General features: G+C 53.7%; 56 protein-coding genes (1 of these 56 only partly in view). 28 read left to right on the plus strand and 28 right to left on the minus strand.

Annotated elements, in window-relative coordinates:
- Positions 1–621: 621 nt before the first annotated feature.
- The 5 genes from LJ739_RS03180 to LJ739_RS03200 all read left to right on the plus strand — a co-directional run bounded on the left by LJ739_RS03180 (position 622) and on the right by LJ739_RS03200 (position 5,534).
- Complete coding sequence (locus LJ739_RS03180; protein ID WP_229157149.1) at positions 622–825, plus strand: DUF1289 domain-containing protein; 204 nt, start codon at positions 622–624, stop codon at positions 823–825.
- 60 nt (positions 826–885) lie between these two features.
- A complete protein-coding gene (gene dusC / locus LJ739_RS03185; RefSeq protein ID WP_229157150.1) occupies positions 886–1,854 on the plus strand; it encodes a tRNA dihydrouridine(16) synthase DusC in 969 nt (322 codons plus the stop codon).
- Positions 1,855–1,896: 42 nt separating this feature from the next.
- Positions 1,897–2,676 (plus strand): type 2 periplasmic-binding domain-containing protein, encoded by a 780-nt coding sequence (locus LJ739_RS03190; protein WP_229157151.1) that lies wholly within the window; start codon positions 1,897–1,899, stop codon positions 2,674–2,676.
- 165 nt (positions 2,677–2,841) lie between these two features.
- Positions 2,842–4,257 (plus strand): amidohydrolase, encoded by a 1,416-nt coding sequence (locus tag LJ739_RS03195; RefSeq protein ID WP_229157152.1) that lies wholly within the window; start codon positions 2,842–2,844, stop codon positions 4,255–4,257.
- Positions 4,254–5,534 (plus strand): amidohydrolase family protein, encoded by a 1,281-nt coding sequence (locus LJ739_RS03200; RefSeq protein ID WP_229157153.1) that lies wholly within the window; start codon positions 4,254–4,256, stop codon positions 5,532–5,534. Before LJ739_RS03195 ends, LJ739_RS03200 begins: the two co-directional genes overlap by 4 nt.
- Positions 5,535–5,591: 57 nt before the next feature.
- Here LJ739_RS03200 and LJ739_RS03205 read toward each other — a convergent pair whose 3' ends face one another.
- Both LJ739_RS03205 and LJ739_RS03210 read right to left on the minus strand, forming a co-directional pair.
- The gene (locus tag LJ739_RS03205; protein ID WP_229157154.1) at positions 5,592–5,789 is read right to left on the minus strand and encodes a hypothetical protein; all 198 of its coding nucleotides are present in this window, start codon (positions 5,787–5,789) and stop codon (positions 5,592–5,594) included.
- 38 nt (positions 5,790–5,827) lie between these two features.
- Entirely contained in the window at positions 5,828–6,481 is a 654-nt protein-coding gene (locus LJ739_RS03210) for an arylesterase (RefSeq protein ID WP_407646758.1), read from the minus strand.
- Between the two features lie 25 nt (positions 6,482–6,506).
- On the opposite strand from LJ739_RS03210, the gene LJ739_RS03215 reads away from it, so the two are divergent.
- Together LJ739_RS03215 and LJ739_RS03220 are read left to right on the plus strand one after the other, a co-directional pair.
- Positions 6,507–7,223: an ABC transporter ATP-binding protein gene (locus LJ739_RS03215; protein ID WP_229157155.1), complete on the plus strand. Its 717-nt coding sequence runs from the start codon at positions 6,507–6,509 to the stop codon at positions 7,221–7,223.
- A 10-nt stretch (positions 7,224–7,233) separates the two neighbouring features.
- Positions 7,234–9,744, plus strand: a complete 2,511-nt coding sequence (locus tag LJ739_RS03220; RefSeq protein WP_229157156.1) for an ABC transporter permease — start codon at positions 7,234–7,236, stop codon at positions 9,742–9,744.
- A 7-nt stretch (positions 9,745–9,751) separates the two neighbouring features.
- Here the strand turns inward: LJ739_RS03220 and LJ739_RS03225 are convergent, their stop codons facing one another.
- Both LJ739_RS03225 and folX read right to left on the minus strand, forming a co-directional pair.
- Positions 9,752–10,654: a TIGR01777 family oxidoreductase gene (locus LJ739_RS03225; RefSeq protein WP_229157157.1), complete on the minus strand. Its 903-nt coding sequence runs from the start codon at positions 10,652–10,654 to the stop codon at positions 9,752–9,754.
- A gap of 9 nt (positions 10,655–10,663) precedes the next feature.
- Positions 10,664–11,032 carry a dihydroneopterin triphosphate 2'-epimerase gene (gene folX, locus LJ739_RS03230; protein WP_229157158.1) on the minus strand — a complete coding sequence of 123 codons (369 nt, stop codon included), beginning with the start codon at positions 11,030–11,032 and terminating at the stop codon, positions 10,664–10,666.
- Positions 11,033–11,162: 130 nt separating this feature from the next.
- On the opposite strand from folX, the gene LJ739_RS03235 reads away from it, so the two are divergent.
- On the plus strand, positions 11,163–12,209 hold the full coding sequence (locus LJ739_RS03235) for an AI-2E family transporter (RefSeq protein WP_229157159.1): 1,047 nt from the start codon (positions 11,163–11,165) through the stop codon (positions 12,207–12,209).
- Positions 12,210–12,215: 6 nt separating this feature from the next.
- Here LJ739_RS03235 and LJ739_RS03240 read toward each other — a convergent pair whose 3' ends face one another.
- The 12 genes from LJ739_RS03240 to LJ739_RS03295 all read right to left on the minus strand — a co-directional run bounded on the left by LJ739_RS03240 (position 12,216) and on the right by LJ739_RS03295 (position 22,529).
- On the minus strand, positions 12,216–13,541 hold the full coding sequence (locus tag LJ739_RS03240; RefSeq protein ID WP_229157160.1) for an ATP-binding protein: 1,326 nt from the start codon (positions 13,539–13,541) through the stop codon (positions 12,216–12,218).
- A complete protein-coding gene (locus tag LJ739_RS03245) occupies positions 13,538–14,212 on the minus strand; it encodes a response regulator transcription factor (RefSeq protein WP_229157161.1) in 675 nt (224 codons plus the stop codon). Before LJ739_RS03245 ends, LJ739_RS03240 begins: the two co-directional genes overlap by 4 nt.
- Positions 14,212–14,478 (minus strand): PepSY domain-containing protein, encoded by a 267-nt coding sequence (locus tag LJ739_RS03250; RefSeq protein ID WP_229157162.1) that lies wholly within the window; start codon positions 14,476–14,478, stop codon positions 14,212–14,214. Before LJ739_RS03250 ends, LJ739_RS03245 begins: the two co-directional genes overlap by 1 nt.
- Before the next feature lie 136 nt (positions 14,479–14,614).
- Positions 14,615–15,040: a hypothetical protein gene (locus tag LJ739_RS03255; protein ID WP_229157163.1), complete on the minus strand. Its 426-nt coding sequence runs from the start codon at positions 15,038–15,040 to the stop codon at positions 14,615–14,617.
- Positions 15,041–15,149: 109 nt separating this feature from the next.
- Positions 15,150–15,563 carry an alternative ribosome rescue aminoacyl-tRNA hydrolase ArfB gene (gene arfB / locus LJ739_RS03260; RefSeq protein ID WP_229157164.1) on the minus strand — a complete coding sequence of 138 codons (414 nt, stop codon included), beginning with the start codon at positions 15,561–15,563 and terminating at the stop codon, positions 15,150–15,152.
- 1 nt (position 15,564) lies between these two features.
- Positions 15,565–15,864, minus strand: coding sequence for a YciI family protein (locus LJ739_RS03265; protein ID WP_229157165.1), 300 nt, complete (start codon positions 15,862–15,864; stop codon positions 15,565–15,567).
- A 3-nt stretch (positions 15,865–15,867) separates the two neighbouring features.
- Complete coding sequence (gene trpA / locus LJ739_RS03270) at positions 15,868–16,677, minus strand: tryptophan synthase subunit alpha (protein WP_229157166.1); 810 nt, start codon at positions 16,675–16,677, stop codon at positions 15,868–15,870.
- Positions 16,677–17,858, minus strand: a complete 1,182-nt coding sequence (trpB, locus tag LJ739_RS03275) for a tryptophan synthase subunit beta (protein WP_229157167.1) — start codon at positions 17,856–17,858, stop codon at positions 16,677–16,679. Before trpB ends, trpA begins: the two co-directional genes overlap by 1 nt.
- A gap of 20 nt (positions 17,859–17,878) precedes the next feature.
- A complete protein-coding gene (gene trpCF / locus LJ739_RS03280) occupies positions 17,879–19,261 on the minus strand; it encodes a bifunctional indole-3-glycerol-phosphate synthase TrpC/phosphoribosylanthranilate isomerase TrpF (RefSeq protein ID WP_229157168.1) in 1,383 nt (460 codons plus the stop codon).
- Between the two features lies 1 nt (position 19,262).
- The gene (trpD, locus tag LJ739_RS03285; RefSeq protein WP_229157169.1) at positions 19,263–20,297 is read right to left on the minus strand and encodes an anthranilate phosphoribosyltransferase; all 1,035 of its coding nucleotides are present in this window, start codon (positions 20,295–20,297) and stop codon (positions 19,263–19,265) included.
- Positions 20,290–20,922 carry an aminodeoxychorismate/anthranilate synthase component II gene (locus tag LJ739_RS03290; protein ID WP_229157170.1) on the minus strand — a complete coding sequence of 211 codons (633 nt, stop codon included), beginning with the start codon at positions 20,920–20,922 and terminating at the stop codon, positions 20,290–20,292. Before LJ739_RS03290 ends, trpD begins: the two co-directional genes overlap by 8 nt.
- Entirely contained in the window at positions 20,919–22,529 is a 1,611-nt protein-coding gene (locus tag LJ739_RS03295) for an anthranilate synthase component 1 (RefSeq protein ID WP_229157171.1), read from the minus strand. The genes LJ739_RS03290 and LJ739_RS03295 overlap by 4 nt, the downstream gene beginning before the upstream one ends.
- 301 nt (positions 22,530–22,830) lie before the next feature.
- Between LJ739_RS03295 and LJ739_RS03300 the strand changes: the two genes are divergently transcribed.
- The 6 genes from LJ739_RS03300 (at position 22,831) to LJ739_RS03325 (ending at position 27,882) form a co-directional block, all read left to right on the plus strand.
- Positions 22,831–23,703, plus strand: a complete 873-nt coding sequence (locus LJ739_RS03300; protein WP_229157172.1) for a PHP domain-containing protein — start codon at positions 22,831–22,833, stop codon at positions 23,701–23,703.
- Entirely contained in the window at positions 23,700–24,320 is a 621-nt protein-coding gene (locus LJ739_RS03305; protein WP_229157173.1) for an L-threonylcarbamoyladenylate synthase, read from the plus strand. The genes LJ739_RS03300 and LJ739_RS03305 overlap by 4 nt, the downstream gene beginning before the upstream one ends.
- A 6-nt stretch (positions 24,321–24,326) precedes the next feature.
- Positions 24,327–25,145, plus strand: a complete 819-nt coding sequence (locus LJ739_RS03310) for a segregation and condensation protein A (RefSeq protein ID WP_229157174.1) — start codon at positions 24,327–24,329, stop codon at positions 25,143–25,145.
- Positions 25,120–25,782, plus strand: coding sequence for an SMC-Scp complex subunit ScpB (gene scpB / locus LJ739_RS03315; RefSeq protein WP_267494137.1), 663 nt, complete (start codon positions 25,120–25,122; stop codon positions 25,780–25,782). Before LJ739_RS03310 ends, scpB begins: the two co-directional genes overlap by 26 nt.
- On the plus strand, positions 25,782–26,642 hold the full coding sequence (gene rluB / locus LJ739_RS03320) for a 23S rRNA pseudouridine(2605) synthase RluB (RefSeq protein ID WP_229157176.1): 861 nt from the start codon (positions 25,782–25,784) through the stop codon (positions 26,640–26,642). The genes scpB and rluB overlap by 1 nt, the downstream gene beginning before the upstream one ends.
- Positions 26,643–26,787: 145 nt before the next feature.
- Complete coding sequence (locus LJ739_RS03325; RefSeq protein WP_229157177.1) at positions 26,788–27,882, plus strand: methyl-accepting chemotaxis protein; 1,095 nt, start codon at positions 26,788–26,790, stop codon at positions 27,880–27,882.
- Between the two features lie 66 nt (positions 27,883–27,948).
- Here LJ739_RS03325 and LJ739_RS03330 read toward each other — a convergent pair whose 3' ends face one another.
- Together LJ739_RS03330 and LJ739_RS03335 are read right to left on the minus strand one after the other, a co-directional pair.
- Positions 27,949–29,340, minus strand: coding sequence for an MATE family efflux transporter (locus tag LJ739_RS03330; RefSeq protein ID WP_229157178.1), 1,392 nt, complete (start codon positions 29,338–29,340; stop codon positions 27,949–27,951).
- Positions 29,333–29,908 carry a DUF2239 family protein gene (locus tag LJ739_RS03335; RefSeq protein ID WP_229157179.1) on the minus strand — a complete coding sequence of 192 codons (576 nt, stop codon included), beginning with the start codon at positions 29,906–29,908 and terminating at the stop codon, positions 29,333–29,335. Before LJ739_RS03335 ends, LJ739_RS03330 begins: the two co-directional genes overlap by 8 nt.
- A gap of 207 nt (positions 29,909–30,115) precedes the next feature.
- Between LJ739_RS03335 and LJ739_RS03340 the strand changes: the two genes are divergently transcribed.
- Positions 30,116–30,904 carry an MBL fold metallo-hydrolase gene (locus tag LJ739_RS03340; RefSeq protein WP_229157180.1) on the plus strand — a complete coding sequence of 263 codons (789 nt, stop codon included), beginning with the start codon at positions 30,116–30,118 and terminating at the stop codon, positions 30,902–30,904.
- Between the two features lie 13 nt (positions 30,905–30,917).
- Here the strand turns inward: LJ739_RS03340 and LJ739_RS03345 are convergent, their stop codons facing one another.
- Positions 30,918–31,328 carry an ACT domain-containing protein gene (locus LJ739_RS03345; RefSeq protein ID WP_229157181.1) on the minus strand — a complete coding sequence of 137 codons (411 nt, stop codon included), beginning with the start codon at positions 31,326–31,328 and terminating at the stop codon, positions 30,918–30,920.
- A gap of 444 nt (positions 31,329–31,772) precedes the next feature.
- On the opposite strand from LJ739_RS03345, the gene LJ739_RS03350 reads away from it, so the two are divergent.
- Genes LJ739_RS03350 through LJ739_RS03370 form a run of 5 tightly spaced genes read left to right on the plus strand, consistent with a single transcriptional unit; the run spans position 31,773 to position 39,173 of the window.
- The gene (locus LJ739_RS03350) at positions 31,773–34,625 is read left to right on the plus strand and encodes a peroxidase family protein (RefSeq protein WP_229157182.1); all 2,853 of its coding nucleotides are present in this window, start codon (positions 31,773–31,775) and stop codon (positions 34,623–34,625) included.
- On the plus strand, positions 34,622–35,737 hold the full coding sequence (locus tag LJ739_RS03355) for a catalase family protein (protein WP_229157183.1): 1,116 nt from the start codon (positions 34,622–34,624) through the stop codon (positions 35,735–35,737). The genes LJ739_RS03350 and LJ739_RS03355 overlap by 4 nt, the downstream gene beginning before the upstream one ends.
- A complete protein-coding gene (locus LJ739_RS03360; protein ID WP_229157184.1) occupies positions 35,721–36,185 on the plus strand; it encodes a hypothetical protein in 465 nt (154 codons plus the stop codon). Before LJ739_RS03355 ends, LJ739_RS03360 begins: the two co-directional genes overlap by 17 nt.
- A complete protein-coding gene (locus LJ739_RS03365; protein WP_229157185.1) occupies positions 36,178–37,707 on the plus strand; it encodes a c-type cytochrome in 1,530 nt (509 codons plus the stop codon). Before LJ739_RS03360 ends, LJ739_RS03365 begins: the two co-directional genes overlap by 8 nt.
- Positions 37,708–37,724: 17 nt before the next feature.
- A complete protein-coding gene (locus LJ739_RS03370; protein WP_229157186.1) occupies positions 37,725–39,173 on the plus strand; it encodes a c-type cytochrome in 1,449 nt (482 codons plus the stop codon).
- Here LJ739_RS03370 and LJ739_RS03375 read toward each other — a convergent pair.
- The 4 genes from LJ739_RS03375 to LJ739_RS03390 all read right to left on the minus strand — a co-directional run bounded on the left by LJ739_RS03375 (position 39,167) and on the right by LJ739_RS03390 (position 42,102).
- Positions 39,167–39,337, minus strand: coding sequence for a hypothetical protein (locus tag LJ739_RS03375; RefSeq protein WP_229157187.1), 171 nt, complete (start codon positions 39,335–39,337; stop codon positions 39,167–39,169). The genes LJ739_RS03370 and LJ739_RS03375 overlap by 7 nt on opposite strands.
- Positions 39,338–39,481: 144 nt before the next feature.
- A complete protein-coding gene (locus LJ739_RS03380; RefSeq protein ID WP_229157188.1) occupies positions 39,482–40,144 on the minus strand; it encodes a DUF4097 family beta strand repeat-containing protein in 663 nt (220 codons plus the stop codon).
- A 158-nt stretch (positions 40,145–40,302) separates the two neighbouring features.
- Positions 40,303–41,178 (minus strand): NAD(P)-dependent oxidoreductase, encoded by an 876-nt coding sequence (locus LJ739_RS03385; protein WP_229157189.1) that lies wholly within the window; start codon positions 41,176–41,178, stop codon positions 40,303–40,305.
- Positions 41,179–41,286: 108 nt separating this feature from the next.
- On the minus strand, positions 41,287–42,102 hold the full coding sequence (locus tag LJ739_RS03390; protein WP_229157190.1) for a substrate-binding periplasmic protein: 816 nt from the start codon (positions 42,100–42,102) through the stop codon (positions 41,287–41,289).
- Positions 42,103–42,317: 215 nt separating this feature from the next.
- On the opposite strand from LJ739_RS03390, the gene dapB reads away from it, so the two are divergent.
- From dapB to greA, 4 genes are all read left to right on the plus strand, one after another.
- Positions 42,318–43,127 carry a 4-hydroxy-tetrahydrodipicolinate reductase gene (gene dapB, locus LJ739_RS03395; protein ID WP_229157191.1) on the plus strand — a complete coding sequence of 270 codons (810 nt, stop codon included), beginning with the start codon at positions 42,318–42,320 and terminating at the stop codon, positions 43,125–43,127.
- A gap of 307 nt (positions 43,128–43,434) precedes the next feature.
- A complete protein-coding gene (carA, locus tag LJ739_RS03400) occupies positions 43,435–44,574 on the plus strand; it encodes a glutamine-hydrolyzing carbamoyl-phosphate synthase small subunit (protein WP_229157192.1) in 1,140 nt (379 codons plus the stop codon).
- Between the two features lie 25 nt (positions 44,575–44,599).
- A complete protein-coding gene (carB, locus tag LJ739_RS03405) occupies positions 44,600–47,821 on the plus strand; it encodes a carbamoyl-phosphate synthase large subunit (RefSeq protein ID WP_229157193.1) in 3,222 nt (1,073 codons plus the stop codon).
- 149 nt (positions 47,822–47,970) lie between these two features.
- Positions 47,971–48,447: a transcription elongation factor GreA gene (gene greA / locus LJ739_RS03410; protein WP_229157194.1), complete on the plus strand. Its 477-nt coding sequence runs from the start codon at positions 47,971–47,973 to the stop codon at positions 48,445–48,447.
- Between the two features lie 45 nt (positions 48,448–48,492).
- Here the strand turns inward: greA and LJ739_RS03415 are convergent, their stop codons facing one another.
- From LJ739_RS03415 to LJ739_RS03430, 4 genes are all read right to left on the minus strand, one after another.
- Positions 48,493–49,311: a DODA-type extradiol aromatic ring-opening family dioxygenase gene (locus tag LJ739_RS03415; RefSeq protein WP_229157195.1), complete on the minus strand. Its 819-nt coding sequence runs from the start codon at positions 49,309–49,311 to the stop codon at positions 48,493–48,495.
- A 671-nt stretch (positions 49,312–49,982) separates the two neighbouring features.
- Positions 49,983–50,279 (minus strand): hypothetical protein, encoded by a 297-nt coding sequence (locus tag LJ739_RS03420; RefSeq protein WP_229157196.1) that lies wholly within the window; start codon positions 50,277–50,279, stop codon positions 49,983–49,985.
- A 581-nt stretch (positions 50,280–50,860) separates the two neighbouring features.
- Entirely contained in the window at positions 50,861–51,730 is an 870-nt protein-coding gene (locus LJ739_RS03425) for a hypothetical protein (protein ID WP_229157197.1), read from the minus strand.
- A gap of 142 nt (positions 51,731–51,872) precedes the next feature.
- A complete protein-coding gene (locus tag LJ739_RS03430; RefSeq protein WP_229157198.1) occupies positions 51,873–53,297 on the minus strand; it encodes an aminotransferase-like domain-containing protein in 1,425 nt (474 codons plus the stop codon).
- 97 nt (positions 53,298–53,394) lie between these two features.
- Here LJ739_RS03430 and LJ739_RS03435 point away from each other — a divergent pair, with 97 nt between their 5' ends.
- The 4 genes from LJ739_RS03435 to rimK all read left to right on the plus strand — a co-directional run bounded on the left by LJ739_RS03435 (position 53,395) and on the right by rimK (position 56,932).
- Positions 53,395–54,309, plus strand: coding sequence for a DMT family transporter (locus tag LJ739_RS03435; protein ID WP_229157199.1), 915 nt, complete (start codon positions 53,395–53,397; stop codon positions 54,307–54,309).
- Between the two features lie 148 nt (positions 54,310–54,457).
- The gene (locus LJ739_RS03440; protein ID WP_229157200.1) at positions 54,458–55,480 is read left to right on the plus strand and encodes a succinylglutamate desuccinylase/aspartoacylase family protein; all 1,023 of its coding nucleotides are present in this window, start codon (positions 54,458–54,460) and stop codon (positions 55,478–55,480) included.
- 15 nt (positions 55,481–55,495) lie between these two features.
- Complete coding sequence (locus LJ739_RS03445) at positions 55,496–55,960, plus strand: ATP-dependent zinc protease family protein (RefSeq protein ID WP_229157201.1); 465 nt, start codon at positions 55,496–55,498, stop codon at positions 55,958–55,960.
- 57 nt (positions 55,961–56,017) lie between these two features.
- Positions 56,018–56,932, plus strand: coding sequence for a 30S ribosomal protein S6--L-glutamate ligase (rimK, locus tag LJ739_RS03450; RefSeq protein ID WP_229157202.1), 915 nt, complete (start codon positions 56,018–56,020; stop codon positions 56,930–56,932).
- A 2-nt stretch (positions 56,933–56,934) separates the two neighbouring features.
- Here the strand turns inward: rimK and LJ739_RS03455 are convergent, their stop codons facing one another.
- Positions 56,935–57,148: the end of a substrate-binding periplasmic protein gene (locus tag LJ739_RS03455; RefSeq protein WP_229157203.1), read on the minus strand. It continues 554 nt past the right edge of the window; the window shows 214 of its 768 coding nt (coding positions 555–768); its start codon lies beyond the right edge, outside the window — the gene reads right to left on this strand; its stop codon occupies positions 56,935–56,937.

Raw genomic sequence — 57,148 nt, forward strand, 5'->3', positions numbered from 1 at the left:
GCCGCGTAGCGGCAAAGTACAGGAAGTACTTTGCAATCCCTGTTGGGATGTCATCGCAAAGTCTATTCAGTTAGCCCTGCTCGCAAGAGCGGGGCTTTTTTATTTGTGGGTAAAGCACGGTGAGCGAAGCGAATGAGCCGTAATCGGTAATTACGGCGAAAGTGCTGCACGACACATCGTGGAGGATGTGGCTGGAACCCGGCCACAGGGACGTGTTGTCCCGCTGATTTGTCCGCAACGAAAGGGTTTATTAACCCTGAGTATATTGTCACGGTGAGCGAAGCGAATGAGCCGTAATCGGTAATTACGGCGAAAGTGCTGCACGACACATCGTGGGTAAGAGACGTCCCGAAATGGCGAGGGCGCGCAGCCATTTCAGTCTCGCACGCCCGACCAACGGACGGTCGGGCTGGGTGCGTTACCAGGGATGGGTTCAGTTTGTGTTTCTGCTGATACATAGAAGAAATGCCACTTTTGTCCTGTAAATGGCTGGAACCCGGTCACAGGGACGTGTTGTAACATCGTTGCTGCAACTGGCAGCCCGCAGATAAGCGCGAGTGTACAGGTGAATAAAACGCTGGGTGGGGTATAATCAGCCCATCTGGCCACTCGAATGACACTATGACGAACACTGCAACCGAAACCTCTCCTTGTATTGGACAATGCTGTTTGGATGACAACGATATTTGTGTGGGGTGCTGCCGACACCTGGATGAAATTACCGGCTGGACTTCGATGAGTGATGAGCAACGTAAAGCGGTGAAACGTCAGTGTGAAGTGCGTCTTAAGCAACGTCCTGCAAACCCCTTTAACATTGTTCCTTAAGGGGCGATTCTGGTAAAATCCGCCGCCCTTTAAACTCTTCAATACAGTAGAGCCTCAAATATGCAGATCGTCCTTGCGCCCATGGAAGGTGTTGTTGATCATCTGATGCGCGACATGCTGACCCGTGTTGGGGGCTTTGATTTATGCGTCACAGAGTTTGTCAGGGTTGTCGATCAGCGTCTTCCGAGCAAAGTGTTTTATCGGTTGTGTCCTGAGCTGCATGAAAACGGTTATACGCCGTCTGGCACCCCTGTGCGTGTGCAACTGTTGGGGCAACATCCACAATGGCTGGCGGAAAACGCTGAGCGGGCTGTATCACTGGGATCTCACGGTGTCGATTTGAACTTTGGCTGTCCGGCTAAAACGGTCAACAAGAGCAAAGGCGGTGCCGTCCTGCTCAAAGAGCCGGAGGTACTGTATCGCATCGCTAAAGCCGTGCGGGAGGCTGTACCTGCCGAGCAACCGGTGACGGCCAAGATGAGGCTGGGATTTGAGGACAAGTCACTGGCATTGGAAAACGCCCATGCACTGGCTTCGGCAGGGGTATCCAGTATTGCCATTCATGCCCGCACCAAGACGGAAGGTTATCGTCCGCCGGCATACTGGGATTGGATTGCCAAAATTAAACAGCATGTCGATGTGCCGCTGGTTGCGAATGGCGAAATCTGGCGTGCCGAAGATGCCCGGCGTTGCCAGCAACAGTCTGACTGCGAAGACATTATGTTGGGCAGGGGCGCGTTGGCGATGCCTAACCTGGCGCAGGTGATACGAGGCCATCAGCAACCCATGCCATGGGATGCGGTAAAGGCCCTGTTGGTAGACTATTCAGGGTACGAAATCTACGGCGACAAAGGTCGCTATTACCCCAATCGTATAAAGCAGTGGTTTGGCTACCTACGTTTGCAGTATCCGCAGGCCGAAACCTTGTTTATGCATATCCGTCGTTTGCAGCATGCCGATGAGATTGTGGCGGCCCTTAGCGAGGTTGGACCATCGAATCACGCACTCAATCCCACGGCTGCGGAATAACCATCTACACTTAACCTATTGTCGGTTTGAAATCACAGTTCAATGCGTTGTTACCTGTTTTTGATCCTCACTGTGCTGTCTTTTCCGTTGTTGGCCAAAAAGTCCGACACGATACTGGTGGCGACGGCGATTTGGGAACCTAATTTCACCAATGGCCAAGGCACCGGATTGTATGAAACGTTATTTAAGCAAGTCTACGCCGACTACAACATCAAGTTTTTCTACACCAGTTATGAACGCTCTAAAACCCTGGTAAAAGAGGGCAAGGTTGATGCGTGGTTAGGCTCCTATGAGCAGGAAGAGGCTTTTGCCATTTATCCACAGTTACCGTTTGACGCTGATGAAGTGACCGCCATCTACCGGGCAGACAGGGAAATTGATGACAATTTTGCCCAGGCGCTGAGTGAAGGTTCAGTGGCCTGGATCAAAGGCTATGACTTTGATAAATATTTTGGCGATATTCTCAAACAGCCGTATCTGCTACTCGACAATGAAACCGGCCTTAAAATGGTACTCAACGGTCGGATTGATTTTATGATCGATGACTCCACCGATGTGCAGGAGATGATTGATAAATTTCCCGATCAATACAGTCAGCTAAGAACACGGATTTTTGCCCACCTTCCGTTGTTCCCCGGCTTTGCCGATACCACTAAGGGGAAAAAGCTGGCCAGTGAGTGGGATACCCGGTTGGTGGCATTGAAAGAGCAAGGTTCTGTGCATGCGTTGTTTGTGCAGTTTGATGTGCCCTATGTGCTGGATGAGCCGCAAGTGGTGGTGGCCCGATTGAAACCCAAACCCCCGTTAACCTCCGACCAATAATCCATTTCCTGCGTTTAACAAAATTGCACTCCATGGGTTTGCTGTTAACCTAGGTTTGGGGTCTTGTGATCACATTCCGCGTAAATCTGTGTGCCAAGCAACGGATTTAAGGGTGGCCACTGACTCTGCTACGATGCAAAAAACAACAACTGAATCAGGGAACCTATGATATTACAACACTCAACCACACGCCTGGCGGCAAGCCTGGTTTGCTGCGCACTGCTCAGTGCCTGCGGTGAACAGAAGGCCGCCACAGAGAGCGATCCGTTGGTCACTATCGATCCTAATCCATTCCCCAGCGCATACACTGCACCTGAGACGGTGCCGACGTTGATCCAAAATGTCACGGTACTGGATGGTGTCGGTGGCAAGATCGAAAGCGGCATGGTACTGATGCAGGATGGCAAGATCACTGCCATCGGCAGTGACCTTCAAGCCCCCGAAGGGGCAACCGTCATTGACGGGCAGGGGAAATGGGTTACACCCGGTATTATCGATGTGCACAGCCATCTTGGTGTTTACCCAACCCCTGAAACGAATTCTCATTCAGATGGCAATGAAATGACCAATCCGGTCACGGCACAAGTCTGGGCGGAACATTCTATCTGGCCGCAAGACCCGGGGTTCAGCCGGGCATTGGCCGGCGGCGTTACCACATTGCAAATCCTGCCCGGGTCCGCCAACCTGGTCGGTGGCCGCGCAGTAACGGTTAAAAACATGCCCCATCGCACCGTTCAGGAAATGAAATATCCCGGTGCCCCCTACGGTATGAAAATGGCCTGTGGCGAGAACCCCAAACGGGTTTACGGCGCTAAAGGGGGTCCTGGTACGCGTATGGGTAACGTGGCGGGTTATCGTCAGTCGTGGGCGGATGCGCAGGATTACCTGCGTAAATGGGAGCGCTATGAGGCTGAGCACAAGGCCGGCAAGAATCCCAAGCCACCTAAGCGCGATCTCAAACTGGACACCCTGGCAGGCGTGCTGAAAGGCGAGATCCTGGTACATATGCACTGTTACCGCGCCGATGACATGGGCACGATGCTGGATGTGATGGATGAGTTTGATTACCAGATCACCTCTTTCCATCACGCTGTGGAGTCCTACAAAATTGCTGATCTGCTGGCGGAAAAAAACATCTGCTCGTCCATGTGGGCTGATTGGTGGGGCTTCAAAATGGAGGCCTATGATGGCATCAAGGAGAACATTCCGATGGTTCATGCCGCCGGTGCTTGTGCCATCGTTCACTCCGACAGCGATCTGGGTATCCAGCGTCTGAATCAGGAAGCGGCTAAAGCCTGGGCGGATGGCCGTCGGGTCGGCCTTGATATCAGTCAGGCCGATGCCTGGCAATGGCTGTCTGCAAACCCCGCCAAAGCACTGGGCATTTTTGATAAGACTGGCTCGTTGGAAGTGGGCAAGCAAGCTGACCTGGTGTTATGGAGTCAGGATCCCTTCTCTACATACGCACAAGCAGAATTGGTCTACATCGACGGTGCCAATGTTTATGATCGCAACGATCCTGACAGCTGGCCGGTAGCGGATTTTGAAGTGGGTCAAGTGGGTGAAGGAGATAGCAAATGAAAAACTGGTTAACCATCATGACAGCCAGCGCCCTGAGCCTTGCTGTCCATGCAAAAGACGTAGCGATTGTCGGTGCGACCGTTCACACCATGGGGCCGCAAGGCAGCCTTGAAAATGCCACCGTGGTCATGCGTGATGGCAAAATCCTGTCGGTCGGGCAACAAGCGGCGCCGGCCGGTGCCGAGATCATCGATGCAAGCGGCAAAGTCGTGACCCCGGGCCTGATGGGCGCCTATACATCATTGGGGCTGGTCGAAGTTGGCTTGTCTGCAGGTACCGTGGACGCGACCGTGGATGCGACGCCGCTGACAACCGCGGGTGCTGCCCTGGATGTGCAGTATGCCATCAATCCTGACTCCAGTCTGATTGCGGTGTCGCGCATTGAAGGCGTGACCAGTGCCGCAACAGGCCTATCGCGCACCCAACAACTGTTTAATGGACAAGGGGCGTTAATCAGCCTGGGTGACGATGCATCGCCGGTGCTTAAGCCCCGCGCATTTGTGCGTTTGGCGGTGGACAATGATGGCGCGGACAGCAATGGTGGCAGTCGTGTTGCACTGTGGGGATTGCTTGAGCAAGCGTTTGCTGAAGCCTCAGATCCTGCGGTTGGACGTTTAACGGCGACCAGTGAGTGGCATGGTTGGACCACCAAAGCGGATGTCAAAGTGATTAAGCAATTACTCAATGGCGACATCCCGTTGCTGATAGAGGCCAAACGTGCTGCTGACATTCGTCAGGTATTGGCGCTAAAAGCCCGTCATCCGGGGCTGGATATCACGTTGCTGGAAGCCACCGAAGGCTGGCGTGTTGCGCAAGCGTTGGCTGCGGCTGACATCGCTGTGATCCTGGATCCGGAGCGCAATCTGCCGTATGCCTTTGACCAGTTGGGGGCGACGCTGCATAACGCCGCACGTCTGCATGCGGCGGGTGTCGACGTTGCTATCGGTATGAATACTCACAATATTCGCCTGGCTAAGCAACATGCCGGTAATGCGGTTGCCAACGGCTTGCCCTGGGAGGCTGGTCTGGCTGCGTTGACACGGGTGCCTGCGCGCATCTACGGCGTCGATGACCAATTGGGTACACTGGAAGCCGGCAAGCGGGCAGATGTGGTTATCTGGTCCGGCGACCCGCTGGAAGTGACGCACAATGCCGAGCAGGTATTCATTAACGGGCAGGCCATGTCGATGGAGTCGCGTCAGACCCGTCTGCGTGACCGTTACCTGAAACTGGCTAACGGCGCGGGCGCCGCAACATCCCATTACGTGCGACCCTGAATCTATCAAGAAATAAAAAAACCGAGCCTTTGGCTCGGTTTTTTTTTTGCGTGGTTATTACGCTTGCGTGTTTATGATGGTACCAACCCTGCCGCTGGCGTTGGGTTGGTTTTGTGGTGTTTCTTGTAACCGTGTGACTTGCTGTTCAGCCTGACGCTGCTCAACGTCCTGCTGACGCACCTGGGTTTGTTGATCGGTGCTTTGTGCCACAGAGGGCACTTGCGGACTGTCTGTGTTCAGAGGGCCAACACTCATATGATTTGCTCCAACGGTTAACGTCGTCTAAGTGTAGCTCATTGTGTACCCGAGTGCGAAACCGGCGCTTGTAACAAGGGCTGTAATTGCTGCTGCATGAACGCAGCAATCTGGGGCTGTGCTTCAGCTTTGGGGTGTATACCATCGCGCTGCATCAATTCGGGTTGCAAGGCAATCTCGGTCAGGAAAAACGGGATCACCGGGATGCTATGTGCATCACCTGCCTGATAAAAAACGTCCTGAAACAGCTGGTTATAGCGCGGGCCGTAATTGGTCGGGATTTGCATGGCCTGCAGGAAAACCTCAACACCTTGTTGCTTGGCTATTTCGATCATGCTGTCCAGGTTGGTGCGGATTTTTTTGACGTTGTGGCCCTGCAGTCCGTCGTTTCCGCCTAACTCTATCAACAAGTGGGTGGGTTGGTGTTGTTCTAACAAGCGAGGTAATCTGGCCAGGCCACCGTCAGTGGTTTCACCGCTGATTGCAGCATTTACAACGCGAATGCCTTGAGGCTTGAACGCATTCTGTAACAAACTGACCCAACCTTGCTCTTGCCTCAGGCCATAGCCAGCGCTTAGGCTGTCACCTAACACCATCAATGTTGTGGGGTTGTCAGTTTGTTGTGCATAAAGCTGATCTGAAACCAGCAAACAGGGTATAAACAACCACAGCCAAACAATACTGCGACGCATGAAACACAAGGATAATCGAGACACTATGAGCCAATCTCCAGAATACGTGATTAAAACCCGTGATGTGACCAAAGTGGTCGATACCACAGAGGGTGAATTACAGATCCTTCAGCCAATCAGTATTGATGTCAACCCCGGTGAGACCGTTGCAATTGTCGGCGCGTCGGGCAGTGGTAAGTCTACCTTGTTGTCCTTGTTGGCAGGGCTGGATGAAGTCAGCAGCGGTGAAATCTTTCTGGATGGCGCGCCGCTGCACAGTTTGGATGAAGAGGGCCGTGCCCAGGTGCGTGGCGAGAAAGTGGGGTTCATTTTCCAGAGTTTTATGTTGGTTCAGAGCCTGACGGCATTGGAAAATATTATGTTACCGGCGGAGATAGCCGGACTGGAAGCCCCCCGGGAGCGTGCTTTAGAAGCCCTTCAGCAGGTCGGTCTGGAGCATCGAGGTGGGCATTACCCCAACCAATTATCAGGTGGCGAGCAACAGCGGGTTGCCATCGCTCGGGCATTTATCACCCAACCGCGGATCTTATTTGCCGATGAACCAACCGGTAACCTGGATGCCAGCAACAGCGACAAGGTTGAAAAGCTGTTGTTTGATCTGAACCGTGAATCTGACACAACCCTGATCCTGGTCACCCATGACCCGAGTCTGGCACAAAAATGCGATCGTCAGTTGCAGATGCAGGCCGGTGTACTGACCGAAATCAATGGCCAAAAAGCGCCTCAGCGGGAGGCCAGTTAACGTGAATCGAATGAGTGCAAATCTGGCCTGGCGCTTGTTTCGCCATGAGGCGAAACGGGGTGAATTGACCATCATTTTGTTTGCCATCATGTTGTCGGTTGCGGCGGTATTTTCGTTGTCGATGTTCAGCGAACGACTGCAAAGTGCACTGACTGCGCAAACTGCCGCTTTCATAGCCGCTGATCGTGTATTGGACGCTCGCCATCCGGTGGATGACGCGTGGCTGCGTGAAGCCCGTCAACGGGGCATCAATACCGCGCACCAGGTTTACACCCGCTCCATGGTGTTTGCCGGTGACAACATGCAATTGGTCAGCCTTCGCGCACCGGATAATGCCTACCCGTTGAAGGGGCAGGTAAAGGTTGCAGCGCAGCCGTTTGAACCAGGAGTGACCACTGAGGCGCTGCCTGGCCCTAAAGAGGCTTGGATTGAATCCCGTCTGTTCCAACTGATGGGATTATCAATCGGCGATGTGCTGGAAGTGGGTACCCAGTCTTTTCAGGTGACCAAAGTGTTGTCTGAAGTGCCTGATGCCGGTTTCAGTTTGTTTGGTGGTGACCCCAAAGTGATGATCCCTCGCGCCGATCTGGAAGCGACGGGGGTTATAGGTCCGGGGGCGCGCGTTACCTACAGTTATTATTTCACCGGCGATTCCGATGATCTGGATGCGTACTATGAGTGGTTACGTCCAAAGCTAGATCGTGAAATCCATCGCTGGATGAGTGTTGAAGACGACGACTCCCCGTTAGGGCGTTCTGTTGGCCGCGCGGAGCAGTATTTTCTGCTTGCCAGTTTGTTGGCCATTGTGCTGGCGGCGGTTTCGATTGCGGTGGCGGCACAGCGATACAGTCAGCGCCATTATGACCCGGTGGCGATCATGAAAACCCTGGGCGCCAGCCGTGGGATGGTGCAGCGGGTGTATTTATTGCAAATTACCCTGATAACGGCGCTGGGGCTGCTATTGGGCGGGTTGGCCGGGTACCTGATCCAGCAAGGTGTGATCTGGGCCATTGCAGACAGTGTGCCGGTAGACCTGTCGGCATGGCATTGGCGACCGTTGTGGATAGCGCTGTTTACCGGGGTTATCTGTGCGGTACTGTTTTCGCTGTATCCTCTGCTTAAACTGTTTTCCATTTCGCCCCTACGGGTACTGCGACGTGACATGGGGGCCACAGTCAGTGCCCGTTTCATTCAGTTTCTGGCCGCCGGCAGCGCAATTTTAATCCTGATGTGGGCCTACAGCCAGAACCTGCGCCTCAGCCTTATCCTGTTTCTATCCGGCATTGTGTTGGTGGCGTTACTGTTGCTGGTGACCTTTGGTCTGATTGCCGTGGGCCGCAGGCTGGGGCAGGGTAAAATCGGTGCCTGGCAATTGGCCTGGGCGCGTATTAAGCGCCGGGCGATGGACAATTCGGTGCAATTGATCAGCTTTTCGGTGACCATCATGCTGTTGCTGGTGGTGCTGGTGATGCGCAATGACATGATCCAGCAGTGGCGGGATCAGTTGCCACAGGGCACACCTAACTACTTTATGATCAACATTACCGATGCGCAGTTGCCGACCCTGGAGCAGCATTTTGCCGCGCAGAATGTCAGCTTGGATACCTTTTATCCGGTGGTTCGCGCCCGGTTTGTGGCCATCAATGGTGAGCAGGTTCGAACCGATGTGCGCAAAGAAGGTGAGGAAGAAAATCAGCGCGGCCGGGACGGTCTCGGACGGGAAGCTAATCTGACCTGGAGCGATACCCTGCAGTACGAAAACCGTATCACCCAAGGGGTATGGTGGTCAGAGCGGCCGGATGATGCCCCATCGGGTGTATCGGTAGAAGCCCGCGCTGCCGAGCGCATGGACATCAAACTGGGCGATGTACTGACCTTTAATGTGGGCAGTGAAGTGGTTGATGTCACGGTCAGCAGTATTCGGGAAGTGAACTGGCAGACCATGCAGCCGAACTTTTTCTTCGTGCTGGAACCGCAGGCGATGGCCGATTTCTTGCCTACCTACATGACCAGTTTCCATTTGCCGAGTGACAGAAAACCACAGATTACGGAGTTGATGCGCCCGTTTGGCAATGTCACGCTGTTTGACGTGGATGCCCGCATCAATCAGCTGCGCAACATCGTGGATCAGGTCTCAATGGCGGTAGAGTTTATTCTTGTGCTGGTATTGGCCGCCGGATCGCTGGTGTTGATTGCGCAGGTTCAGGCCAGCATGGACGAGCGTCAGCAGGAATTGGCGATCCTGCGTACGCTGGGGGCCAAAGGCGGCTTGATCCGCGGCTCTGTACTGGTGGAATTTTTGATCATCGGAGCCGTCGCCGGACTGATGGCGGCGCTGGCCAACGAATTGACCCTGTATCTGCTGCAAACGCAGATCTTCCAGATGGCCGGTAGCGTCCATTGGCAGTACTGGCTTGTTGCGCCGCTGGTGGGGGCCGGTGTGGTCGGACTATTGGGCGCAGCAGGCTGCTGGCGGTTGCTGACGCTAAACACCAGCACGCTGTTGCGTAAAATGGTCTAAGGCTCGGCTAGAAACGCTCGCTGAGGTTATCCATAGCCTCGGCGAGGGTTGGGAAGCTAAAAGTAAAACCAGCGTCCTGCAGACGCTTCGGTATTACCCGCTGTCCGTACAACACCAGGTCCGCCCGTTCGCCGAGCATCGCTTTGAGTGCAAACGCAGGGGCCCTCATTACGCACGGACGATGCAAATGTGCCGCCAGTGAGCGAACAAAAGCCTCATTGGTCACCGGCTCGGGTGCGGTCAGGTTGTAGACGCCCTCACATTTCTGCTCGTTCAGCAGAAAAACAATGCCGTCTATCATGTCGCGGATGTGGATCCAGGACATGAATTGTTGCCCATCACCGATAGGACCGCCCAATCCCAGTTTGAAGGGGGTGAGCATTTTGGCCAGGGCGCCACCCTGGGCACTCAGTACAATCCCGGTACGCAGAATACACACGCGTGTTTGCGGTGATTTTGCCTGCAGGGCAATGTCCTCCCAGCGTTGGCATACCGTATGACTGAATTCGTCGTGATAATCGCTGAAGTCTTCGTCGATGACACGGTCGTCCTGGCGGCCATAAATACCGATGGCCGAACCGCTGATGAAAACGGCGGGGGGGTTGCTGCCAGCGTTACACAGTTGTACGAGTCGCTCGGTAATGTTCCATCGGCTGTCGCAGATGCGTTGTTTTTGCTCCTCGCTCCAGCGGCGATCGACAATTGGTTCGCCTGCCAGGTTGATGACCGCATCAAACTCATCCAGATTGCTAAACTTATCCAGACTGGAGTGCAATGCGACCTTATGACTGAGCACATTCTCTGCCATCGCAACATTCCGTGTGATCACACTGAGTTTGTGGTCGGAAAACAGCTGTGGAATGAGGCGGGAACCAATGAGTCCCGTACCGCCGGTGATCAGAATGTGCATGCCACGTCCTTACTGGGGTTTGTTACAAGATAAGCACAGTGAAACCGAATCAGCAAACCGCAGAGCGTGGGGTTTGTCGACTTCTGCTTCCGCATAGCTGACCCACGGGTGTTCTGCTGCGATGGCCAAAACATCCGAGGTGAGTTTCTCCAGCAGTGAAAAGCGGTTCATCTCCACCAACGCAATGATACGTTTTGTGATGGTGCGGTAATTGAGCGCATCATCCATGGCGTCGCTGTTGGTCGCTTTGGCGGCGTCGTATTCAATTTTCACATTGATGACAACGTCCTGCTTGTTCTGTACTTCATCATCGTTGATGCCGATAAACGTGCGCAAGCGGAGGTTTTTAATGCGAATGACGGCTGGATTTAGCTGCATGGGTTGAGAGTCCTTCAATGATGGTTAATGGTCTGTCGCCAGACTGGGGTGTTTTGCTTTGCGTCAATGACGACAGATCTGCTACCGTAACGCAATACTGCCATTCTACCCCCCTCTTGTGACAGAAAAAATGGAAATAAAATCAAACACCTCGATTAAAGCACTGGTCATTATGGCGTGCCTTGTGATTGTATTGGCCGGGATCAAGGCGGCCAGTGCCATTGTGGTGCCGTTTTTGTTATCGGTGTTCATCGCCATGGCGTGTCACCCGGTGATCCATTGGTGCAGTCGTTACCGGATCCCGAAATGGTTATCCATTCTGATTGTGATACTCCTGATCGTGGTGTTTGGATCCATGTTGGCCGGTTTGGTCGGAAAATCGATGAACGATTTCAGCCAGAATATGCCGACCTACCGTGCCCAACTCACCGACGACTTTGCCTGGGTGCTGGGGCAACTGGAGGCCCTCAATATTCACCTCGACCGTCAGCAGTTGTTGTCTTATCTTGACCCCGGCGTGGCGATGGGGATGGTCACTAACATATTGTCCAGTCTGGGTGGGGTGCTGACCAACTTCCTGTTGATCCTGCTGACCGTTGTGTTCATGTTATTTGAGGCTGACAGTGTACCCGCGAAGGTCCACATTGCGCTCGACGATCCGAACATGAAAATTAAGCAGATCGATAAATTTCTCGGTTCGGTGAAACAATACCTGGTGATAAAGACCGTGGTCAGTCTCGCTACCGGTCTGGTGATTGGTTTGTGGTTGTATGTGCTCGGCGTCGATCATTTTCTGTTGTGGGGTGTATTGGCCTTTTTGCTCAACTATATTCCCAATATCGGCTCCATAATCGCTGCCATTCCGGCCGTGCTGCTGGCATTGGTCCAGTTGGGGCCTGGTATTGCGGGTCTCGCGGCGCTGGGTTACGTGGTCAGTAACACGGTAATGGGCAATGTGATTGAGCCAAGGTACATGGGACGCGGATTGGGCCTGTCCACGTTAGTGGTGTTCCTGTCACTGATTTTCTGGGGCTGGTTGCTGGGCAGTATCGGCATGTTATTGTCGGTGCCGCTGACCATGATCGTTAAAATTGCACTGGAATCCAATGCCGATGCGCAGTGGATAGCCCGCTTGCTCGACAGTGATGCGCCGGTCGCGAAAAGCGCCGATCAATAACGTCAGTTAGTTACTGGGAAACAGCAAGTGGAACTGGGCACCGCCCAGTGACGCATCGCTGATTGACATCTGTGCCTGATAAGCCGTGAGTAAATCACTGACCACTGCCATGCCGATCCCCTGACCGTCCTGATAGCTGTCCAGCCGTTGGCCGCGGGTCAGCATGGCATCACGGTGTTGCTTGGGGATCCCCGGGCCGTCATCCTCAACCCAGATATGCAATCCATCCGGCTTGGCAATGGCGCGCACGATAATGCGCTGCCGTGCCGCTTTACAGGCGTTGTCGAGCAGGTTGCCGAGCAGTTCCAGTAAGTCGGTCTCATCACCCACGAAGCGGGCGTCGTCATCTACCGTTGTTTCGATGGTGAGGGATTTTTCTGCGTACACCTTGAGCATCGCACGCTTGAGCTTCTCTACAATGGGTTTAACCGCCACCGCCGTGTCCCAGCGGCCACTGCCACTGCTGGCTGCGCGCTTTAGCTGGCGCTGGATAATACGATCAATTTGACGCAGGGGCTCGCTGGCGCTGTCAGGCAGGTCCTGCTGGCCGTGCAACACGGCCAACGGCGTTTTCAGGCTGTGGGCGAGATCACTGAGGCTGTTCTTATAGCGGCTACGTTGTTCCCTCTCCGTTTGTAGCAGGTGGTTGATGCTGTTTTTGAGCCGTTCCAGCTCCGGTGGATAATCGGCGTCGATGTGCTGTTTTTCACCCCGTTCAGCATGGTTGATTTGTTCGATCAGGTCACGTATCGGACGCATGGCCGTGTTCAGCGACAACAGCAGAACACCGAGCAGCAACACGGCGATCAATCCCAGCCAGTTGCGCAAGGTGTTAGAAAAGGCGTCCACTTCAGCCTCAAAGGTTTGTTTGCCGTGGATGACATAGAAATACACCGGCTGATAACCGTCTTCGGTGGGGAATTCGGCGGTATAGGCATACAGAAAGTGTGGCGAGCCAAGGTCAAAATCCTCAACAAACAGCTCTTCACCAACCGTTGGCTGGGGTAATCCAGTCAGTGCCTGGGTGGTGATGTTTAGTGCTGACAGCGACCGCCAGGTTGGTGTGCCGGCGGTCATGATAAACCCGTAGACACCTGAGCCTGGAATATTGAGCTGTTCATCAAACAACAACTCGGGCATCTGCCCCTGGTCTTCCTGCATATCGAATTCGGCGATCAGGTTGAGGTTCTGGATCCGCAGTTGTTGCTGCATTGACTGCACCAGGCTATTGGTGAAGCCCTGTTGCAGAGTGATGGCGGTCAGCGGAATAAACAGCAGCAGTGCGAGGGTCGCTGCCAGAAAGCTGCGTAAACGCAGCGATAAACGGGTCATAGTTGCCGATTGATACGATAACCCCTTCCGCGCAGGGTTTCGATGGGTTTCAATTCGCCAGTGGGGTCCAGTTTTTTGCGCAGGCGACCAACAAAAACTTCGATGACATTGCTGTCCAGATCAAAATCCTGATCGTAGATGTGCTCAGTCAGTTCTGTCTTGGAGATGATTTTATCGGGATTCATCAGCAAGTACTCAAGTACCTTGTATTCGTAAGCGGTCAGTTCCAATTCCGCGTTATCGACGCTGACGGTTTCACTTAAGGTGTTGAGAACGATAGGGCCTTTTTCGATGGTGGGATTAGCCTGGCCAGCGCCACGGCGGATCAGTGCACGAGCGCGGGCAACCAATTCCTCATTGTGGAACGGTTTGGTCAGGTAATCGTCGGCACCGGCATCAAGCCCTTCGACTTTCTCCTGCCAACGGTCGCGGGCGGTCAGGATCAGGATCGGGCATTTGACGCCGTTTTTGCGCGCCCGCAGAATCACCTCAAAACCGTCCATGACGGGCAGTCCGATGTCAATGATGGCCAAATCGTAGGGGTATTCGTTGAGCAGAAAATCGGCCTTGCCACCATCATCGGCTAAATCGACACTGTATCCTTGCTGTTGCATCAGTTGATCAAGCTGAGTCAGCAGGCGACTGTCATCCTCGACGATCAATATCCGCATTATCTGTCCTTGTCTTTTTTCGGTTGGCTGACCTTTCCGGAGCGCTTGTCGACGTCAACGGAAACAACACGCCCGGATTTTTGCAATACTTTGACGCGGTATTTGTGCTTGTCATTATTGACCTTCAGCACTCGACCATTGAGCTGTTGTTGGGCTTTTCTGGCCGCTTGGGCGCGATCAATATCCTTGTCATCTTTGCTTTGGGCAAAGGCCATCGCGCTGCTTAACAGGAAAGCGGCAATCAGGGGATAAATCAGTGTGCGCATACGTCTCAAAGGCTACCTCTCACGTGGCCCGTTAATGTGCATATCAGGATAGTTGACACTTTACCATGATGTTGCAGATTGTCACACGGGATAGTAAAAGTCTAAACGTCGCAGAGTGAATGGTGGCTGAACTGGATCAGGCACGATCAAACAGTGGGTTAGGGCAGGACGCCGACACACTTTGTCGTTGGCTATAGGTGTACAGGTGCACCTCAAGGTTGACATGACGAAGCTGATTCCACATGTCGATGGCGTCTGCTTTTGGACATAAAACCTGCTTAACATAGCGGTGCTGAACGTCTTCAGGCATATCCAGCTTTTGCGGGATTTGGATATACGCGCTGACGATGCCGTTGCGCACCCGGGCGCCCTTGTAATACCAGTTACCGGCCATAAAGCTGGCGTAGAACACACGATTTACGCTTTTCAGCGTGTTGTCTGACACGGTCAGGGCAGATTTGTCCGCAAAGCGGGGAATGTGCACACCCAGGTCCTGTACACAGCCACTGAGCATTGCCAGGGTTGTAAACAGTATCAGTCTTGTCAGGGTGTGTGCCCGCATCTCGCCTTCCTCATCGCTACCTGATTTAGGTATCGGCAATGGAGCAGCATTCTTCAGTCACAAACCGGACAATAATACTAATGCCTTGATATGGCGTGTTTTTTACCCGCTACAGATCAACTTTTCGGCGTAACGCTTTGCGCTCGCCCTGTTTCTTCTTGCTGTTCACGCGGCGCAACTGGGAGGCTTTGGTGGGGCGTGTTGCACGCCGGGTTTTGGGGCGATGGTTGGCCTGGTCAATCAGCGCCCGTAAGCGCACCAGCGCATCTTCCCGATTTTGTTCCTGGGTGCGGAACTGTTGCGCTTTAATGATGATGACGCCGTCTTTGTTGATCCGGGCATCATTCATTGCCAGCAGCGCCTCTTTGAGTTCCTGTGGCAATGACGAACGGTTGATATCAAAGCGCAAATGAATCGCGCTGGAGACCTTGTTGACGTTCTGGCCGCCGCTGCCCTGGGCCCGGATGGCGTGCCAGCTAATCTCTTGTTCTTCCAGGGTATAACCGGGGACAAGTTCAGGCATATCAGGGCAAAACCTTTTTGAACGGCGTAACACGGACGTTGGCATATACACCGGCTTCCAGGTAGGGGTCTGCATCAGCCCAGGCCTGGGCCTGCGCCAGATCAGCAAACTCCGCCACAATCAGAGAGCCGGAGAACCCGGCATCTGCCGGGTCTTCACTGTCAATGGCAGGGAACGGGCCGGCCAATATCAGGCGGCCTTGCTGTTTGAGGGTTTCCAGGCGCGCCAGGTGTGCGGGGCGAGTCTGTTTGCGCAGTGCCAGGCTATCGCTGACATCCTGGCAGTAAATGGCGTAAAGCATGGATCAGTCCTTCAAGGTTGCGTGTTTCATCGCACTGACAAAATCGCCCAAAGCCTGCAGCATTGCAGTCGTATCGTCAAGGTGTTGCTCGATCAGGTTGACGGTTGCCGAACCAGAAATTGCACCGGCCGCACCGGCCGCAATGGCGGCTTTAACCTGTTCGGGTTTTGCTATCCCGAAACCGAGTAGCGGTGGCGCAACATTGTGGCTGCTGAGCCGCTTGATCAAATCATCCGTGGGGATGGTCGCAGCCGTTTCCGCGCCGGTAACACCTGCACGACCGAGCAGATAGGTGTAGCCACTGGACTTTTGACCAATGGCGGCCAATGTCGCATCTGACGCGTTAGGGGGCGCGATCAGGATCTGTGCGATGCCGGTTTCTTCAGCCACGGCCAGGAAGGAGTCAGCTTCCCGCAGTGGAACATCTGCAATCAGGATCGAATCCACGCCAGCGGCCGCGGCGTCCTTGTAAAAGCGCTCAACACCGCGAGCCAGCACCAGGTTGCTGTACAGCAACAAACCGATAGGAATGTCCGGATGACGCTCACGAACCTCGGCGATAATGTCAAAGCAGTCCGAGGGAGTGATGCCCTGGTTGAGTGCACGGATACCGGCTTTTTGGATCGTCGGGCCATCGGCAACCGGGTCAGAATAGGGGATCCCCAGCTCCAGCGCATCAGCACCGTTGCTGATCAGGGTGTCGATGATGTTGATACAGGTGGCTTTGTCCGGATCTCCCAGCATCACAAACGGCACAAAAGCGCCTTGTTGATTGTCCTGCAGATGACGGAATAAAGAAGCATAGCGGTCCATTACTGTTCTCCCAAAATACTGTGCACGTGCGCGAGATCTTTGTCGCCGCGTCCGGATAGGTTAACCACAATCAAGGTCTCTTCGGTGGCTTCATCAGCCATGTTAAGGGCGTGAGCAAGGGCATGGGCAGACTCCAGCGCAGGAATGATACCTTCTTTGCGAGCCAGTAGCTGGAACGCATTGAGCGCTTCCTGGTCACTGACGGCGGCATATTGAGCGCGGCCAGTGTCATGCAAGTAGGCATGTTGCGGACCGACCGCCGGATAGTCCAGTCCGGCCGACACCGAGTAGGACTCCTCAATCTGACCATTACTGTCCTGCATGATATAGCTGTAAGTGCCGTGCAGAATGCCGGTTGATCCGCAGTTGATTGCCGCACCATGTTCGTGGGTATGCAGACCTTTGCCGGCCGGTTCAACGCCGATCAGTTTTACCTCGGGGCTGTCAATAAAATCAGCAAACATACCAATGGCATTGGAGCCTCCACCGACACAGGCGACCACCGCATCTGGCAGGCGACCTTCTTTTTCCATGATCTGCTGACGGGTTTCTTCACCGATCATGCGGTGGAATTCACGTACGATGGTCGGGAAGGGGTGTGGACCCGCGGCAGTGCCGAGTAAATAGTGGGCATTGTCATAGTTGGCTGACCAATCGCGCAACGCCTCATTCACCGCGTCCTTAAGGGTACCCGAACCGGCATCAACCGGGATCACTTCGGCACCCATCAGGCGCATGCGAAACACGTTCGGCGCCTGACGTTCGACGTCTTTTGCGCCCATATAAATGCGCGCTTTGAGACCCAGCAATGCGCACGCCAATGCGGTGGCCACCCCGTGTTGGCCAGCGCCGGTTTCGGCGATAACTTCGGTTTTGCCCATCCGTTTGGTCAACAGTGCCTGGCCCAGTACCTGGTTGGTTTTATGGGCGCCGCCGTGTAACAAGTCCTCTCGCTTGAGGTAAAGCTTTACCAACGGATTGCTGACCAGATTTCGGGTCAGCGTCATGGCCGTAGGGCGTCCGGCGTAGTCTTTTAGCAGCGCCATGAATTCTTGCTGAAAAACAGGATCCTGCTGTGCATCGATAAAGGCTTGTTCCAGCTGATCCAGCGCCGGGATTAACAATTCCGGGACGTAGGTGCCGCCGTAAGGGCCAAATTTGCTATCGAGGTGTTGTGTCATAATGGGTTTCCTTGTGTCGCTCAGTAGTGTCGCAGTGCGCTAAACAGCTCGCGCAGGCGAGCGGCAGATTTGATCCCCGGCGCGGATTCCACACCGGAATTGACGTCCAGTAGGTGTACGCCGGTATTGGCAGCCTGTTCGATATTCTCCGGAGACAGGCCTCCGGCCAGGCCAACAGGTACCTTGCTGTTAAGTCCGTTGAGCAGTGTCCAGTCAAAGGTTTTGCCGGTTCCACCGCTGTGTTGCCCAACCTGGGTATCCAGCAGCCACAGGTCAATGCCGTGTAAACTCGGTAAGGTTAAGGTGTCATCGACACCCTGGGCTTTCCAGATTTGGCAATTGGCTGGCAAGGCTTTGCGCAAGGTGTCCACATAGTGCTGATTTTCATCGCCGTGCAATTGAACGACTCGCAGCGATGCTTGTTTTACCTGTTCAATGACATTGGCAACCGGCGCGTTTCTGAACACGCCGACCAGCGGCATCGACGTCGCTTGTGCGATGGTCCGGGCTTGCTCAACAGTGACGCAGCGCGGCGAACCGTCAACAAAAATCAATCCGCCATAACTGGCGCCCAGTTGTTCTGCCAGCAAAGCATCCTCAACCCGGGTCAGGCCACACACTTTTACCGTGCCCTGCACGAGCTGGCGCACGGTGCTGGCAAGGTCAGGTTGGGCCATCAGGGCGCTGCCGACCAGAAAGCCGTCAGACAGGGGGCCCAGGCGCCTTACATCTGCCTGGGTGTAGATGCCTGATTCAGAGATGATCAAGCCGTCGAAGCCCGCTTTTCGAAGACGGGGCGCCAATCGCTCGGTGGTCGATAAATCCGTGCTCAGATCCCGTAGGTTGCGATTGTTGATACCGATGATCCGGGCGCCCAATGCCACCGCCCGGTCTGCTTCAGCCTCATTGCTGACTTCGGTAAGCACATCGAGTTGATACTGGTCGGCAAGTTGCGCCAGTTGCCGGTATTCATCGTCGTTGAGTACCGACAGCATCAACAGAATCGCATCGGCATTGTAGTGACGGGCCAAATGCACCTGATACGGATCAATAAAGAAATCTTTATTCAGTACCGGTTGCTGCACACGTTGGCTGACATAGTTCAGGTAATCATAGTGACCCTGGAAGTACTTCTCATCGGTCAGCACTGAAATGCACGCGGCATATGGCTGATAAGCGGCAATGATTTCATCCAGATCAAAAGGCTCGCGTATCAGGCCTTTGGAAGGGGATGCTTTTTTGCATTCCAGAATATAGCCTGCCTCGGGGGTTGCCAGGGCGTCATAGAAGCTGCGCGGTGACGGTGTCAGGCCGTCGATGAAACTGTCCAGCGGCATGTCCTGTTTACGCGCGGCCAGTTCTTTTCGCTTATCTGCAACGATGGTTTGTAAAACGTTGGCCATGTTATGCCTCCTGACTCAGCGCCGCGCTGCGATGGATGGTCGCCAGCGCTGCTCCGCTGTTGATCACGTCGAGCGCTTTGCGTGTGCCGTCGGCAACGTTTTGGGCTGCCCCGCACAAATACAACAATGCGCCGGCGTTGATGGCAACCGCATCTCGGTGCGCTGCTTCACCTTTACCCGACAGCACTGCACTGATCAGTTGTTGATTGTGCGCCGGATCACCGCCTTTTATCGCCGTTAATGGTGCAGGATCGACGCCGAAGTCAGCGGCACTGAGGGTGTAGTGATATTGTTGATCGTCACGAATTTCGATACAGGCACTGTCGCCATGCAGGGCCAGTTCGTCCAGCCCTGCGCCATGCACTACCATCGCCCGTTGATAGCCGAGACGTTGCAAGGTGTCGGCGAAGGGCTGCAGCAAATCAGGAGAGTAAACGCCAATCATCATGTGACTGGGGTGGGCAGGATTGACCAATGGGCCCAGCAAGTTAAACAGTGTGCGGGTTTTCAGGGTGGTTCTGACGTTCATGGCATGCTTAATCCCCGCATGGTAGACCGGTGCGAACAGAAAGCACAGGTTGCTTTCATCCAGACAGCGGCGAGCGGTTTGCGGTGTCATGTCGAGTTTTATGCCGAAACTGGCGTACAGGTCTGCTGAACCGGAGCGGCTGGACACACTGCGATTGCCGTGCTTTGCCACCTTGATGCCGCAGGCCGCTGCAACGATGGCCGCTGCCGAACTGATGTTGATGGTGTCGTGGCCATCACCACCGGTACCGACAATGTCAGCAAAGGGGTAGTCCGGGGTCGGAAACGGTGTTGCCGCGTCGATGAGCGCCTGCGCAGCGCCGGCGATATCATCGGCACTCTCACCACGCAGTTTCAATGCGGTCAGCAATGCACTGAGGTGGATATCGGACATGTTACCTTTCACAACATCGCCGAACAGCGCCTGTGTGGTGGACTGACTCAGGGCATGGCCTGAAAACAGGGTTTCCAACGCGCTGTTAATATCGCCAGTGTGCGTGTCAGACATGGGCGTTCTCCTGTTGCGGTTGTTGAGGGGCGGCAAGCAGAAACTCGATACTGTTTTGCAATAACGTGCTGCCCATCGGTGTCAGAATGGATTCAGGGTGGAACTGAAAGCCGAGCATACGGTGTTGTTGGTGCAATACCGCCATCGGCACGCCATCGCTGCTGGCCAGCTCCGTGATCTGGGCGGGTAAATCGGTCACCATCAGGGAATGGTAGCGGGCGATTGGCATCGGCGACGGTAAGCCGTGAAACACACCTTCACCCTGATGGATTAATGGTGAAGATTTACCGTGCATCACCGTGTTTGCGCGAACCACGCGACCACCGTAGTGCTCCACGATGGCCTGATGACCCAGGCAAATCCCCAGCACCGGGTACACACCCGCGACCTGCTTGAGTAATGTTGGCATGCAGCCGGCCTGTTGTGGAGCGCCAGGCCCGGGTGACAACAGCAGGATCACGCGATGGGACTTGGCTTTCTCGGCCATCGCCGCAAGGATGGTCGATGGGGCAACATGATTCCGGTACACCACCAAATCATGTCCGAGTCCGCGCAGTTCGTCGACCAGGTTGTAGGTAAATGAATCAACGTTATCCAGCAGAAAAATACTCACCGGGCTGCTCATGGTCTGGCCTCCTGTGCACCTTGAATGGCCTGGATCACCGCTTGTGCCTTGCTGCGGGTTTCGTCAGCCTCTGACTGGGGTACCGAGTCATACACCACCCCGGCACCTGCTTGCACGTGAGCCTCCTGATCTTTGACAAAGGCCGAGCGGATGACGATACAGGTATCCATATCACCATGACCATTTAAATAGCCAACCGCACCACCATAGCTGCCGCGACGGTAGCCTTCGACCTGACGGATAAGTGAAGCGGCGCTGATCTTTGGTGCGCCCACCAGGGTGCCCATGTTCATGCACGCCTGATAGGCATGCAGGGCATCGAAATGTGGATGTAACTGACCGACTACCCGTGATACCAGGTGCATCACATGGGAATAGCGATCCACATTGAGTAAGTCCTTGACGTAACGACTACCGGGGATGGAAACGCGCGCAACATCATTGCGTGCCAGGTCAACCAACATCAGGTGTTCGGCTTTTTCTTTGCTGTCGTCACGCAAATCCAGTTCAATCCGACTGTCCAAATCCAGGTTAATGCGTCCGTCAGCATGTTTACCGCGGGGGCGGGTACCCGCAATCGGATACACTTCCACCTGGTTGGTATCCCGTGTGTATTTCAAAGCCGACTCCGGCGACGCGCCGAAGATACTGAAGTCCTTGTCCTGCATGTAGAACATGTAGGGGCTGGGGTTACTGCGTTTCAGGTTGTCATAGGCTTTGAGCGGGTTGGGACAGGGCAGTGAAAAACGTCGGGACGGTACCACCTGAAAAATGTCGCCGGCCAGAATGTGCTCCTTGAGGAAGGTAACATCCTTGCAGTAGGCCGCATCAGATTTGTTCACTTTCGGTTTTGGGGCACTGTTGTCAGGTTGCGCCGTTGTGGCTGAGATGCCATTGCAATTGTCAGGCAAGTCCGCAAGACAGCTACGCAGATGCTCCAGACGCTGACTGACAGAAAAGTAGCTTTGACTGACCCCCGGGCCGCTGAAAACGCTGCCGAGCAATTCTGTTTGTTGGGCCTGATGATCGATCAATAATAAGGTCTCTGCCAGATAGAAAACGTAGTCCGGACAGGTATTGGCATCGTCTTCAACGGCGGGTAACACTTCAAAACTGGCCAGCAAGTCGTAGGCAAAAACGCCGCCGAGGAAAACCGCTTGAGGATGGTCGCGCAACGGCTTGACGTGTTTTACCAGCATACGCAGCGCATCAAACACCGCCGGGGCTTTGAGGCGGGAATCTTCGTCAAGGGACTGATAGGCAACCGGGCCGGGAAAGGTCATTACCAGCGTATTTGGATCGCTGCTGTCAGTTAACACACGGTCATCAACGTTGTCGGCGATCAGCGTCAGCACGTTGCGGCCATTGTCGGTCAGGGCTTGGCAAGTAACCTGCTGCCCACGACAGACCAGTTTCAGTGCAGCATCGACCAGCAGCAGACTCTTGAGGTTGTCCTTGCTGTCGATTTCCGCTGACTCCAGCAACAATGCGTGTTGTTTGTCTGCACACACGTGTGCATAGACGTTCAGAGGATCAGCAACATAAGGGCCGGACTGAATCAGTGTTTCAACCTTGCCGGGTGTGTCGCTGAGTTGCGCTAGGCTCATGATATTCCTTCTCTTTTTTATGGCCGTTTGACCAGTTTTAACCGTGCGCGGAAACAAAAAAGGCCCGCTAACACGGGCCTTTTTTGTCTTAAAGTATTGCGTACAATACAAACCATCACAGCCCGCTATTGAGGGATGTGCCACCACCATTTGTGCAGAGTGATTTGAACGGTTTGCATGAAAGAATCCTATTAAAGTTACATCATTGCGTTGGCGATTCGCGTATACTGCCAACACCCATAGAAGAAAACAATTTTGCCTCGCTGTCAATACGCGATTTAGTTATAAGTTAAAAACATTGATGAAAATTGATTTGCACAGCCATACCCGATGTTCCGATGGTACGCTGACACCGGCTGAGTTGGTTCAGCGCGCGCACACCATGCAGGTTGATGTTCTGGCCATTACGGATCACGATACGGTTGCCGGTATAGAATCGGCAATGGCAGCACAAGCACAAACCAAACGACCTCTTAGAATCGTGCCGGGGGTTGAACTGTCCACCTCATGGCATGGATTTGATATTCACGTGCTGGGCCTGGAGGTCGCACACAACGACGACCGTTTTCTGCAGCGACTCGAAACCCAATCCCAACGGCGTCAGACGCGGGCGCAAAAAATGGCCGACAAACTGGCCAAAGCCGGTATTGAAGGGGTTTATGAAGCCGCCCGTCAATTGGCCGGTGATGGTCAGATTACCCGTGCACACTTCGCCCGTGCGCTGGTATCCATGGGGGCTGTAAAGGACATGGACAGCGCGTTCAAGAAGTATCTGGGGAAAGGGAAACGCGCTCACGTGAAGCCGGAATGGATCACCATTGAGCAAGCCACTACCTGGATCCATGAGGCCGGTGGCCAGGCTGTGTTAGCCCATCCGGGCCATTATGATATGACCACCAAATGGTTACGCCGATTGGTGGCCGAGTTTGCTGAAGCTGGCGGGGATGGTATGGAAGTCGTTCACTCCCATTTATCGCCGGCAAAGCAACAGTTGCTGATTGATATGGCCCTTGAGCATGGCTTGAAAGGATCGGCGGGGTCAGATTTTCACTTTCCCAACCGTTGGACAGAACTGGGGCGTAATTTATCGATCAGTGACAGTTTGACACCCATATGGCAGGCTTGGCCTTGGGGACAAGCGTTACAGCAGTTGATGGCAGGAAACACACAATGAGTCAGTTTTTTTATGTTCATCCGGATAACCCGCAGGCCCGATTGTTAAAACAGGCGTGCGATATGTTGCACCAGGGGGCTGTGGTGGTTTACCCCACGGACTCAGGGTACGCCATTGGTTGCCAGATGAATGATAAGTCCGCCATTGAACGCATTTGTCGGATAAGAAATGTCGAGAAAGATCATAATTTTACACTGATGTGTCGCGATATGTCGGAACTGTCGGTATATGCGCGGGTTGATAACCAAGCCTTCAGGCTGATCAAAAACAACACTCCGGGTCCGTACACCTTTATCTTCAAAGCGACCAAAGAAGTGCCTAAGCGGCTGCAGAACCCGAAGCGGAAGACCATCGGGATCCGGGTACCGCAAAATGCCATCACCCTGCAATTGTTGGAAATGTTCGGTGAGCCATTGTTGTCGACTACATTGATTTTGCCGGGTGAAGATGCGGCAGAATATGATCCTGAGGCGATTCGGGACAAACTGGAAAAACGGGTGGATCTGATCATTCATGGTGGCTATTTGTCCGAGCAGCCGACCACAGTGGTCGATTTGTCGGAAGGCGACATCACCATTTTGCGCTATGGCAGTGGCGATACGTCGGTTTTGGAGTAAGCAATAGTGTCTGGATCTGATGAGCAAACCCTTTCCGTTCAGCAGCCGTTGCCGCTGGCGTTTGTGAACGGTGAGGCGCTGATTGAAAAGCCAGAAGACCTGTATATTCCGCCGGACGCGCTGGAAGTTATTCTGGAAGCGTTTGAAGGCCCGTTGGATTTACTGCTGTATCTGATCCGCAAACAAAAGTTCGACATCCTGAATTTGCCCATATTACAAATCACCCGGCAGTACATGGAGTACGTTGAGGTGATGAAAGAACTGAAATTGGAGCTGGCGGCAGAATACCTGTTAATGGCGGCGATTCTGGCTGAAATCAAATCCCGACTGCTGTTGCCTAAACGGATCGATGGGGATGATGAGGAAGAAGATCCGCGCGCTGAATTGATCCGTCGCTTGCGCGAATATGAGGCGGTTAAGACCGTGGCGGAAGAGTTGGACGGCGTGCCGCGTATGGAGCGGGATGTGTTTTCGGTATCTGCGGCGCCTGCCGAGGGGGTCGCAGCGGTAAAGATACTGCCGACGGTTTCCCTGCAAGAATTGGCGCTGAGCTTTCAACAGGTGCTTAAACGGGCCGAAGCCTTTGAGCACCATCACATTGCCCGTGAGGCGCTGTCGACCCGAGAACGTATGAGTCGCATTCTGGAGCAGGTAGGCAGTGAGTCGTACACTACCTTTGATGCGTTGTTCAGTGCAGATGAGGGTAAGGCCGGCGTGGTGGTAACCTTCCTGGCCCTGTTGGAACTCGTCAAAGAGTCATTGGTTGAGTTGGTGCAGGCCGCACCGTTCGCCAATATTCATGTTCGTTTGGCTGGTGGAGCGTAAGTCGGTGGCAAAGATAGCACGTCAACAACTCAAGCAATTGGTCGAAGCGACGCTGTTTGTTGCCGATGGACCGGTGAGCAAAGCGCAGATGCTGGACACGGTGTTGGTGGAGTTTTCGGTGTCCAACAAGGTGCTTGACGAAATCCTGCAGGAATTGGTGCAGGATTACCAAAGTCGCGGTGTACAATTGGTGGAAGTGGCCAGCGGTTACCGCTTTCAGTCGATGGACAGCCTCAGTCCCTGGCTCAGTCGTTTATGGCAAGAGCATGCTCCCCGTTACTCACGGGCGTTGATGGAAACCCTGGCATTGATCGCCTATCGTCAACCAATCACCCGTGGAGAAATCGAAGACGTTCGCGGCGTGGCGGTATCAAGCCACATTGTCAAGACGCTGACGGAGCGCGGCTGGGTAAAAGTGGTGGGGCACAAAGAGGTGCCTGGCCGACCTGCTTTACTGGCCACCACCAAGGCCTTTTTAGACTATTTTGGCTTACGTTCGCTGGCTGAACTGCCGGCGGCAGAGACCTTTGAGGCGATGCTAAGTGGCGACGACGATGAAGGACAAGCCACGGATAACAATCAAGATGGTGTGGTGTCTTCTGACACGCCATCGACAAACCAAGAGCAATTGCACTGATGAGTGAAAAGTTACAAAAAATCCTTGCCAATGCCGGAATGGGTTCACGGCGAGAGATGGAAAAATGGATTGAACAGGGGCGCGTGTCGGTCAACGGCAACGTGGCCACATTGGGCGAGCGGGCCGAGAAGGACGACCAAATCCGCGTCGACGGTAACCTCCTGCAAACGCGCACCGAAAAAGAAGTGTGTCGGGTGTTGATGTACAACAAACCCGAAGGGGAACTGTGCAGCCGTAAAGATCCGCAGGGACGGCCTACGGTGTTTGACCGTTTACCGGCGATCAAACAAGGACGCTGGATTGCGGTCGGACGTTTGGACATCAATACCAGCGGATTATTGCTGTTCACCAATGACGGTGAACTGGCCAACAGACTGATGCATCCCCGACACAATGTGGTACGGGAGTACGCTGTGCGAGTGTTTGGCGAAGTGGACAATGCCATGCTTAACCGGTTGAAACGCGGCGTGAAACTGGAAGACGGTGAAGCCAAGTTTGACACCATTCGTCCCCGTCCAAGCGACGATGAGAGCATCAACCGCTGGTACAATGTGACCCTGGCCGAAGGCCGCAACCGAGAGGTGCGACGGTTGTGGGAGTCACAAGGCGTCCAGGTGAGTCGATTGATCCGGGTTAATTATGGTGGGCTGGAGCTGAACAAGCGCCTGCCTCAGGGGGCCTGGCTGGAATTGGAACTTGAGCCTATCAATAAGCTGCGTCAGGCGGTGCAGTTGCCAGCGGAAACGGAGTCGGTGATCAATGAACGTCGCAATAAGCTTGATCACGTTCGATTAAGCCGCATGCGCCGCTCAGTGAAAAAACACCGTTTGCACAAAAACAAAGGTGAATCGGCGCAGTAAAAGTATTGGAAAACTCAATTTAACCAACACCTTGCCGATACATGTTGATGATTTGACGGTAAACAATACCGGCCACAATAATACCCTTGGTCAGGCCGGTTTTGTATTACACTGATGGTAATTCAATCCAGAGGTATCTCACGTTATGTTTGTCCTTGCGTCGACGCACCAACAACTCAAACAGCAGTTTGATGAGCAGCAGAAAACCCTTCAGCAGTGGCAATCCGAGGTGGATCAGTTGCGCGCGCAGAATGCTGAACTGGAAGCGGCCCTGGCGGCGGCCAAGCCTACCGACAACAACCATTTTGTATCAGACGTGATGGCATGCACCTTGGAGTCTCTGCAACAGATTGAAGGGGTGAGAGAATCAGTGTTGGCGTCTCATCAACAGATTGAGACCGAATCCCAGTCTATCGCCACCATTAACGAGCTGTTTGCGACCTCGTCGACGTCATTGCAGGACATTGTCCGTTCAATGGGTGAGTTGGGGGATCGGATGCAAGGCATGGCGAGCAGTATTTCCGGTTTGTCAGACACCGCGGACAGTATCAATAAATTCGTTTCGACCATCACCAGTATTTCCGATCAGACCAACCTGTTGGCGCTCAATGCGGCCATTGAAGCGGCCAGAGCCGGTGATGCCGGTCGTGGATTCAGTGTGGTAGCCGACGAAGTACGTTCTCTGGCGAATGAAACTAACCGGTCTGCCAGCGAAGTGGCTGAGCTGGTAGGGAATATCATTCAGTCGACCAAAACCGCAGTCAATGCAGTGGAGGATATCCGCACCAACAACGAGACATTGTCAGCGGGCGTCAGTGGCCTGAATGGCTCCTATGACGACATTGTGAAGCATTGCAATCAGATGAAGAAAACCATCACGGACTCTTCGCTGAAATCCTTTGTGCAGACGGTAAAGCTGGATCACATTGTGTGGAAAGCCGATGTATATGCGGTGATTAACGGGGACAGTGATCAGCGGATTGATAGTTTTGCTGATCATACAAGCTGCCGGTTGGGACGCTGGTGCAAGGAAGAAGGTCAGCAACGCTTCGGCCAGAACAGCGCATTCCGTGAACTCGACAGACCTCATGCAGATGTGCACAAGGCGGGCGTGGCGGCCCTGGAGGCATACGCCAACCAGGACAGTGCCAAGGTGTTGGTTGAATTGCAGCGGATGGAACGGGCCAGTGTGTCCGTCATGCAACTGCTGGACAGACTGGCCGACAGCGCCGTTTCGTAATTTTATCCGGTGTTCCTGCTAAAAAAACGGCCGCTTCTGGGCCGTTTTTTATTGCCGTGTTATTGCTTAACCGTACTCACCGAGACGATAAAATAATCCCAGGCGAGCGTTTTCCTGGGATGCCCGTCGGTACAACAGGGTGGCCGTTAACATCAGCGCCAACAGCTCAGCGCTGGGGCCAGCGTACCAAATGCCCGATTCTCCCCAGAACCGAGGCAGGGCGAAGGTGAGTGGCAGGGCAAACAGGTAGGTTTTGCCCAGACTCAGCACGCTGGCACGCTTGGCATCACCAATACTCTGAAAATACATGCTGATCATCATCAATGGCCCAAACACCCACAATGCCAAAATTGAGATGGGTAAAATGCGGCCAACTTCGGCAATTACCTGAGTATCTGCTACGAACCAGCGACCAATATGCTCGGCCGAAAACCACAGAGACAGTTGCATGGCCAGGCTATAAACCAGCGCTACAAGGAGTGCGATAGTGACACTTTGATTGGCCCGCTGGTATAAGCCTGCACCTACGTTGTTACCGGCGATACTCTGAAAAGCCAGCCCCAGCCCCAGGATAGGTAAAAACACAAAGGTCATGATACGGGTGATAATCCCATACGCACTGACCGTTGCCGCGAGATCTGCCGTTTGCCAATGCTGCAGGTTGTAGAGGATGGCTGCCGACATCAACGCGACACCCACATAGGTCAGACTGGCGGGGGCGCCCAGTGCCAGGAAGGTCTGCCAATGTTGTCGGTTGGTACTGAATGACAGCAGTGGCAGGCGGTAAGTATTGCGCTTCGACGCGCGGAATCCGGCCACTATCAACAGGCTGAGTAACTGGGCTAACACGGTACCATAGGCGGAACCGGCAACCCCCATGTCCAGGGTTACAATAAGCCAGTAGTTCAATACGCCGTTCAGGGTGGCGGTTAACAGCGATACCAGTGCCATTAACCCGGTGTGGCCTTCACTTCGAAGGCTGTCACTGCTGATCGACAACAGAAACAGTAGGGGTGAACCCAGGATCACTATCCACAGATAGGACAAGCTCATTTCAGCCAACCGGGCGTCACCTCCATTGGCCGCCAGCGCGAGGGAATAGCCCCATAGGCTGAATGCGCCGATCAGTACAGTGCTGAGCAATACCGCCAACGTCAGTGCCTGTGCGAGCGTGTGGCGCGCGGCAGTCACGTTTTGTGCCCCCAGATAGCGTGCCATGACGCTGGCAAACCCGCTCGACACCCATGTACTCAGGGCAATAAGCAGCATGAACAGGGGGAACATCGCAGTCACCGCTGCCAACCCGTCGGCGCCCACATACGCGCCAATGAAATAGGCATCCACCAGATTTAATGAACCATTGACCAACATCACCAGGATGATCGGCATGGCGGTTCTTATAAACACCGTCCCTAACGGGAGGCCTGTGTAGGGGTTATTGACTGCGGTACTAGCCATGATGTGCTTCCTTGCTCAGGGCAAAAAGGGTATCGAATTTTTCCGTCAGCAATTGTTTGATCTCGTCCGGCCATGTCTGTATTGCGCGCTGAAATGCCTCATTGTCAGCGCGATACAGGGCGCGGGAGGCTTCCTCAAAACCGGCTTCGTCGGCCATTACCGTCATCAGGTTGTACAACTGGCTCTGCAGCATATGCAGTTGCTCCTTGGCACTCATGTTGTTTATGGCCTGGTCGACCAGGCGCCGTAACGTGGTTGATGCGCCACCGCGCTGCTTCGACAACCATTGCCAGTGGCGGGGCAACAACGTCACTTCTTTTGAGGTGACCCCCAGCTTTGGGCGGCCGCGCTTCGCCGGAGTCGGCGCGAGGGTGTTGGGCAATTTGGCGATGACCTCGTCGGCGCTGCCGTACCAGTCAATGTCGATGCGCTGACAGGTGTTGACCTCATACAGGTAGGGTTCAATAAACTGATTGCGGGCTTTTATAGCTCGGATCACGTGGATAATATCGCCACGGGCGATCAGTTGTTTTTCATAAATGGCAATGTATTCGGCATTCATTGTCATGCACCTTGGTCCATTTTGATTGATTATTATCAGGGTATAAATAGTAATTTACCCTGATAAAAATTTAAAGTCAAATTACCCGGGTAAAAATAAAGCGGCAGACTGAGACAATGTGTTGATGTTAGCGGCTCAACGACAGCAGATTGGACATCCGCTGGGGTAGGATAGAAAGCATCGAGAACAGGTACTCGGAATAAGGAACATAAAATGAAATGGACAGTGGTGGGTTTGATGATGTTTTCGCAGGTGACCCTGGCGCAACAATGGCCGGCGTTTATGCAACAGAAGTCCAGTCGGGGTGAGCTGTTTGTGCTGGCTGCTAAACCCAACGGCACCAACATCGGTGTTATACGCACCGAGCAGGGGATTGTGTTAATCGACCCTGTTGTCCCGACACAACATCAGTCAGCGTTTGTCAGTGCGTTAAAGCGAAGATGGCCACACTTACCGCTCATTGTGCTCAATACTCATGGTCATAACGACCATAGTGGTGGCAATGCATTTTTTACTGCACAAGGTGCCCGAATAATGACCGATGTCGACGGGATTAACGCCTTGCAATCGATCACCGTCCACTCACACTCAGCCAACGACCGAGTGTTTTATCACCGCGCCAGCAATACGGTGTTTGTTGGGGATGTTTACGACAGCAGCTGGCACCCGTCCTTCTACGCCGGTCGTCGTGCAGGCTTTCAGGCCGCCATTTCTGCGATACTGGCGCTTGGCGATGCCAACACCCGCATCGTACCGGGACATGGCCAACCGGGTGACAAAGCTGGATTGCAACGCTTTCATGACGACACGGTGGCATGGATTGATACTGTCGCGCGACTGCACGCACAAGGCCTGTCAGCCGAGGCCATGTTGCAACACCCCCAGATTAACGCCCGGTTGGCGGCGTTCAATCAACAGATCGCACCTGCGACGATCCCCGCTACGGCTGTACCACGTTTTTTGCAGCGCACCCTGAGCACGTTGCAAGGGAACAGCCAATAAAGCGGTGCCGCCGTCACCGGGTTGTGCTGAGTTCTGCAAGGCAGCGCATCGCTGCTTGTGCATCCTTGTCGGCCACCATGACATGATCGTGGTAGAACGCCGCCAGCATATTGGCACTGATCCCCTGCGCGGCCAGCGCACGGGCAACCGCTGCGGTGAGACCCACGGCCTCAAGGCTCGAGTGCACGGTCAGCGTGATGCGTCGTAGCGGGTTTGAACCGTCGACATTGAGTGCGCTGGCCTGCTGAAGAGATAACACCGCAGTGAGACCTTCCTGTTCACGCATAACGGCCAAGGGTTGGGATTGGCACAGTTGAAGCCAGTTTTCTGGCGTGTCGGGCATACAGGCGTACACGTAGCGTTGTGGGTCCAGCTGTGGCGAGAGTTCTTTCAGTAGGCGAGTCAGATCAGTGATACCGGACATGGTTATGTTCCTTTAAGCGAAAGGTCGCAGGGATAACAGCCATAACGCGTCGGCCAGACGGGTCGCTACCGAGGCTTGAAAAACCAGCACTATCATCTCCTTTGCAACTGGCGATTGGGACACAATCACCGGGTGGAGGTCGTCCTCGTTATTGTGAGCATAATCGACGGGTCGTCCCGTAGCGCCAAGGTTACCTTGCCCCCCGAGGTCGCTGCAAGGGGGGAGGTGAATTGCGCACAATTCTCGGCTTGGGTAAAAAATGTACTATAGTTGTGGGGTCAGTAAAGGATGACTAATTACGACGTATAGCGTTTTACCTTTTCTGTTGAGCTGTCAATGATGACTGATTGGAGAGCTGGCATGAAGGTAGTGCGTTCAAACCTTGTCCTGTGTGTGTTGCCCTGTTTGGTAACCTTGTTTCATTCCCCCGTTTTCGCGGAAGACATGACTGATACTGAAGCCTGTATCAGTATGGTCAAAGACGGTTTCAGACCCATTGATGATGACCGATTGACGCGGTTTCAGGGCAAGGTTGATGCAGATACCGCCCAATGCCGCGGGGGCAAGTATGCATTGAAGTTTCGGCACACGCCCTGGGCTGATTGGGGTAACTACTGGGCGACCGGTGACAGTAGTTCGATGAAAGAGGGATCGGAAGCCAAGACCATTCTGGGAGAGCACCTCAAACCCAATGGCAGGGGCATTGATGGCGCCTTGTTGGATCTTGAGTATCAACGGATTGAGTTGATTAAATTTAACCTGTTTGACAATTACACCTACCGTGAATATGTCTCGGGTGACGGTGAAAAAGCCGGGCCAGCAATGAAGCGCTGGCCACAAATGCGTCTGGATGCTACCGATATCCACTACCGGGATGTCGGCGGGGAAGGGCTGCAGGTTTGCCAGGGTGAGTTGATCCGGTACCGTACCCAACGGGGCATCTGTAACGACATCTTTAACCCCAAAATGGGCTCTACGGGCACCTTGTTCTCACGCAACGTCGCGTTTGACAGTACCTTTCCAAGACTCGGTCATACCGAATTCGCACAAAACCGCCACAGCGATGCGGACAACGGGATGCGCATTGGCTTGCTATCACCTGATCCGCAATTGATCAGTCGAACCCTGTTTACCCGCCATCAATCTGAGCCCGAGGCTTGCAATGACGGCCTGGGGCGGGGCATGAATTCGCTCAATGACCAATGTGATTATCAGAAAGCGCCATTTTTCAACGTGTTGGCGGCTTTTTGGATCCAGTTTATGACCCACGACTGGTTTTCTCATACCGATGAGGGACGCAATCAGCGTCGACTCGAAGCGACCGGTTGTAATACCGGCGCTGCCCAGGCCCTGGGGTGTCGACCGGAGGACCGCATGGAGCCGGCCTTGGTCAAAGACAGTACCGCGCCTCAGACCTTTGAGCATAGCGGCAAGACGTACCTGAGTCGCGCCTATCAGACATCCACCAACCATGTCACGGCTTGGTGGGACGCGTCGCAAATCTACGGTTTTGACAATGTCTCCACACGACGGGTTGTGCGAGATCCAGATGATAACGCCAAACTGTCGATGCCGGAGCAATACCTGCCCCTGCTGCAAACCTGTGATTTAAGCGCTGATCCCAGTTGCTACATGCAGCCCCAGTGGCAAGGTCAGGCGTCGACCGGGTTTGTTGACAACTGGAATATCGGTCTGAGCTTTTATCACAACCTGTTTGCCCGCGAACACAACCGATTTATTGACTATTTTCGCACGCTGCAGCAAAAAACGCCGACGCTGGATTCGGGCTTACGGGATCCCGCCAAGCCCGATGAGGTGATTGCCTACAAAGATGTCAGCGATGAACTGTTATTTCAGGTTGCCCGCTTGGTAGTGTCGGCCGAAATTGCCAAAATCCACACGATCGAGTGGACCACCCAATTGTTATACAACGACCCCTTGTACCGCGGTATGAATTCGAATTGGTTTGGATTGTTTAACATTGAACAACCCAGTCGGGTGTCCAGCATTGTCAGACGGCTGACCGGCAATGAACAAAGCTGGTTCGGGCGCTTATCCGACTGGTTTGCCGGTGGTCTTGGCGATCATCACGACCCGGACAAAGCCAATGCCTGGTATTCGGTGTTTGCTTCCGGGGCCGGTATTTTTGGCCTGCAAAACCGGCGACCCGAAGGGATGCTGTGGTGGAAACACGACGCCTGGGATGTCAGTAATCCGGAACACGTCAATGGCGGCGTAAACCATTTTGGTTCGCCGTTTAATTTCCCGGAAGAATTTGTGTCGGTGTATCGCCTGCATCCTTTGGTGCCGGATTTGATCGAGATGCGTGACTGGCGCATGCCAAACCAGTTGACCGCAGCGGTACCGGTGGCAGACACGGTACGTGGTGGTGCAACGCAACAGATGCGTGATCATGGGTTGGACAACTGGGCGTTGAGCATGGGGCGTCAACGTCTCGGCGTGCTGCATTTGCGCAATCATCCGGCGTTTTTACAAAACTTGCCCATGCCCCATCTGCAATCACCGTCGGGTAAGCTGGATATTCTGGCGCTGGATTTGATCCGCGATAGAGAGCGTGGGATCCCACGGTTTAATGAATTCCGCCGCCAGATTGGTTTGCGTACCCTGACCAGCTTTGACGATTTTATTGATCAACGTCTGCCTGTGGGCTCGCCACAACGGGCGGCTCAGGCGGAGGTAGTGGCCGATATTCGAGCGATTTACGGCACCCATCGCTGCGATGACAGCAAGGTGATCACCGACGTTCAGCGTTTCCCCGATGGCGCCGCGATTACCGATTGTCTCGGTCAGCCGGATGGCAGTGAGGTGGATAACATCGAAGATGTGGATTTGCTGGTGGGCTGGTTGGCCGAATACACGCGGCCACACGGGTTTGCCATTTCGGAAACCCAATTTCATATCTTTATCATCAATGCCTCCCGTCGGCTGTTCAGTGACCGTTTCTTTACCTCCAGTTTTCGCCCCGAGTTCTACAGTAAACCGGGTATTGAATGGGTGACACACAATGGTCCGCTATCGGAATGCCCTTATCCATTAGAGGAAGCTGCCCACGGCGGTGATGTGTGTAATGAGCCGGAATTGTCCAATGGCCACAAAATACAGGTTTCGCCGATGAAACGGGTATTGCTGCGCAATTTGCCCCATTTGAAAGACGAAATTATGCCGATTGTTAATGCGTTCGATCCCTGGGCGCGGGAACGTGGTGAGTACTATTCACTGTCCTGGACGCCAAGACCCGGGGCAGAGCAAGACCCCGCGTTTCAGGGCCAGCAATGAGTTTACCTAAGCGCTTATTGGTCGCCGGCATCATCATTACTGCGCTGGTGTTGCTGTTGTTGTCCAATCAAGCACACGGCCAGTCGGCCGAAGATCGTCAGCGGGACCCGTCGCTCAGGGGTGACGAAGAGGCACTTGCCCGGCAGATGACCGAATGGATCATCAAGGTCAGTGAAAAACGCCATCCCAGTGGCATCGTCAGGCGATTTAATCAGGTGAAAAGTCTGGGCTGTTTTGACGCTGAGTTCATCGTCTCAGCTTCCCCGCCGGACGCTCTACGTCATGGCATCTTTGCCACCGGTGGTCGTTATCCGGCGGTGGTCAGGTTTGCCAACGCCAGTACCCTGGACGACCGGGACAAAGATCTTCGCGGGTTGTCTATTCGGGTCAGCAACGTACCCGGGCAGCCGATTTGGGGTGAGCCCGGTCATCAGGATTTTGTGCTCAACAGTCATCCGGTGTTGTTTGCTGACTCACCGGAAACGTTTCTGGCGTTTATCAAAGCCCAATACGAAGACAGTTTGCTGGGTTTTTTTCTTAATCCTTTTGACAGCCATCTGGGCGCACTGATGATCTTGCTGCGGGCCAGGGACCATCATGACAGTCCTTTTAACATTGATTATCACAGTACCACGGCCTATGCCCTTGGTGATCAACAAGCCGTTAAATACCGTGTCACGCCCTGTAGTACCTTCTCGCCGCCACCCGCAGACACCGATAACCAAAACTATTTACGCGCGGTGATGCAACAGCACCTTGAGCAACAGGCGGTGTGTTTCGACTTTCAGGTCCAGCGACAAACCGATCCGGAGCAAATGCCGCTGGACGACCCCTCTGTGGCATGGGATACGGCGGTCTCAGAACCCATCACCGTAGCCCGGTTGCGCATTGAGCCGCAGACGTTTTCAACCCGTGAGGCGCTGGCACACTGTGAGGCGATGTCATTTAATCCCTGGCAAAGCCTGCAGGCACATCGCCCGCTGGGCCGGATGAACTATGTCCGTCAGGCTGTATATCGGAAACTGTCGGCGTATCGTCATCGCGTCAACGATACCCGTGGTGGCGCTGATTGGCCAACGCAACAAGGAGCAACCCATGAACCCGGTGGTTGAGCAGTGGCTGTCGTTAGACCAGACCGAACTGGATCGCATTTATTGTGCGGCCGAGGCTGGGCAACTGCCCCGTGGCGATACCCGGGGTACGGCGATCGTCGCCGGTTCCAGTCAGGCCAAGTTGCTGGCCCGCTTTGCCCGTCTGTTTGCCTGGCAGGGCAAGGTGTTTGATATTTTTGGGCCGGACTATAAACACGGCATTCTGATCAACAAGGTGACGCCGTTCAGTCTGTCGTTCGTGGTGGCCAAGGTTTACAAGGGCCCGAGCTGGATGGATCAGCGTGAAACCATCATCATCGACTATTCAACAACGTCGTTCTTTGCCCAGAAGATCCGCGACGAAATTCGTGAAGTGTCGCCGGGCGTTTATCTGGGTAAAGTCTGGTGGGGGCGTCACCGGATCCTGGATTTTGCGTTAACTGCCAGTGAGAGCAACGCCGATGAATAAAGGCAAGGACGTGACGCGTTCGGACGCCAAGCGTCTGGTGTTCTGGCGATTGAAAAGCTTGTTGTTGCTGCTGTTTGTGGTGGTATTGTCATTGGCGCTTGGGCAACGCTTTTTGACCGATGAAGCGGTGACCTATGATGACATCGAAGGTCACTTCAAATACGGCTCCATCGGCGGTGAACGCAATCTGGGCATTCCGTACTGGATATGGCAAGCCGCCCCCAAACTGTGTCCTGAACTGCTTCCTCACCGTCAGGCCGATGACCGCGGCTTTGAATCCATCGGGATGATTTATGAAGGGGACAATACCTTGCCGGTCGGTGTATCGAAGCGCCGTCACCTGGGCATTGACAGGGTATTTCTGAATTGTTCGGTGTGTCATACCAGCACGGTCAGGGCCTCTCTGACCGAGGAACGGCAATTGATATTGGGCATGCCCGCCAACCGCTTCGATCTGATGGGCTTTGAGCGGTTCTTTTTTGGCTGCATGGCGAGTCAGAAATTCAACCGCGCTAACGTTATCCCATTGATAGACAGTATGGGGGCTGATCTTGATTTACTGGACAAATACCTGGTGTATCCGGTGGCTATCTGGTTGACCCAGGAGCGCCTTGCGTTGCTTGCCAGTCGCCTGAGTTTTTTTCGACAACAACCCGATTGGGGGCCTGGGCGGGTAGATACCTTTAACGCAGCAAAGGCGGTATTTAACTGGGATTGGTCACAGGCCGATCCGGCAGAAATGATTGGTACGGCCGATTTCCCGTCTATCTGGTATCAGGCAAAGCGTAAACAGCGCGACGATGGACAGCCGATGGAACTGCACTGGGATGGTAACAATGACCGGGTCGAGGAACGCAATTTGTCCGCTGCATTTGGCGCTGGGGCAACGCCGCCGATCATCGATCATAAGGCGCTTGGCAGAATTGCAGACTGGCTGGAAACCCTGCCGGCACCGGCTTATCCCTGGCCAATCGATAAAGCCAAAGCCGCCAAAGGGGCGCCCCTCTATGCGCAGTATTGTGCCAGTTGCCACGGTGCCAACGGACATGACTTCGCCGGCGCGCGGGTAGGTCATGTGGAACACATTGACGACATTGGCACCGATCCCTGGCGTTTGAACAGTTACACCCGCACCCTGGCGGTCAATCAGGGTAATCTGTACACCGGCGATGAACGCTATCGATTCAAGCGTTTCAGGAAAACCTTCGGTTACGCCAACATGCCGTTGGACGGCGTTTGGCTAAGGGCGCCTTATCTGCACAACGGTAGCGTGCCGACCCTGTGGGATCTGTTACAGCCACAGGAAGAACGCCCTGGTCAGTTTTATCGCGGCAACGACGTCTATGATCAGCAAAAGCTGGGCTTTGTCACGGATGCAGCGTTCGTCAATGGGCGACCCATGTTTTTATTTGATACGCAGATCACCGGTAACGGCAATCAGGGGCATTCCGGACCCGCATTTGGCACTGCATTGTCTGATGATGAAAAGTGGGCGCTGGTGGAGTACCTCAAACAATTCTGAACACCGCGGGAGGTGTTATGAAAAAAACGTCAAAGTGGTACAAATGGATTGCAGTATTGCTGGTCGTTGTGCTGATCGGTGGCGTCTTCACCTGGCAGCAATTTTTTCGCGTTTATCCGCAACCTGATTGGGTGTTTGAGTCCAATACCTCGCGGTTTAAGTACGGTTCCATAGGGGGCGAACACGACGCTGGCATTCCTTATTGGATCTTTGTGGTGCTACCACGCATGTTTCCTGAATACTTGCCGGGAAACGGTGGTTATGCAGCGTTGGGCGTACCCTGGGAAGAAGGTAAAGAATTGCCGGTCGGGTTTGTTAAAAAGACCATTGGCTTTGAGCGGGTCGGGAACAACTGTGCCGTGTGTCATACCACCCAATATCGCTTGTTTGCCGACAGTTCCACCCGCTTTGCTGTGGCGGGTGCAGGCCACACGGCAAACATTGAAGGCTTTTTTAAATTCATCATTGATTGTGCCAAGGACCCAAGGTTTAACCCCGACAACTTGCTGGCAGAGATTGCCATGGTGCATGAACTGTCTTTTGTGGAAACGCTGATCTATCGCTTTGTATTAATTCCCATCACCAAAAAGCGCTTATTGGAACGAGAAGCGCAGTTTGCCTGGATCTACCGACATGACTTCCCCGATTGGGGACGGGGCAGGGATGATGCCATGAACCTGACCAAGTACTTCATGATCGGCGAGCCCATGGACGACACGTTTGGGCCGACAGACATGCCGTCGATTTGGAACCTGCAGAAATACGATGCACCGGGTCGCGTCATGAACTGGGACGGGGCAACCCATGATGCTTACTCAGTGATCATGGATTCGGCACTGGGTTTACTGGGCGCAGAACCGCACGATGAAGATGATTTTCTCGCCCAGGTTGATTGGTTGCATGACTACTTGCGTAACGTCAAAGCGCCGCCATACCCGTTGGCCGTGGACAACCAACAAGTGCAGGCTGGTGAGCAGGTGTTCAATCAAAATTGTGCCAGCTGTCATGCCAGCGAACGTACCGGAACGCCTGTGCCGTTGGCTGAGATCGGCACCAGTGCGGCACGACTGGAGACCTGGAACAAGCAGGCGGCGATTGCCGCTAATCGAATTGTTGAAGACATGGGGTTACAGCGCAAAGGTCTGGTTGAAGAGACTCTGATTGGCTACGTCGCCGTGCACCTCGATGGTATCTGGCTACGGGCACCGTATTTACACAATGGCAGTGTGCCAACGCTATGGGACTTGCTGCAACCCGCATCCGAGCGGCCACAGACGTTTTATCGTGGCTATGATCTCTTTGATCCACAACGGGTCGGGTTTGTCAGCCAGGGAGAGCAGGCAAAACGGGCAGGTACCTTGTACGATACGCGCCTGCGAGGCAACAGCAACCAGGGCCATGAATTTGGTGTAACACTAAGTGATGAGGATAAACAGGCCTTGATCGCCTACCTCAAAACTCAGTGACTGAGACTTTCGATAAATTGCTGCACCCGTTGCTCTGAACCAAATTCACGCAACAAACAGCGTGCTGCATGAGCAATGATTTGCTCGTCATCAGATTGGGTAACCATCCATACCCAGGTTTTGAGTAGCAGTTCGGGGGCCTGAACAACGTCTTCAGTGTGCATGGGATTCATTCCTTGTTACGGCTGTCAGTATCATGCGGTAAAAATTATACCCTTGCAAGGGGTTGGGTAAAAAAACGTGTTAACAGGTCTTTGAAGCGGGTTTCCCGCCCTATAAGCAAGGCGGGAACAGTGGTGGACTGGCGATCACTCGCCACTGTGGTAATGGATTTCAACCTTGTCCTGCATTGCCGGGTCTTCAATGCGCACATCAACGGGGCGGTGTAACACAATACGACCGTTGACGAGGACGCCTTTTGAAATTGACAACACGGGCTTGTCATCTGAATGCCACAGCCAGGATTTACCCCGTGGGCGTTCATACACGATGTCCTGCGCAATCGCGGTGCTTCCGGTCAGCGTGATGTCTCCAGAGGTGGTGATAACGTTGCCTGACACCGTACTGTCCGGTAAGTTGATGTCTCCGTTGACGGTTTCCACATCCCCCTGAAGGGTTGACGGTGCTTCAAGCTCAATGTCACCGTTGACGGTGGTCAGCGCCCCCTTGCTGAGCAGACCCGTGCCTGCTTCGATATCCCCGTTGACGGTTGATGCGGTGCCGACGGTGACGTGTTCACCCATGTCTATACTGCCGTTGACGGTGCTGATATCGGTGGCAGTAACGTTGTTTGCAAGCTCGATGCTGCCATTAACAGTGGAAATGTGCCCGACCTGTTTACCTTCACTGACATCGACATTGCCCAGCAGTGTGCTGACCCCTTCGCCGGATCCACCGATGTGAACGACACAGCCGCCAAGGAGTGAGCTGATCAATAGCATACTGGAGAGGGTCAAGGTTCTGTTTGTCATAGTGGGTATTCCTGCTAAAAAGCATCGGTGTTGCAGGCTTCGGGCCAATCTTTTATCTCTTTGAAATTATTATAAAAAATAATTTATTCAAGCAGTGGGTAGGCCACAAATTGTGCATTTGTGGCCAGGATAACCAGTCAAGTGGTCGATTACACCAGTCAGTTTTGGCGATTGAGCAGTGCAATCAGGCTTGAGGTATCCCAACGGCCACCACCCATGGATTGTACCTGGCTGTAGAATTGATCGACCAACGCGGTGAGGGGCAGGTGGCAGCCACTGGCCTTGGCTTGATCTAGTACAATGCCCAAATCCTTGCGCATCCAGTCGACCGCAAAACCAAAATCAAACTGCCCTTCGACCATGGTATGGGCGCGGTTCTCCATTTGCCAGGATTGGGCTGCACCTTTGGAAATCACATCCACAACGGCATTGGCATCCAGACCATTGTGGGTGGCAAAATGTAACGCTTCTGCCAATCCCTGCACAACACCGGCAATGCATATCTGATTGACCATTTTGGCCGTTTGCCCCGCACCTACCGGGCCAAGTAAGCGATGCATTTTGGCAAAACAATTCAATGCCGGGCCAATCGCTTCATAGGCCGCTTGTTCTCCGCCAAGCATCACCGTCAGAGCGCCGTTCTCGGCGCCGGCCTGACCACCTGAAACCGGGGCATCTAAAAACGCCACATTGATTTTTGCGGCGACGGCTGCCAGCTCTTTGGCGACCGTGGCAGAGGTGGTGGTGTGATCAACAAAAATGCTGCCCGGTTTCATGGTCGCAAAGGCGCCATGCTCACCGAGGGTCACTGCGCGTAAGTCATCGTCGTTGCCGACACAGGCAAATACGATGTCAGCGTTTTGTGCAGCCTCTGCAGGGGTTGCTGCCCAGCGACCTGAATACTGCTCGGCCCAGCGTTTGGCTTTTTCAGTGGTTCGGTTGTATACCGTTACCGTGTACCCACCGTTGGCAAGATGGCCCGCCATTGGATAACCCATCACGCCAAGGCCGATAAATGCGACAGATGCTGTCATTGAAGTGATCCTCACAGGTTGATTCTGGGGGAGGAGAGTAAACCATTCGACAATCGTGTGAAAGGGATATGGGGTGTGATGGTTCACACAGTCGATAAACCGCCGCCATTATTTGAACGCATTTAACTGCGCAGCGTCTTCCAGATGGTGCTTGTTTTTCAACCGCAACAGGGTTTGATTACGTGACAACAGATCCAGCCTGGCCTGTAGTTGGGTAACAAACCCATCCGGGGCCTGAAGGTGAAATGCAAAGTGCAAATCATTGCTGCCTAACGGTTGCAGGACGTGTAGCGGTCCAGACATCGGCGAATGTTGTCGTATGCTGAACAGTACCACATCTTCAGCATAGGCGATGGCATCAACACGGTCGCGCAGCAGCAGCGCAATCAGTTGCTCTGCATCGTTGACCCTGACAATGTTGTGAAATGGCAGCGATTGTTGCAATAACTGAATTTCGCCAATGTCATCGCGGACGACACCCACCCGAAAGCGGTTTATTTGGGTCGTATGGCTTTGGGGTAAACGCACATTGGCTTTGGCGACCAGTGATATACGTGACGAAACCAACGGGCCGACAAAGCGAAACTGGCTGGCTCGCTCGGGCGTGAGTGCCATTGACATCACCACCGCCTTGGGGTCATTGCGCAAGGTATGGTAGGCCCGGGCCCACGGATAGACGACCAGTCGTTTGGCCGGAAACTGTTCACCGTGGGACTCAAACAAGGCGTGCAGCACGTCAACGGCGTACCCCTGAGGAACGCCATCCTGGGTGTAATGATAGGGCGGGTATTCTTCCATGATCCAGGTGAATTGCGCGGCTTGCTGGGCCAGCGTTGGTTGTGCATGACCCGGTGTGTACCACAAGCAGGCCAGCAACATAACGGCACACAAAGAGCGTCGGTATGCCGTTGGTTTATACGTCATATACCCTCCGGTATGGGCGGATGATGGGTGGCATCCTGTCCCACACCAGAGTGATCCGGTGACATCCCAAACGGCGTGGTCACGTGACCAACAACCTCTTTACATTTCTAGCACTTGGCAAGGGATTGCGCCAGTATCCCAACAACTAATCGGCGTTGGCATCGGCGTTGAGTTAAGGCAAACTGCCAGCATCAGATGCTTTTCAGGTGGATAACATGACAAAAATGGTGATTACAGGGGCCAATGGACGGATGGGACGGGTGCTGATCGAAGCCTGTCAGCAGGACAAGGATGCGTTGCTGCAAGCCGGGGTTGTCAGGCCCACATCACCGTTTCTCGGTGTCGATTGCGGCGAGCTGGCAGGAATTGGTGCAATTGGCTCACCGACGGTCGGTGCCCTGCAGGATGTGTTGCCGGATACCGATGTGGTGATTGACTTTACCCTGGTGGACGCGATGCTCGACAATGTCCAGGCGTGTGAAAAGAGTCACTGTCCTATGGTGATCGGTACCACCGGGCTGTCTGAGACGCAGAAACAACGCCTGGCCGATGCAGCACGGCACATTCCTATTGTGTTTGCGGCAAACTACAGTGTCGGGGTCAACCTGATGCTGAACCTGGTGCAGGAAGCGGCCCGGGTCATGGGACACAGCGCTGACATCGAAATCATTGAGGCCCATCATCGCCACAAGAAAGATGCACCGTCAGGCACGGCGATGGCAATTGGTGAGGCGATCGCCGACACGCTGAACCGGGATCTGAGTACCTGCGCAGTGTATGGTCGGGAAGGGGACACCGGTGAACGGGATCAGCAAACCATTGGCTTTGCCACCGTCCGGGCGGGTGACGTGGTTGGCGAGCACACAGCATTGTTTGCCGATATTGGTGAGCGACTGGAAATCACTCACAAAGCGTCCAGTCGTCTTACCTTTGCCAATGGGGCACTGGCGGCGGCCAAGTGGGTGGTGAAGCAACCACCGGGTTTGTACGCCATGGCGGACGTGTTGGGATTGACAGGACGTTGAGAAGGGTCGCCGCATCCCCGGATTAAATAGCGATTTTTACGGTGTTTTCACGAAAAATTAACCCAATGGTCCATTTTCATTAGTTTACTCAAAGAAATGTTGCCTTCGGCTGGACGGATAGCGCGTTTTCGTATATAGTGTTGCGAATTTGCCAAAATTTTGCGAATCAGCGCGCTGGTTTGCAAGTTTATTAGCTGCAAAGACGGTAAACGGGATGTAAATCAATTATTTACAACCCGTTTTTTGTAGGGTTTTTGGCGTTTTGCGGGCCAAAAGCTCTTGGGTTGTCCTTATTTTGGAGGTTGACTTGGCTAATTCCGCCCTTTTGGTGTTAGAAGACGGCTCTGTTTTCTACGGCACCGCCATTGGTGCTTCTGGTATGTCTGTCGGCGAAGTGGTGTTTAATACTTCAATGACCGGTTATCAGGAGATTCTCACTGACCCCTCTTACGCTGAACAAATCGTTACCTTAACTTATCCTCATATTGGTAACACCGGTACCAACAGCGAAGACACCGAATCACACCATATCTGGGCAAAAGGCCTAATCATTCGTGACCTTCCACTGATCGCCAGTAACTTCAGAAATCAACTATCTCTCTCCGACTACCTTAAACAGAACAACATTCTTGGCATCGCGGACATCGATACACGACGCCTGACCCGGATTCTGCGTGATAAAGGTGCGCAGAACGGCTGTATTCTGGCCAATGTGGATCTGGATGAAGCTAAAGCGCTGGCGGAAGCGAAAGGGTTTCCCGGATTGAAAGGCATGGATTTGGCCAAAGAAGTTACCACCCAAACCATCCACAACTGGAACGACGGCAGTTGGGTATTGGGTGAAGGCTACCAGACCGAACAAAGCGAGCTGCCTCACCATGTGGTTGCCTATGATTTCGGCGCCAAACACAACATCCTGCGCATGTTGGTTGACCGCGGTTGTCGTCTGACCGTCGTACCTGCCACTACGCCGGCCGCCGATGTGCTGGCGATGAACCCGGACGGCATCTTCCTGTCCAACGGCCCGGGTGACCCTGAACCCTGTGACTATGCCATTGATGCGATTCGCACCTTGCTGGATTACGATTTACCCACCTTCGGGATTTGTCTGGGGCACCAGTTGCTGGCATTGGCCAGTGGTGCCAAAACGGTCAAGATGAAGTTCGGTCACCACGGTGCCAATCACCCGGTCAAAGATTTGCAGCGCGACGTGGTTATGATCACCAGCCAGAACCACGGTTTTGCCGTCGACGAAGACGGTTTACCGGACAACCTGGAAGTGACCCATGTGTCTTTGTTCGATCAATCATTGCAGGGCATCCACCGCAAAGATAAACCGGCCTTCAGTTTCCAGGGACACCCGGAAGCAAGTCCTGGTCCTCATGATGCGGCACCACTGTTCGACCACTTTATCGAACTGATTGAAGCCCGAAAGAACGCCCAATAGACGACCCAGACGAGAACCGAACACTATGCCAAAACGTACCGACATTAACAGCATTCTAATCCTCGGCGCTGGGCCGATCGTCATCGGCCAGGCCTGTGAGTTTGACTATTCTGGCGCACAAGCCTGTAAAGCGCTGCGCGAAGAGGGGTACCGGGTCATTCTGGTCAACTCCAATCCCGCCACCATTATGACCGATCCGGAAATGGCCGATGCAACCTACATCGAGCCAATCCACTGGGAAGTGGTGAAGAAGATCATCGAAAAAGAGCGTCCTGATGCGATTCTACCCACCATGGGCGGGCAAACTGCACTGAACTGTGCACTGGACCTCAACAAGCATGGTGTCTTGCAGGAATTCGGCGTCGAGATGATTGGCGCAACCGCCGATGCAATCGACAAAGCGGAAGACCGTGAACGCTTTGATAAAGCGATGAAATCCATCGGTCTGGAATGTCCCCGTGCCGAGATTGCTCACAGCATGGAACAAGCGCACGACGTACTCAGCCGCATCGGCTTCCCGTGCATCATTCGCCCCTCGTTTACCATGGGCGGCACCGGTGGTGGTATTGCCTACAACGTTGAAGAATTTGAGGAAGTCTGCCGACGGGGTCTGGACTTGTCCCCAACCAATGAACTGCTGATTGACGAGTCATTGATTGGTTGGAAAGAGTATGAAATGGAAGTGGTGCGTGACAAGAACGACAACTGCATCATTGTCTGTACGATTGAAAACTTTGATCCTATGGGCGTGCACACCGGTGACTCTATCACGGTTGCCCCTGCACAGACCCTGACTGACAAAGAATTCCAGATCATGCGGAATGCCGCCATGGCAGTATTGCGCGAGATCGGTGTTGAAACCGGCGGCTCAAACGTACAGTTTGGTGTTGACCCCGAAACAGGTCGGATGGTCATTATCGAGATGAACCCACGGGTATCGCGCTCTTCAGCGTTGGCCTCCAAGGCCACCGGCTTCCCGATTGCCAAAGTTGCCGCCAAGCTGGCTGTGGGCTACACCCTGGATGAGCTGGCCAATGACATTACCGGCGGACTCACGCCTGCGTCTTTCGAGCCGGCCATCGACTACGTAGTGACCAAAATTCCTCGTTTTAACTTTGAAAAGTTTGCCGGTGCCAACGACCGTCTGACCACCCAGATGAAGTCGGTGGGTGAGGTGATGGCAATTGGCAGAAACCAGCAGGAGTCGTTGCAAAAAGCATTGCGCGGTCTTGAGTTGGGCGCCAACGGTCTGGATCCCATCATTGATATCAATGAACCAGAATGTAAGAACCGGATCATTCGTGAGCTGCGAGAGCCGGGCGCCGAGCGTATCTGGTACATCGGTGATGCATTCCGCCTGGGGATGACGGTTGATGAAGTGTTCGAGCTGACCAACATCGATCGCTGGTTCCTGGTGCAATTGGAAGAACTGATCCTGCTGGAACAGAAAATGACCATTACCGGGTTATCAAACATCGACCATGACCTGATGACCACGTTGAAACGCAAAGGCTTTGCTGACGCGCGCATTGCGCAACTGACCAACAGCAAAGAAGCCGAGGTACGCGCTCGTCGTCGTGAAATGAACATTCATCCGGTTTACAAGCGGGTCGATACCTGTGCGGCGGAATTTGCCACCAGTACCGCTTACATGTATTCCAGCTATGACGAAGAGTGTGAAGCGGCACCAAGCAGCAAAGACAAAATCATGGTGCTGGGTGGTGGTCCAAACCGTATCGGACAAGGTATCGAGTTTGATTACTGCTGTGTACATGCCGCCCTTGCGATGCGTGAGGACGGTTACGAAACCATCATGGTTAACTGTAACCCTGAAACCGTTTCCACCGACTACGACACCTCCGACCGCTTGTACTTCGAGCCGGTGACCCTGGAAGACGTTCTTGAGATTGTGCGGGTAGAACAACCCAAAGGCGTCATCGTCCAATACGGTGGCCAAACACCCTTGAAGCTGGCCAATGCACTGGCAGATGCCGGCGTGCCGATCATCGGTACATCACCGGATGCCATTGACCAGGCCGAGGATCGTGAACGATTCCAGCAAATGGTTCACAAGCTGAAACTCAAGCAGCCAGAGAACGCCACGGTCAGCAACATGGAAGAGGCGCTTGCCAAAGCCGACGCCATCGGGTTCCCCTTGGTTGTGCGTCCATCCTATGTACTGGGTGGCCGGGCGATGGAAATCGTTTACGACCTGAAAGATCTGAAGCGTTATCTGAATGACGCGGTGAAAGTGTCCAATGAGTCTCCGGTGTTGCTGGATCGTTTCCTGGACGATGCCATCGAGGTTGACGTTGACGCCATCTGTGACGGCAAAGATGTCCTCATTGGCGGGATCATGGAGCACATTGAGCAAGCCGGTGTTCACTCAGGTGACTCTGCCTGCTCATTGCCGCCGTATTCACTCAGCCCTGCCATTCAGGACGTGATGCGTGAACAGGTCAAAGCCATGGCCCTTGAGCTGGGCGTAGTCGGGTTGATGAATACCCAGTTCGCGGTCAAAGACGGCGAAGTTTACCTGATTGAGGTCAATCCTCGTGCCGCCCGTACGGTACCGTTTGTGTCCAAGGCGACCGGACTACCATTGGCCAAAATAGCGGCCCGCGTAATGGCCGGACAGTCGTTGGCCTCGCAAGGGGTTAGCAAGGAAATCATTCCGCCGTTTTACTCGGTCAAGGAAGTGGTGTTGCCGTTTGCCAAGTTCCAGGGTGTTGACCCGTTACTGGGTCCGGAAATGCGCTCTACCGGCGAGGTGATGGGTGTGGGTGACAGTTTTGAAGAGGCCTATGCCAAAGCCAATCTGGGCGCCGGTCAGCCCATCCCAGCGCGTGGGAAAGCCTTGTTGTCGGTACGCCATACAGACAAGTCCCGTGTGATTGAGCTGGGTAAAGCCATGCTGGCGAAAGGCTTTGAGCTGGAAGCGACCAAAGGCACGGCTCAGGTGCTAAACGATGCGGGTGTGGTGTGCAGCGTGGTGAACAAGCTGTCTGAAGGACGGCCCAACATTGTCGATGCGATTAAAAACGGTGAGTATTGTTACATTGTGAACACCACCGAAGGTCGTCAGGCCATCACAGACTCGGTGTACATACGTCGTGAGGCACTGCTCAACAAGGTTACTTACACGACCACAATGAACGCCGCGTTCGCGACCATCAATGCCCAGGAAGCAGAGGACAGGGCGCGGGTGACGTCGGTTCAGGAACTGCATCAACGGGTCGGAATGTAACCGAAGCCCCGCAGGGGCTTTTGCGAATTCGACAATTTCTGCTAAAGTGCGCTTTTAGGCCGGTAATATCCTGGTCAACAAGCGCACTTTTTATTTGCGCGGCCGAGCGTGTCGCGCCACCTGATTGACGAAACCATAGTGAGTATTCCATGAGTCAATACCCGATGACCGCGCGCGGGGCAGAATTGCTGCGCGCCGAATTACATGAATTGAAATCCGTTAAGCGGCCGAAAATCATTGAGGCCATTGCTGAAGCCCGTGAACACGGTGATCTGAAAGAGAACGCCGAATATCATGCGGCGCGGGAACAGCAAAGTTTCTGTGAGGGACGCATTCAGGACATCGAAGGCAAACTGTCCAACGCGCAAATCATTGACGTGACCAAAATGCCCAATAACGGCAAAGTGATTTTTGGTGCCACGGTAACCTTGCTGAACGTTGAAACCGACGAAGAAACGGCCTATCGCATCGTGGGTGATGATGAAGCAGACATCAAGCAAAACCTGATTTCGATTAACTCCCCGATTGCCAGGGGGCTGATTGGTAAAGAGCTGGACGATGTGGTGAATATTCAAACGCCGGGTGGTACGGTGGAATTCGAAATCATTAACGTCGATTATATCTGATCGTACAAACACCGCCGCGCGCTCAAGCGGGGCGGTGTGTTCATGTTAGCGCCACACAAACTGGCTGGCGCGCTTTCCCAACACCTCACACTGTAGCGCCATATCTGCGCCCCGACCGGCGATACCGTAACATACCATCAGCGGGATCAGGTGCTCTTCCCGTGGGTGACAAAACCGTGCCCCAGGCGCTTGCTGCCAATCGTTCAAGGCTTGTTGGCGACGCTCTTCACCCAATGAACCGGTGAGGGTATCCTCCAGCCATTGCTCAAATGCCAGGTTGCTGTGCTGGCCTTGTTCGGTGGGACGGAAAAATTCCGCCATGTTATGAAAACTGAAGCCCGAACCGATCACCAGTGTGTCGGGTGACACGACCGAACGCAACGCGACACCGATGGCCATGTGCAGCTCACTGTCCAATGACGGATGCAGGGACAGCTGCAGACACGGAATATCGGCCTCTGGGTACATCAGCATCAACGGCACGAACACACCGTGATCCAGTCCACGTTGTTGCTCTGCCTGTGCATCAATGCCCCGTTGTGCCAGGGTCTCGATGATATTGGCAGCCCAGTCAGGATCGCCGTTTACCGGATACGCCAATTGATAGGACTCGGGTGGGAATCCGTGATAGTCATAATACAGCCCGGGAAGGCGCTGTGTGGTGACTTTCACCGGGCTGGCTTCCCAGTGGGCGCTGATCACAAGAATGCGTCTGGGACGGGGCAGTCGGGTCGGCAAAGTGCGCAGCTGCTCAATCAGCTGCTGGTGGGTTGGATCGCCGAGCACCGGCATGGGTCCGCCGCCGTGGGACAGAAAGACAATCGGTGTGTTTGACATAGGGCTGGGAGACAATGGGTAATTCATGACCGTCAGGATGTGCCGAAATGTCTTTACAGACCAGCGCAAAAAGTCGGCCCGAATGGTCGAATTAATCGCAGAAAGATTGTCAACAACGACGTTTGTTTAGCTGTGAATGGAAGCGCCTCACCTTTCGAGATTAATAGTTCAGGATGTTTTGTGCCAGTAGTGGACTTTTATGTCGGGTCGCCGACAGCGACCAGAGGGCGCAGTGAATGCAAAGTATCAATCCATCCATGGCGTAATGTCCAGCCTGACCTTCCACGGTCAGTCGTTCAGCCCTCTCGGCGTGACCTTAAGTCTCCCCTCGTTGCTAACGCAACCGCGCTTCACCCTCTGGACTCCCCGCAGCCCGTATCGCGAAAAACGTTCAACAGCTCGCCAGGCAAGGTGTCACCGCACCCAAAAATGAATCCCCCATCTTCGGTACTGCCTCGACCTCCTGTCTCGGCTGCCACCTTGCTGTACTGGCTAGCTGCTGAACTTCGCTAGAGCGGGCAGTAAAGCTCTGAATATGCAATGAAGGTGAGTGTTAGCTATGTGCCAGTAGTGGACGGTGGTTAAAGCAAAAGTGAATGGGGGCTTTGAGTGGATAGCAGACCGTTAACGCCCAAAGCAGCGGCGCGCGTTAGCGCGTCCAGCCCGCAGGGCGATGCTGCCTTTGCTTGTTATGTGATTTACCACTCAGCCACCTTTAGTTTACTAGCCGCAATTTTAAGCTCTTCTTTGGTGAGGCCAATGATAGTTTGAAAATCATTGTCATCTAAACCAAACCCTAAATTGTGAGCATTCAACGCACTGATAATACCGCCGAGTTCTTGAGCAGTAAGCATATTTGGCGAAACTTTTTTAACGACTTCGTGCAGCTTATTCGCTACTGCGTTTTCAATAGTATTAACCACAACAATATCGCCAGATTCTTCTAGCTCTTTTACTGCCTTGATTAGCACTTCCTTAACTACAGACTCGCTCATACTATTTGTTCACATAACAGTGTATTACTGCGAATTCGCGGTATGCCCAGTTTTGCGCCATGCCTGTACTCGCAGTGTGTATTATTTTATCAAATACTAACAACGAGATAGGCAACTTTACCAGGCTTACTACCCGCTTTAGGGTTGGGAAAAGCGAGAACCGGGGTTTATATAGGTCCCCGTAAATAAAGGCTTGGAAACAAATCCTGATATAAATCAGACGATTAAAATGGTTTGACCTGTGCAAAGCGAGAATTTGACTGCGTGAAAGCGAGAAGTTTTGTGGCAGAGATTGCAGCTATTTGAAATACGAAGCTACAAAAAGTCGCTCTGTTTGACTCTACGATAACAGCCAGGGAGGTCCTCGCCTCGGCTTTGTCTCCTGAGTCGCTCTACCTCCTGCATCCATGCAGTCGTGCGCGAGGATGACGATTCTTCGTAGGCAGAATTTAATGACTGCTGCAACACAGGGAGTGGATACAACCATGACTACGTTCGAAGGTCCACTGCTCGCTCGTAACACTCATTTCGAATGTTTCTCAGCGTCCCTTGGCCAGATCTGGCATGCGTACGATAAAGGTTTACAGGGCAAAGTGGGTGCCGTAGTAGTGATTGTAGTAGTCAACGATGTCGCTGTGCAGGGCAGAAGGGAACCAGTCGAGGTGCACGTCCAGGTAACGGCGTTGTTGTGACAGGATCTTCAGGCGAGCATTGATTGCGGCCATCAGTTGTTTGCCCTTGTCGGTCTTGCTGCACATGATATAGCCACCGGCTACTTCGGGTAATTCGCTGATGGCACGGCTGTGTTGGGTCAGCTGGTCAACGTCGGGGTACAGTTTCTTGTAATGGTGAAACACTGTCGGGTATTCCAGCATGGCATCGACCCGACCGGCCAGAAACATGTCCACCAGTCCTCTGGAGTTCCCGTCACCGGGTCGGGACCACAAGGTGATGTTGTCATCCAAGGTGTTGAGGAGGCTGTCCACGCGGTCGCCGTATGAACGGTCACTGTTTACCCCGAAGGTCATCCTGATGCCGCTTGAAAGCAACGATTGCAGACTCAATTCGGTTTGTTGTGGCTGGTCACTCAGCCATTGGGTAAGTGCAGTACCACGAACATACAGTCGCTGACCGGGGAACACCGTTTGTGGTAGCTCTGATACCAGAAAATCGTTCTTGCGGGCCTCGGTGATGAGCTTGTTGCCGGTGCACACATCGTCACGTTTACGTAGCAATTGCTCGGCCCGCACCGTATTAGCGGTAATGATCACCACTTCCATGCCCGGCCAGTCGGTGGCCAGTAAGCGAAACGTGCTGCCGGGCAGATCAAATATATCGGCTTTGGACTGCTGCAATGAAAGCATGGTTTTAGAGGCCCAATACAGGGTTTCCGCCTGCGTGGGTGACACCAGGGCGAAAAGCAGGGCAAGGGCATAGATCAATCGATTCATAACGGGCAGTTCAATTCCAAAAAGGCAACGTGCAGTGAATAAATCGGCGCAGTATAACAGGCATCGCCATCGCGAGGGCGGTTTAACGCTAAAGTGGTTTTTTTTGTCGTCGACTCGCAGGCTGCGCAAATTCCTGCAGACATCAGGGGGTGTGACATAACCGTCCAAGGGTTTCGATACCGTCTTCGATGCGTTGGTGCCAGGGCAACCCATAGCTCAGCCGAATACAGTGCTGATACCGGGATGACGGGGAAAACAGGCTGCCAGGTGTGATGCTGATGTTGTGCTCCAGAGCCTGCTGGAACAATTGCGCGCCATCGAGCTCACCGCTGAGCTCAAGCCACAACACTGTACCTCCCTGTGGCAGGGTGACCCGCACATCATCGGGAAAGTGACGCCCGATCAGGCCCAGCATCCGGTCCCGGTTAGTCAGCAGTACCTGACGTAACAGTTTCAGGTACCTGTCGTACTCACCACTTTGGATAAACTCGGTCAGGGTCCACTGGTTGATCAACGGTGACGAACAGGACAGCGCCCGTTTGGTGCGGGTTGCCAGATCGCGAAAGCCGGGCGCTACCAGCCAACCTATCCGGTAACTGGGCGCGGCTGTTTTGGAAAACGAAGCACAGGTCAGTACCAGGCCTTTTTTGCTGAACGCCTGGCAAGGGATGCCGCGCTGTTCACCAAAATACAAATCACCATACACATCGTCTTCAATCAGCGCGATGTTACGCGCTTCAAGCAGCGCAACCAAATCGGCTTTTTCGCTATCCTGCAGCCGACATCCCAATGGATTGGCGATGGTGGTGGAAAACACACAGGCTTTGACCGGATGCTTGCTGATGGCTTTCTTCACGTCGTCCAGGGCCAGGCCCTTTTGCGCACACAACGGGATCTCCAATGCCAGCATACCGAGACGTTCAATCAACTCCAATACACCAAAATAGCATGGCGACTCCACCGCAATAACGTCGCCCGGTTTGGCCACCGATTGCAGGGCGATGCTGATGGCCTCCTGGGCGCCATTGGTGATCACAACGTCATCCGGCGCCACATTGATACCCTGTTCCATGTAGCGCCATGCCAACAGCCGTTTTAGCGGTTCATAGCCGCTCATGGGACCGTAGTTCAGGGCCTTGTCTCCCGCCATGGTCAATACCCGTCTTACAGTTCGGTTTAACGCTTTGGTGGGTGGTTTTGCCGCCACCGGGTTCGCCACACCTAACGACAGGTTCTGGGGCAAATGGATGGCTTGATAAACCTGTTCAATCAATTGCTGGCGGCTGACGGCGGTGGGTTTGCGCATGGCTCTGGCCTTGAGGGGCAGACCACTGGGTGTGTCCTGAGGTTTGAGGTAGTAGCCGGATTGGGGGCGGGCCTCGATCACGCCTTGTCGCTCTAACTCCAGGTAAGCCTGTTTAATGGTCGGCACACTCACGGCCAACGACTGTGACAGGCTGCGCAGGGAGGGCAGTTTGTCGCCGGGGCGTAAGCGACCGTCACTATGCATGGCCCGGATCAGGGTGATGACGCGCTGATACAGGTAGGTTTCCGGCGTTGAAGGCATAATAAAACTGTGTAGGTTAAATTTGAATAAAACTGTATATGTTATGTGTTCAAAAATCGAGTTATTTTAACGTATCGATTATCCACGGGAAATAGCAATGAGAACGGGTGTCCTGTATGTCATTACGGTACTGATCTGGGGATCAACCTGGCTGGCGATTGAATATCAGCTGGGCGTTGTTGCACCTGAAGTCTCACTGGTGTACCGGTTTGCCGGCGCGGCGGCGCTGATGTGGCTGTTTTGCTGGTGGCGGGGGATGGACATGCGCTGTGGCTGGCTGGATCACAGTTATTTCCTGTTGCTGGCCTGTTGTAACTTCGGGTTTAACTACCTGATCCTGTATTGGGCGCAAGGCTATCTGACCTCAGCGATGACATCGATAGCCTTTTCCACCTTGTTGATCATGAACATTATCAATACGCGGTTGTTCTTCGGTAAGCCCATCGCGCCTCGTACAGCCATTGGAGCAAGTCTCGGTATTGCCGGTATCATTGCGTTGTTCTGGCATGACGTTGCGGCGTTCGACCTGTCCTCTGGTGCACTGACCGGCTTGCTATTGGCACTGGGCGGCACGTTGGTGGCTTCGCTGGGTAACATGGCCAGTGTGCGCAATTCTAACCGCGGTATCAGTGTGTTTGTCGGCAACGCCTGGGGCATGTTGTATGGCGCCATCGGTTTAGCGTTGTATGCGCTGATATCCGGTGCCGCATTTATCGTTGACTGGCAACCCGCGTACCTGTTGTCACTGGGTTATCTGTCGGTGTTTGGCACGGTGATCGCCTTTGCCAGTTACTTCCTGTTGCTGAAAGACATCGGACCCGCCCAGGCCAGCTATACCATCGTGTTGTTCCCGGTGGTGGCGGTTGTCCTCAGTACACTGTTTGAGGGGTTTGAATGGCATCCCAATACCGTGTTTGGTTTTGTATTGGTGCTGATAGGGAATGCCATCGTTCTGACCCCGGTGGAAAAATTCAGGGCACGTTTTTCACGAGCCCCGGTTCTGCCACGCTAGTCGATTTCCAGCATGGAGTAAGCCGCAAAGGAGTGCGTTTATACACCGGCAGGTCGTCTGCCGGTTTTTTTCGTTACCGGTTCGCTCAAACTTCTGCTAAATTCTATGTTTGCCAATAAAATCAATTACTAATGGATTCTAGTTCCCCATGAGCGACTTTATCATCGGTGGAGAGTCGATCGCCGTAGGTGAAACCCGTAAGGTTCACCTTGAAATGCCGCCGTTGTATACCGATACCAGCATGTCCATTCCGGTGTATGTGCAACGGGGCCGACGACCAGGCCCGACGTTGTTCGTGTGTGCCGCGATACACGGTGATGAACTCAATGGCATTGAGATCATTGGACGCCTGATCAAAAGCCGTAGTATCAAAACCTTGCGTGGCACACTGATTGCGGTGCCCATGGTGAACGTTTACGGGGTGGTCAGTCAAAGCCGCTACCTGCCGGATCGGCGGGATTTAAACCGCAGTTTCCCTGGCAGCAAAAAAGGCTCTCTGGCGGGACGCATCGCTAACCTGTTTCTCAAAGAAATTGTCGCCAAAAGCGACTTTGGGATTGATTTGCACACCGGCGCCATTCATCGCAGCAATCTGCCGCAAATTCGCGCCAACCTGGATGATGAACAAACCCTGGAAATGGCCCAAGCGTTTGGCATACCGGTGTTACTGAACTCGGATTTGCGCGATGGCTCTTTGCGTCAGGTTGCAGCCGATCAAGGAGCAAAAATGCTGTTATATGAGGCCGGCCAGGCGTTGCGTTACGATGAATTTTCGATCCGCGCCGGGGTAAAAGGCATCATCAATGTGATGCGACATATCGGCATGCTCAATAAGACCAAAGCGAAACGTCGTATTAAACATTTTGTCGCCCGGGAGAGTGGCTGGATCCGCGCCAATGAAAGCGGGTTTATCTTTCACAAAGCCCATCTGGGCGACCACGTCATGAAAGGCGACGTGCTGGCCACCATTGCCGATCCTTACGGTGATATCGTTGGCACAGTGACCAGTCCTGAAGAAGGTGTTGTTATCGGCAAACAAAACATTCCACTGACGCAGGAAGGCGAAGCCATTTATCATCTGGCCTATTTTCGCAAGCCCGATTCAGTGGCACAGAGCGTTAACCAGTTACAGGACGATCTGGTTCCTGATGATCCAACCATTACGGTTTAAGCAAAGAGAACCCGTATGCAAACATTTGAAAATAAAGCTGTCGTCGGTGCGTTGGAGGTGTGTAACCTGCCGGACCTGGCGATTGAAGGATTGCACATTCGTGTCGATACCGGTGCGGCAACCTCCTCACTGCACGTGGACAATCTGGAAGAATTTGAGCGGGACGGCAAGTTGTGGGTCAGTTTCGACATTCACCCGGATATCCATAATGTGGCGGAGATTGTTCGACGAGAAGCCCGGGTTAAAGATATTCGTAAGGTCAAAAGTTCCACTGCGACCCGCGAGCGACGCTACGTCATTGATACCACCATTATCATGGCCGGGTTAAAGTGGACCATTCAGTTGACCCTAACAGATCGGTCAGAAATGACCTACCTTATGTTATTGGGACGACAGGCCATGGAAGGGCGCCTGGTAGTAGACCCCGGCGCCGAATATCTGCTGGGCAAAAAAGCTCAATCACCGTCTGTTTCATCATAATTCATTAATCATTGCGCGTATTTGCGCGTCTTAAACACTATTAAGCAAGGATAATTTATGCGTATCGCCATCCTCTCACGCAACCCCCGCTTATATTCAACGCGGCGTCTGGTGGAAGCCGGAGAGAAAAAAGGCCACGAAGTTGATGTCATCGATACCATGCACTGTTACATGGATATCACGTCGGCCAGACCGTCGGTTCGTTACAAAGGTAAAGCGCTGCCGAAATACGATGCTATCATTCCCCGGATTGGGGCGTCGGTGACGTTTTACGGTACTGCCGTTGTACGTCAGTTTGAAATGATGGGCACCTTTAGTATCAACGAGTCAGTTGCTATCAGCCGCTCCCGTGACAAGTTACGCTCGTTGCAATTGCTGTCCCGGAAAGGGATCGGTATGCCACGTACCGGCTTTGCCAACCATCCGGATAAAATCGATGACTTGATCAAAAATGTCGGTGGTGCGCCCGTGGTGATCAAGTTGCTTGAAGGCACCCAGGGGATCGGTGTGGTACTGGCTGATACCAAAAAATCGGCGGAGGCCATCATCGAAGCGTTCATGGGTTTGAATGCCAGTATTCTGGTACAGGAATTCATCAAGGAAGCCGGTGGTAGTGATATTCGTTGCCTGGTAGTGGGCGGCAAAGTGGTTGCCGCGATGAAGCGTCAGGCTCCGCCAGGAGAGTTTCGCTCTAACTTGCACCGTGGTGGTTCTGCCAGTCTGGTGCGATTGACCCCCCAGGAGCGCAAAACCGCAGTGGATGCAGCCAAGACCATGGGCTTGAACATGTGTGGTGTGGATATTTTGCGATCCAACGCCGGGCCGGTGGTGATGGAAGTGAACTCCTCACCGGGTCTGGAGGGCATTGAAAATGCCACCAATAAGGACGTCGCAGGGATGATCATCGATTTTATTGCTGCCAACGCAGCCAATGCGACGGCAAGAAAAACCCGCACCAAAGGCAAAGGCTAACGCTACGGCGCAGTGGGGGCGGTGAGTAATTTTTGTTGCCACTTGCCCCTGAGTTTTTGTATCCGGCTCTCAAGCAGCTCACGGTACTGCAACAGTGGTGAGTGGCGGGAAATGGCGATGTAGGAAGGCTCGTTTCCTGTGATCTGGTAGCTGGCATAATACAGTTTCTGAGCATCAATCACTCCCTTGTGCATATGTTCGAACACCTGCTGGGCG

The organism is Fluctibacter halophilus, from assembly GCF_020687825.1.
Lineage (GTDB): Bacteria > Pseudomonadota > Gammaproteobacteria > Enterobacterales > Alteromonadaceae > Fluctibacter > Fluctibacter halophilus.

Bases quoted from the DNA above. Each gene is read 5' to 3' on its own strand.
- LJ739_RS03180 (WP_229157149.1), top strand. From the start codon at position 622: ATGACGAACACTGCAACCGAAACCTCTCCTTGTATTGGACAATGCTGT.
- dusC (WP_229157150.1), top strand. From the start codon at position 886: ATGCAGATCGTCCTTGCGCCCATGGAAGGTGTTGTTGATCATCTGATG.
- LJ739_RS03190 (WP_229157151.1), top strand. From the start codon at position 1,897: ATGCGTTGTTACCTGTTTTTGATCCTCACTGTGCTGTCTTTTCCGTTG.
- LJ739_RS03195 (WP_229157152.1), top strand. From the start codon at position 2,842: ATGATATTACAACACTCAACCACACGCCTGGCGGCAAGCCTGGTTTGC.
- LJ739_RS03200 (WP_229157153.1), top strand. From the start codon at position 4,254: ATGAAAAACTGGTTAACCATCATGACAGCCAGCGCCCTGAGCCTTGCT.
- LJ739_RS03205 (WP_229157154.1), bottom strand. From the start codon at position 5,789: ATGAGTGTTGGCCCTCTGAACACAGACAGTCCGCAAGTGCCCTCTGTG.
- LJ739_RS03210 (WP_407646758.1), bottom strand. From the start codon at position 6,481: ATGCGTCGCAGTATTGTTTGGCTGTGGTTGTTTATACCCTGTTTGCTG.
- LJ739_RS03215 (WP_229157155.1), top strand. From the start codon at position 6,507: ATGAGCCAATCTCCAGAATACGTGATTAAAACCCGTGATGTGACCAAA.
- LJ739_RS03220 (WP_229157156.1), top strand. From the start codon at position 7,234: ATGAGTGCAAATCTGGCCTGGCGCTTGTTTCGCCATGAGGCGAAACGG.
- LJ739_RS03225 (WP_229157157.1), bottom strand. From the start codon at position 10,654: ATGCACATTCTGATCACCGGCGGTACGGGACTCATTGGTTCCCGCCTC.
- folX (WP_229157158.1), bottom strand. From the start codon at position 11,032: ATGCAGCTAAATCCAGCCGTCATTCGCATTAAAAACCTCCGCTTGCGC.
- LJ739_RS03235 (WP_229157159.1), top strand. From the start codon at position 11,163: ATGGAAATAAAATCAAACACCTCGATTAAAGCACTGGTCATTATGGCG.
- LJ739_RS03240 (WP_229157160.1), bottom strand. From the start codon at position 13,541: ATGACCCGTTTATCGCTGCGTTTACGCAGCTTTCTGGCAGCGACCCTC.
- LJ739_RS03245 (WP_229157161.1), bottom strand. From the start codon at position 14,212: ATGCGGATATTGATCGTCGAGGATGACAGTCGCCTGCTGACTCAGCTT.
- LJ739_RS03250 (WP_229157162.1), bottom strand. From the start codon at position 14,478: ATGCGCACACTGATTTATCCCCTGATTGCCGCTTTCCTGTTAAGCAGC.
- LJ739_RS03255 (WP_229157163.1), bottom strand. From the start codon at position 15,040: ATGCGGGCACACACCCTGACAAGACTGATACTGTTTACAACCCTGGCA.
- arfB (WP_229157164.1), bottom strand. From the start codon at position 15,563: ATGCCTGAACTTGTCCCCGGTTATACCCTGGAAGAACAAGAGATTAGC.
- LJ739_RS03265 (WP_229157165.1), bottom strand. From the start codon at position 15,864: ATGCTTTACGCCATTTACTGCCAGGATGTCAGCGATAGCCTGGCACTG.
- trpA (WP_229157166.1), bottom strand. From the start codon at position 16,677: ATGGACCGCTATGCTTCTTTATTCCGTCATCTGCAGGACAATCAACAA.
- trpB (WP_229157167.1), bottom strand. From the start codon at position 17,858: ATGACACAACACCTCGATAGCAAATTTGGCCCTTACGGCGGCACCTAC.
- trpCF (WP_229157168.1), bottom strand. From the start codon at position 19,261: ATGGCCAACGTTTTACAAACCATCGTTGCAGATAAGCGAAAAGAACTG.
- trpD (WP_229157169.1), bottom strand. From the start codon at position 20,297: ATGTCTGACACGCACACTGGCGATATTAACAGCGCGTTGGAAACCCTG.
- LJ739_RS03290 (WP_229157170.1), bottom strand. From the start codon at position 20,922: ATGAGCAGCCCGGTGAGTATTTTTCTGCTGGATAACGTTGATTCATTT.
- LJ739_RS03295 (WP_229157171.1), bottom strand. From the start codon at position 22,529: ATGAGCCTAGCGCAACTCAGCGACACACCCGGCAAGGTTGAAACACTG.
- LJ739_RS03300 (WP_229157172.1), top strand. From the start codon at position 22,831: ATGAAAATTGATTTGCACAGCCATACCCGATGTTCCGATGGTACGCTG.
- LJ739_RS03305 (WP_229157173.1), top strand. From the start codon at position 23,700: ATGAGTCAGTTTTTTTATGTTCATCCGGATAACCCGCAGGCCCGATTG.
- scpB (WP_267494137.1), top strand. From the start codon at position 25,120: ATGTTCGTTTGGCTGGTGGAGCGTAAGTCGGTGGCAAAGATAGCACGT.
- rluB (WP_229157176.1), top strand. From the start codon at position 25,782: ATGAGTGAAAAGTTACAAAAAATCCTTGCCAATGCCGGAATGGGTTCA.
- LJ739_RS03325 (WP_229157177.1), top strand. From the start codon at position 26,788: ATGTTTGTCCTTGCGTCGACGCACCAACAACTCAAACAGCAGTTTGAT.
- LJ739_RS03330 (WP_229157178.1), bottom strand. From the start codon at position 29,340: ATGGCTAGTACCGCAGTCAATAACCCCTACACAGGCCTCCCGTTAGGG.
- LJ739_RS03335 (WP_229157179.1), bottom strand. From the start codon at position 29,908: ATGACAATGAATGCCGAATACATTGCCATTTATGAAAAACAACTGATC.
- LJ739_RS03340 (WP_229157180.1), top strand. From the start codon at position 30,116: ATGAAATGGACAGTGGTGGGTTTGATGATGTTTTCGCAGGTGACCCTG.
- LJ739_RS03345 (WP_229157181.1), bottom strand. From the start codon at position 31,328: ATGTCCGGTATCACTGATCTGACTCGCCTACTGAAAGAACTCTCGCCA.
- LJ739_RS03350 (WP_229157182.1), top strand. From the start codon at position 31,773: ATGACTGATACTGAAGCCTGTATCAGTATGGTCAAAGACGGTTTCAGA.
- LJ739_RS03355 (WP_229157183.1), top strand. From the start codon at position 34,622: ATGAGTTTACCTAAGCGCTTATTGGTCGCCGGCATCATCATTACTGCG.
- LJ739_RS03360 (WP_229157184.1), top strand. From the start codon at position 35,721: ATGAACCCGGTGGTTGAGCAGTGGCTGTCGTTAGACCAGACCGAACTG.
- LJ739_RS03365 (WP_229157185.1), top strand. From the start codon at position 36,178: ATGAATAAAGGCAAGGACGTGACGCGTTCGGACGCCAAGCGTCTGGTG.
- LJ739_RS03370 (WP_229157186.1), top strand. From the start codon at position 37,725: ATGAAAAAAACGTCAAAGTGGTACAAATGGATTGCAGTATTGCTGGTC.
- LJ739_RS03375 (WP_229157187.1), bottom strand. From the start codon at position 39,337: ATGCACACTGAAGACGTTGTTCAGGCCCCCGAACTGCTACTCAAAACC.
- LJ739_RS03380 (WP_229157188.1), bottom strand. From the start codon at position 40,144: ATGACAAACAGAACCTTGACCCTCTCCAGTATGCTATTGATCAGCTCA.
- LJ739_RS03385 (WP_229157189.1), bottom strand. From the start codon at position 41,178: ATGACAGCATCTGTCGCATTTATCGGCCTTGGCGTGATGGGTTATCCA.
- LJ739_RS03390 (WP_229157190.1), bottom strand. From the start codon at position 42,102: ATGACGTATAAACCAACGGCATACCGACGCTCTTTGTGTGCCGTTATG.
- dapB (WP_229157191.1), top strand. From the start codon at position 42,318: ATGACAAAAATGGTGATTACAGGGGCCAATGGACGGATGGGACGGGTG.
- carB (WP_229157193.1), top strand. From the start codon at position 44,600: ATGCCAAAACGTACCGACATTAACAGCATTCTAATCCTCGGCGCTGGG.
- greA (WP_229157194.1), top strand. From the start codon at position 47,971: ATGAGTCAATACCCGATGACCGCGCGCGGGGCAGAATTGCTGCGCGCC.
- LJ739_RS03415 (WP_229157195.1), bottom strand. From the start codon at position 49,311: ATGAATTACCCATTGTCTCCCAGCCCTATGTCAAACACACCGATTGTC.
- LJ739_RS03420 (WP_229157196.1), bottom strand. From the start codon at position 50,279: ATGAGCGAGTCTGTAGTTAAGGAAGTGCTAATCAAGGCAGTAAAAGAG.
- LJ739_RS03425 (WP_229157197.1), bottom strand. From the start codon at position 51,730: ATGAATCGATTGATCTATGCCCTTGCCCTGCTTTTCGCCCTGGTGTCA.
- LJ739_RS03430 (WP_229157198.1), bottom strand. From the start codon at position 53,297: ATGCCTTCAACGCCGGAAACCTACCTGTATCAGCGCGTCATCACCCTG.
- LJ739_RS03435 (WP_229157199.1), top strand. From the start codon at position 53,395: ATGAGAACGGGTGTCCTGTATGTCATTACGGTACTGATCTGGGGATCA.
- LJ739_RS03440 (WP_229157200.1), top strand. From the start codon at position 54,458: ATGAGCGACTTTATCATCGGTGGAGAGTCGATCGCCGTAGGTGAAACC.
- LJ739_RS03445 (WP_229157201.1), top strand. From the start codon at position 55,496: ATGCAAACATTTGAAAATAAAGCTGTCGTCGGTGCGTTGGAGGTGTGT.
- rimK (WP_229157202.1), top strand. From the start codon at position 56,018: ATGCGTATCGCCATCCTCTCACGCAACCCCCGCTTATATTCAACGCGG.